This is a genomic window from Arthrobacter sp. TmtSoilC79, assembly GCF_059739405.1.
In genome coordinates, this window is the sequence record NZ_AP046051.1 from 1,985,428 (window position 1) to 2,041,593 (window position 56,166).

The following is a 56,166-nucleotide window of genomic DNA, read 5'->3' on the forward strand; positions in this document are numbered from 1 at the left end:
GGTCAAGGCCGCCTGATGGTCGAAGGCATCAATCCCTACGAGAATGGGATTTCCGCGCTGCCCAATTACTTCCAATTGGGCGCGGACAAGATGTGGACAGAAGCGCCTGTGCCCTACGGGCAGTTGTTCCTGTGGATCGAGCAGTTCGTGGTCTGGGTGACCAATGTCCAACCCGAAGCAAGCATCATGCTCTTCCGGCTGGTTGCCCTGGTGGGCATCGTTCTCTGCATCATTTATGTGCCCAAGCTTGCGGAGCTCCATGGAGTAAACCCGCACAGGGCGCTGTGGTTGACGGCCGCAAACCCGCTCTTCCTGACCAACTTCATAGCCAGCGTCCACAATGACGCGCTCATGATCGGCCTGGCTCTCGCGGGCCTGTACTACTGCGCAACACGCCGTGTGATCCTGGGGTTGGTGCTGGTGACCCTCTCCATCTCCGTGAAGCCGATTACGGTGGTGTTCCTTCCGTTCATTGGGCTCTTGTGGGCAGGCAAGGGGGCATCCTGGCCACGTAAGTTCCTTTTCTGGTTCTTGACTGCCGGGCTGAGCTTCGGACTGTTGTATGCCATGAGCATGGTCAATGGATTCGGATTCGGTTGGATCAACGGCCTGTCAGCCCCCGGCAGTGTCTGGATCTGGTACGCCCCCATCGGCCTGATCGGACTGGTGGTGGCTTCGATCTTCAACGTCTTCGGGCTGGACGGCTGGGGCATGGCCAAATGGGTCTACGATGCCGGCAAGATCTTGATGGTGGGCGCTATCGCCTGGCAGGTCTTCCGTGGTGACTACGACCGCCTCATGCGCCGGCTCACTTTGGCATTTGCCGCCATTGTGATTCTGGCGCCGATGATCCAGTCCTGGTACGTGGTGTGGTTGATTCCGCTGTTCGCAGTTACCGGTATCCGCAATGACTGGCAGGTCAAAGCCGTCTACTTCGTGGTGTCGTTCTTTATGGTCTACGCCATTTCGGACCAGTTGGATGTCTTCCCGTACCTCCAGAGTGAAGACCTCGGCCTCGCCCTGACGTTGGCCCGGAACGCGGCCGCCATCATTGCCTTGCTCTTCGCCGTGTACTTGATCTTCGTTGACCCGAAAACCAAGAGCTTGTTCCGCAAGCAGGATGAACCAGGCCTCCGTCCCATCATCTGAGCCGGGTTGACGTTGCTGCGCGGAATCAGCGGGACGACAGAAGCCGGGTACCCTCGCGCAGGGACAATGGGCTCAGCGATGTTGCGTTGTCCGCAGCGAACGCCCGTACCCATTCAGGATCTGACTTGCTGTATTCGCGCAGCGCCCAACCGATGGCCTTGCGGATGAAGAATTCCTTGTCGTCCATGTTGTGGTTGATAACTGCGGCCAGCAGGGCGTGATCGGTCCTGGTCTTTGCCCCCAACTGGGCAGTTATTGCGGCACGGCGGATCCACATATCCCGATCCCTGGCCCAGCCGAGGAGCAGGGGCGTCATGATTGGCCTATGGGCAAGCAACAGCGCGCAGATCCGGTGCGCCACTCCATCGACGAGGTCCCACCAGGCTCCCGTCCGGATGATTTCCTCGTAGACCGGCAGCATCTCCAGGTCCTCTTTCACCAGCTTCAGGCCCGTCAAGTCAATGGCTGCATACCGTTCCTCCCGTGCCTTCGCTTCGCGCCACAACTGCAGGACTGCACCCCGCAGTTCTGGTGGGGTTGAGGGAGGAAATTCCTTTGCTGCGGCTTTGACGACGCTTCGCACCTCCGGGACCCTGACACCGAGCGAGGGCATCTCCGACTTCATGTAGGCCTGGGCGCCAACGGCCCGTTCAGCGTCGCCCGCGTCGCGGAGCGAGGAGCGGATTGATTCCACCAGTTCCTTGGTCATGCGTCAACTGTAGGACCGGTGGGGCACCGTTCGTCTTCCGGACAACGCTTGGGCACCGCCAAGGCCTTGCCGTGTGGCCGTAAAGTGGGCAGGGTGGAGCAGTCGGCCGCGCAAACCCCCTGAAGGATGCCCAGCAACGGAGGACCTTGGATGTCAATGCTGAAGACGCCCGAGCAGATAGAGCTGATGCGCGAGGCCGGCCGCGTGGTGGCCAACGCATTGACCGCGGTGAAGGAGCACGCTGCAGTGGGCGTCTCCCTCAAGGAACTCGACGACGTCGCGGCGGCAGTGATGTCCGACGCCGGGGCCAGGCCGGCATTCCTCGACTATCACCCCCGGTGGGCTGCCGTCCCATTCCCCGGCGTGATCTGTGCCAGTGTCAATGACGCCGTAGTCCACGGGATCCCGAACGGCTACGTGCTTGAAGACGGCGATCTCCTGAGTGTTGACTGCGGTGCCTTTCTCGACGGGTGGTGCGGAGACGCAGCCGTCAGCTTCATAGTGGGGGAGGGTAATCCCTTGGATCAGCAGCTCATTGATGCAACCGAAGCCGCCCTTGCAAGGGGCGTGGAAGCCGCCCGTGTGGGCAACAGAATGGGTGACCTCGCCTACGCCATTGGTGGTGAAGCCAAACGGGCAGGGTACGGGCTGCTGGCCGATCACGGCGGACACGGTATCGGCCGGACCATGCACGCAGAACCACCGGTGCCTAACATCGGAAGGCCGGGGCGGGGCATGAAGCTCGAGGAAGGGCTGGTTATTGCCATCGAGCCCATGCTGATTCTGGGTGGAAAGGACGATTACTACCACGATGAAGACGAGTGGACCCTGCGATCGGCGAACGGACAGAGGGCGGCCCACAGCGAGCATACGGTTGCCATCACCGCTGACGGTCCATTGATCCTGACACTGCCGTAAATTGGATACACCACTGTGGCGATTTCGCGGTGCAGCCATGCAACAACTGACCGCCCTGACAGCGGCCCGGATGCGTGTCCCCGGCAAAGGGCGAACCACCGGCCCCAGCACCGGATGGTTCGCCCTTGCTCCGGAACAGCTCGTTCAAACGCCTGCGCCCACCAGCTCTCCTGTCGTGGTGTTCACCATCAAAGGGCCTGTTCCCTCGGGATCGTCCATCCCGGCCGGCACTGACTCGTCCCCCGGGGGAGCTTGTTCAGCGTCCTCTGCCTCCCACTCGCTGCTGCTCCCGGCGCTGACCGATGCCGGGTCGGCCAAGGCCTGGTCCGATGGCGAAATGCCGGCCGCAGCGGAGTCTGCAGTGGTGGAGTCCGCTGGGGCCGAGGTGCCGCTCATGCGGGTGAAGTTGGCAGAGCCCCACATGAGGTCGTGCCCCACGGACTCGGCATCGATCTCCGCCACATGATAGACGCGGCCTTCATGTTCCCATTGCCTCAACCGCAGCCTTCCCGCGACCAAAACGCGCTGTCCCTTTTTGATGCTGCACCCCACATGCCCGGCGAGGAACCGGAACGATTGCACGGTGTACCAATTGGTGTTGCCATCAACCCAAGTGTTGTTCGCCCGGTCATATCGTCGTTCGGTGGTTCCCAAGCGGAAGGATGCGGTTGCCGTGCCCCGGGTAGTAGTGGAACTCTTAACCTCCGAGGCCACAAAACCCCGAACGGTGATCATGTCATTCATTGATGGTCCTTCTGGATGTAGGAAGTGCCTGTCCGGCTCCTTCAGCTTCGTCCAGCAAGGTCGACCAAAGCAGTGCCCCGTTCGCCTATGTGCATAACCCCGGGCGAAGATGCCCCTGTGGAGGGCGGGACGACAACGGTGCGGACATGGCTGGCCATACCGCGATCGCACTGTAAACTCTTTGTGGCGCCCGCCGCCCACAGCGGTGGGATGCCAGTGCGCCCCAGTAGCTCAGGGGATAGAGCAGCGGCCTTCTAATCCGCCGGTCGGGGGTTCGATTCCCTCCTGGGGCACCGCCGCATCCCCCTGGACACGATTCCAGGGGGATGCTCTCTTTATTGCTTCGACTCAAGGAACTCCTTGAGGTTCCCCAATACCAGCGTCCATGTCTTGGTGGACTGTGCAACTTCTTCGGTGCTGGAATTGTTGCCCTGCGTGATGGTCACGGTTGTTCGGCCATCGGCGCCGGCAACGTCATATTCCACGGTGTGATGGTTCGCGGGAACGTCAGGAAGCCCCGAAGCGGGACTGTAGTGCGTGGTCTTCAGCAGCTTAGGGGGATCGAAGGCAAGGACTATGCCTTTGTCTTCATACGCGGTGCCGTTGTACTCGCCCGAGTACGTAATCGGCTCTCCGACCCGCCAGGATGTTGTCACGTTGGTTCCCAGGAAGTACTCCTTGATGAGGGAGGGGTCGGTAAGTGCCTCCCAGACTTTTTCAGGCGCGGCGTCGATGGTGGTTGATGCAACGGCATCAGGGGTTTGCTCACTCATGGTGGTGTTCTCCATTCCGCAATCGGGACAACTAAATCCTCTTCATCTGAACGCTACGCCGGTCATCGCGCCACGTGAATGGCACAATGGCTAAGTGATAAGCAGGGGAACGACGCCGTCGGACGGCAAGTCAGCAAGGGCCGGAAGAATCCGCGGATCCGCGTTGTCGCTGGTAGTGGCCGCAGTGGTGGCGATGACCGGCTGCTCGGCAACTCCGGCGTCCCCGGCACAGGCGGGAACAAATCCGGCGCCTTCCGCTTCCGCGCAGGGCACAGCGCCCGTCGACCCGGCCGTTGCCGCAACGACCACAACAATGGAAACCACGCTGAAAAGCCTCGTGGCCGCCAACCCCAAACCGGACCAGGAAGCTCTGCGTGCGGCGTTGGTCTCCGCCGGGATCCCGAAGGCCAATGTAGAAGTCTCTGTCAGCCGTACGCCCACTGGCCTGGACGTGGATGCGATGGAGGCTGCGGCCTTAGCAGGCAAGAGCTGCGTCATGGGGCAGATCCGTGACGGCGGAGTCGTAGTGTCGGTCCTGCCCGTCCTGGCTACCGGCAAATGCTTCGTGGGAGACGCCCGCTAGCGACGCCGTGGGGCACGAATGTGAGTTAAGCAGGCCTAGCCATTAGATTTAAGGGCATGGCGGAATTCATTTACACGATGACCAAGGCTCGCAAAGCCGTTGGCGACAAACTTATTCTGGACGATGTCAGCATGTCGTTCTACCCTGGCGCGAAGATTGGCGTCGTCGGACCGAACGGTGCTGGCAAGTCCACCATCCTGAAGATCATGGCCGGACTGGACACCCCGTCAAACGGCGAGGCCCGCCTGAGCCCCGGCTACACCGTGGGTATCCTCCTGCAGGAGCCGCCGCTGAACGAGGAAAAGACTGTCCTGGGCAACGTCCAGGAAGGTGTAGGCGAGATCTACGGCAAGATCCAGCGTTTCAATGAGATCTCCGAGGAAATGGCCAACCCGGACGCGGATTACGAGACGCTCCTGGATGAAATGGGCAAGCTTCAGGAAGCCATTGACGCCGCTGACGCCTGGGACATTGACTCCCAGCTCGAACAGGCCATGGACGCATTGCGTTGTCCTCCGGCCGATGCCGATGTCACTGTCCTGTCCGGTGGTGAGCGCCGCCGCGTTGCTCTGTGCAAGCTCCTGCTCCAGAAGCCTGACCTGTTGCTCCTCGATGAGCCCACCAACCACTTGGACGCTGAGAGCGTGCTGTGGCTGGAACAGCACCTTTCCCAGTACCCCGGTGCTGTCCTCGCCGTGACCCACGATCGCTACTTCCTTGATCACGTAGCTGAGTGGATCGCTGAAGTTGACCGCGGCCACCTGTACCCGTATGAGGGCAATTACTCCACGTACCTGGAGAAGAAGAAGGCCCGCCTCGAGGTCCAGGGCAAGAAGGACGCCAAGCTGTCCAAGCGCCTGACCGAGGAACTTGAGTGGGTGCGCTCCAACGCCAAGGGCCGCCAGACCAAGTCCAAGGCCCGTCTGGCCCGCTACGAGGAAATGGCTGCCGAAGCCGAGCGCACGCGCAAGCTGGACTTCGAAGAGATCCAGATTCCGCCGGGACCGCGCTTGGGTTCCTTGGTGATCGAAGCCAAGAACCTGAAGAAGGGCTTTGATGATCGCGTCCTGATCGAGGACCTGTCGTTCTCCTTGCCCCGCAACGGCATCGTGGGCGTGATTGGCCCCAACGGTGTTGGTAAGTCCACGCTCTTCAAGACCATCGTCGGCATGGAGCCGTTGGACGACGGCGAGCTCAAGATCGGCGAGTCCGTGAAGATCTCCTACGTCGACCAGTCCCGTGGCGGCATCGATCCCAACAAGTCCCTCTGGGAAGTTGTTTCGGAAGGCCTGGATTACATCCAGGTAGGCCAGGTGGAAATGCCCTCGCGCGCCTACGTTTCGGCCTTTGGTTTCAAGGGACCGGACCAGCAGAAGAAGGCCGGTGTCCTTTCCGGTGGTGAGCGTAACCGCTTGAACCTGGCGCTGACCCTCAAACAGGGTGGCAACCTGCTGCTGCTTGACGAACCTACCAACGACCTCGACGTCGAAACCCTGAGCAGCCTTGAGAACGCCCTTCTCGAATTCCCGGGCTGCGCCGTAGTGGTATCGCACGACCGTTGGTTCCTGGACAGGGTAGCTACCCACATCCTGGCCTACGAAGGCGACGAGGAAAACCCGTCCAGGTGGTACTGGTTCGAGGGTAACTTCGACTCCTATGAGGAAAACAAAGTGGAGCGACTCGGCCCCGATGCCGCCAAGCCGCACCGCGTCACGCACCGCCGCCTGACCCGCGACTAGAATCCCGTAGTGAAGGCACATACGTAGAAAGGCCGGCCCCTCAGGGGCCGGCCTTTCCGGTTTAACGCCCCGGCGTGGACTCCCGGCAGAACGCCGGAGCCCGAAAGCCTAGGGGATGCGGACCATGCCTTCCTGGGCGACAGTGGCAACATGCAGGCCGTCGCGGTTGAAGATGCGGCCCGTGGCCAGCCCGCGTGCACCTTGGGCGCTGGGTGATTCCTGGACGTAGAGCATCCATTCGTCCACCCGCACGGGACGGTGCCACCACATGGCGTGGTCGAGGCTGGCGACGCTCATTCCGGGCGTCATCCATGCTAGACCGTGGGCGCGGAGGATGGGCTCGAGCAGCGTGTAGTCGCTGGCGTAGGCCAATGCTGCCCGGTGAAGGTTGGGGTCATCGGGCAGGGGACCCATGGTTTTCATCCACACGGCGTTGCGGGCTACGTGCTCGGTGGGAGCGGACACGTACAGTGCCGGATCGATGTGACGGACGTCGAAGGGGCGCTCGGATGACATATGCCGCGCCATGGGGTGGTCGAAGTGCGAGAGCAGTTCCGCGGTGCTGGGCAGTGATTCAGGGTCCGGGATGCCCTCGGGCATGGTGGCTTGATGGTCCAGTCCGGTGTCTTCAACCTGGAAGGAGGCGATCATGGACAGGATGGGCACGCCGTCCTGGTAGGCGTGAACGCGCCGGGCAGAGAAGGAACGCCCGTCCCGCAGACGTTCCACTCCGAAGGTGATCGGTTTGTTGGCATCACCGGGACGCAGGAAGTAGCCGTGCATGGAGTGCGCCACCCTGTCCGGTTCCACGGTGCGCATGCCGGCCATCATCGACTGCGCCAAAACCTGGCCGCCAAAAACCCGGTGCCGGGGCTGCTTCTGGGATGGGCCAAGGAAGATATCCTCATTGGTCCGGGCACCGTCAAAATCACCAAGGTCCAGCAGGCCGATCAGCACATCCATGGGGTCTTCTGCGGGTGCTTGAACTTCAAGGCCAGCGTTCGTCTCAGTCATGGTTCGACTTTAGACGCCGCCCCGACCCCTCTCAACCGGGGACATGCCGGTAGAGTCGATGATGTGACAGACGTCTTGACCCAGTCCTTCCGCTTCGCCGATCCCCGCGACCTCGCTGACTTGAAAACCTTCGTGACGCGCGCCAAGAGCATCGACGACGGAGCCATCCGCCTCCAGGCCGCGGGCAGTGTTCTGGCCGCCTACGTGTGCGTCCTTCGCCCTCGCATCCTGGGTGAGTCCACCCCGACGATCCTCGGCCTGCGGACCATGGCCCTGGCTGAGGATGCCCACGCCGATGTCACGGTGACGCTGTCTTCGGTCATGGACCGGTTGGCGCGCTCAAGTGCCGATGACGTCGAACTCCCCATCCCGCCGTCGACCGTTTCGGAGTCCTGGGCCGGCGTTGGCGCGCCCCGCTCAGGTTGGGAAGCCCAAGGATCAATTCTCGACGCCGACCTCAAGTCAGCGGCTGAGGCGGGCATTGCCGAGGTGGCCGGCGTTATTCCGGCTTTGGCAGGTGCCGCAGTGGTCAACAGTGCCAGGGCAGCCGTGTGGGGCCGCGAGCTTCCCGGAGGTGGAGGCCTTCCCGCAGGTGCAGCCTTCGCAGCTTTCGGCCTCGGATTTTTGGGCGACGGAATTTTGGGCGACGCACAGCAGAAGGTCTTCCGGAACGGCCGCTGGTTCCGCCTGAGCGGCCCCCGCGGCCATGTGCTGGTCCGCACCGGCGCGGGCCTGGGAATCGGCTTCTAGGACTCAGGCGCCGGACGAAGGACTGTTGACCATGGTCAGGGCAGCCCGTTCCATGTAGTCCCACAAAGTGCCCTCATGCAGCGGGGAGAGCCCCAGTGAGTCCACCGCCGTCCGCATGTGGAACAGCCAGCGGTCCTTGGCTTCAGGGGTTACCTGGAAGGGCATGTGGCGCATGCGCAACCTCGGGTGGCCCCGTTCTTCGCCGTAGGTGGTGGGACCGCCCCAATACTGCTCCAGGAACATCAGGAAACGGCGTTTGGCCGGGCCCAGGTCTTCCTCGGGGTACATGGGCCGCAGCAGGGGATCCGTGGCAACGCCGTCGTAGAAGACGTCGATCAGCTTCACGAAGGTCTCGTGACCGCCCACTGCAACGTAGAAGCTGTCCGTGTAAGCAGGCTGGCTGAAGGGATCGTTCTGCATCAGCTGGCGACGAGGACCTGCCTGCGGTGCCGGGGCTTGCCCGTCCGGGGTATTACTCATTGGACTTCTCCTCGGCTTTGGCGACGCGCGGCGCGCCTGCTGTGACAGGGGCGGCTGACGCCCCGGGTTGATCGGTGGCCTCCGGGGTATCCAGCGGTACGTAGTCCCCTTGGGAGCGGTTGCCCACGCGGAGGATTTCGCCGTTGCGCAGGTACCAAATGGCTCCGTCTTCGGCACGGACCCGGGTAATGCGCAGGCCCACCGACTCAACGGTACCAACCACTTCGCTGGTGACGATGACATCGCCGATTCCGTACTGGTCTTCGATAGTGATGAAGATTCCCGCGAGGAAATCGCGGATCAATTGCTGGGCGCCGAAGCCGATGGCGACACCCAGGATGCCAACGCTGGTGAGCAGTGGTGCCACGTCCACATTCATGTATTTGAGGACATAGATGATGACGATGACCACCACAACGACGCTCACAAGGCTCGTCAACAGTGTGCCGATGGTTTCGGCACGCTGGGAGCGCCGCTCATGGTCAAGGGCCCGGATGGCCGGTTGCACCCATTTGAAATGCGGTTTCTTGAAGAAGGAACTTCCGGCCGATACCCGCCGGGTGATGCGCAGAATAACGAACCGCGCAACGATCCAGACGCCCAGGCCAACGCCCAAGGTGATGAGGATGGAAACGAGATCGATCTTTTCGGGTTCCAAAGTGACAATTTCTGCCAAGGGGATGGAGGTCAAGGGTGAATTTCTCCTTGTCGTCGGCCCGTGTTCGCCGGGCGCGGAACACTCTGTCCACCTACAACCCTAGCGCCGTAGCGTGACGGTATGCGCATCCTGGTCCTGGGCGGTACTGCCTTCCTGTCCGCAGAAATCGCCCGGCAGGCTCTTGCTGCCTGGCACGATGTCACCTGCTTTGCCCGTGGTTCCTCAGCGCACCCGCCCGATGGCGCCACCTGGGTCAGGGGCGACCGCGCCATGGGTGCGGCGGCTTATGCAGGGCTCGGCGGCCGGTGGGACGCAGTGGTGGAGGTATCGAGGGAACCAGTGCAGGCAGGAGAGGCACTGGATGCCTTGGGCCCTGCTGCCGGGCACTGGACGTTTGTCTCCAGTTGCTCCGTCTATGCCGACCACTCGGTGCCCGGCGCCGATGAGGGCGCGCAGCTTCTGGAGCCGCTGCCCGCCGGAATCGCCGGCACCCCGGAGACCTACGGCGAATCCAAATCCGCGATCGAGCAGCTGACGCTGGCCAGGGTGGGGGAGAAAGCACACATCGTGCGGGCCGGACTCATCAGCGGCCCGGGGGACGGTACTGACAGATACGGTTATTGGCCTGCCCGCTTCGCGGCAAACAACCACCCGGTGCTGGTCCCGAACATTCCGGACGACTCCACGCAGATCATCGATGCCCGGGATCTGGCGGCGTGGATCCTGCAATCGGCAGTGGAAGGCCTGGTGGGGACTTTCAACGCATTGGGAGATGTGGTCCGGTTCGAGGACTACCTCGCGGAGTCGCAGCGGGCGGCAGCCGGCACAGTCGGTGACGCCGTGGACAATGTTGTGCCCGTCGACGTTGTGCCCGTCGACGTTGTGCCCGTCGACGAACAGTGGCTCGTGGAGCAGGGAATCGAATACTGGGCAGGTCCGGATTCACTTCCCCTGTGGCTGCCGGCGGACCATGACGGGTTCCAGTCCCGGACAAACCGTGCTGCCCGTGAGCGGGGAATGGTGCTGCGGCCATGGCAGGAAACCCTGGCAGCGACCCTCGAGGATGAAAGGCGCAAGGGGCTGAACAGGGAACGCAAAGCCGGCCTCAGCCGCGATACCGAACAACGGCTCGTGGCACTATGGCGGGCCCGGCAGCGCTAGGCGGCGGCCGTCGTCGTGCTTGGTTCGTGCAGTACGGGGAAGTTGACGCTGCGGGCGATGAAGCAGACCTGGTTGGCCTCGTGATGCAACTGCTCCATCACATCGGCGTGTGCGGGATCGGCAACAGCGACACGCGGTTTCAGCGTTACGCTCTCAAATTGGCCGCTGCCGTCTTTGTTGAGTTTCATCAGGCCCTCCGCTGCGTCCTCATAAGCGGTAACCACCACACCGTGTTTGACGGCGACATGGAGGAACGAGAGCATGTGGCATTGCGAAAGGGCTGCCAGAAGCAATTGCTCGGGGTTGTAACGCGACCTGTCACCGTGGAAGGTGGGATCAGCAGACCCCTGCAAACTGGGCAGGCCCGGAATCTCAATCTCATGGTCCCGTGAATAGCTCCGGTAACCGGCCGTGCCCTCGCCGAGGTTTCCGGTCCAGCGGACGGTCAGCGCATAGTGGTGTTCGTTCAGGCCCATGCGGACAGTCTAGCCAGATGGCATTCACTGTCCGCACGGGCCCACAGGATCCCGGCCTAAACGTCAGCTGCCCGTGCCTGGAGTGCGCGCGCCACGCCGTCGCGGTTCTCCAGCATCATCCGGCGAAGGGCGGCGCTGTCCTCCGGCAAAGCCGCCAGGAACCTGTCCGTGCGGTCCACCGTGTCCTGGGTGGTGAGCTGGGCAGGGTAGAGCCCCACCACGATCTGCTGTGCCAGGGCATGCGTACGCTCTTTCACAATTGCCGGCACGGCGTCAAAGTACTTTTCGGCGTAGGGCTCCAGGAGGGAAGTGTCCGGGACGCGCATGAACCCGGCCACCGCGGAAGCCTGCAGGGCATTGGAGAGTTCTCCGGTCACCACAATTGCCTCCCACGCAGCCGCCTTGGCTTCCGCGGTGGGGATCGCAGCTTTCGCCTGGGCGGCGGCATTCTGGCCGTTGGAGGTGTTGTCCCGGTCGAGTTCGGCGTCGATCCGTTCCTGGCCCTGGCGTCCGCCGGCCACCAATGCGGTCAGCAGCTCCCACCGCATGTCCTGGTCCACTGTGAGACCTTCCAGCGTTTCGGTTCCGTCCAGCAGGGCCTGGATGCGGTCCAACTGTCCGCCGCTGCGGGCGAGCTGGGTGAAGGACTTGGCGAATTGGAGCTGGGCGTCCGAGCCTGCCTCCACTGAGGATGCGAGCTCCCAGAGCCTGTCAGCCGCTGCCGTGGTGGCCGCGGCCTTGTGTTCGGCGGCGACGTAGTAGGTCAACGTGGTGGCGAGTTGGCGAAGCTGGACCAGGATGACCGAGGAATCCGTTTCGTGGGCAATGTTGGCAAGGACCAGGTCCACGTAGCCGCGTGCGGGGGTTTCGCCGTCCCGGGCTGCATCCCAGGCTGAACCCCACACCAGCGTGCGTGGCAGGCTGGCTGCGAAGTCCTTCAGGTGTGCCTTTGCCGTGGCCAGGGAGTACGGATCCAGACGGACCTTTGCGTAGGCGAGGTCGTCATCATTGAGCAGGATCAGGTCAGGACGTGCCTTGCCCACCAAGGCAGGGACCTCCGTGCGCGGGCCATCGACGTCGAGCTCCTCACGGTGCGTACGTTCCAGCTTTCCTTCGCCGGAGAGCGAGTAGAAGCCAACTGCGAGCCGGTGCGGACGAAGGGTGGGCTGTTCCTCGATCGCGGTCTGCAGGATCGAAAAACCGGTGATGGTTCCCTCAGCATCAACGCTCAACTCCGGAGCGAGGGTATTGACGCCGGCTGTCTCGAGCCAAAGTTTGCCCCACACGTCCAGATCGCGTCCGCTGGCGGCTTCAAGCTCCACCATGAGGTCGGAGAGTTCGGTGTTCTTCCAGGCATGCTTGGCGAAATAGGTGCGGACTCCGGCCATGAACTGCTCCGGACCCACCCATGCCACCAATTGCCTGAGGACCGAAGCGCCCTTGGCATAGGTGATTCCATCGAAGTTCACTTCCACGTCTTCGAGGTTGTTGATCGCGGCAAAGATCGGATGGGTGGTGGGCAGCTGGTCCTGCTTGTAGGCCCAGGACTTTTCCACGGATGCGAAAGTGGTCCACGCGCGGTCAAATTCGGTGTTCTCCACAGCGGCAAGGTGGGACATGTATTCGGCAAAGGATTCATTGAGCCAGAGATCGTTCCACCAGCGCATTGTCACCAGGTCCCCGAACCACATGTGGGCGAGCTCGTGCAGGACCGTGATGGCACGGCGTTCGATCTGGGCTCCGGTGACCTTTCCGCGGAATACGTAGCCCTCCAGGATGGTCACGGCGCCGGCGTTTTCCATGGCGCCGGCGTTGAACTCCGGAACGAACAACTGATCGTACTTTTCGAACGGGTAAGGGCAGCCGAATTGGGCTTCGAAGAACTCAAATCCTTGACGTGTCAGGGTAAAGATGTTCTCCGCGTCCAGGTACTGCATGAGGGACTTGCGGGCAAAGACTCCCAGCGGGATGACGCGCCCGTCTGAGCTGGTGACCTCGGACCGGACCGACTCGTAGGGCCCGGCGATCAATGCGGTGACGTAGGAGGACAGCCGGGGAGTAGGCGCGAATTTCCACACCGACCGGGCGGGGCCGTCTTCACCGGCGGGTGCCTCAAGGGGTTCCGGGGTGGGGGAGTTGGAGATGACATCCCAATGCGAGGGCGCGGTAACGGTAAAGGTGAAGCTTGCTTTGAGGTCGGGCTGCTCAAAGACGGCGAACATACGCCGGGAGTCCGGAACCTCGAACTGGGTGTAGAGGTAGACCTCGCCGTCCACGGGGTCAACGAAGCGGTGGAGTCCTTCGCCCGTGTTCATGTACGGAGCGTCCGCCACAACTACGAGTTCGTTCCGGGCAGCAAGGTCCGGGAGCTGGATGCGTACTCCGTCCGAGACCTCCGCAGGGTCCAGTTCCGTCCCGTTCAAGGTCACGCTGTGCACCTTGGCTGTGATCGCGTCGATGAAAGTTGAGGATCCCGGCGTTGCGGAGAACTTGACCTCGGTGGTGGAACCGAAGACCTCCGGGCCGTTGGTCAGGTCCAAGGTGACGTTGTACGACTCGACAGTGAGCAGTTGGGCGCGGATCGCGGCTTCGTCGCGCGTGAGGTTCAGGCCTGGCAAGTGGTGCCTCCGGAAGTTTTCTGGGGTGTCCCGGCCAATCGCGGCCGGACGATGGTGTGAAGTCATTCTTTCACTCCATGGCTGGAAGGCAAGGACGGTACACCACAGTGACGTCCCGCGGAGTAGCGTTGGCTTATGGGATCGTTCCGGGACACTGTCGATTTCCGCGCCTTGAGGTTCGCGATTGCCTTTCCGTTGCTCCTCTCGGCCGGCTTCGTGGTGTGCGCCCAAATGCTCCGGAATGACCTTCCCAATCCTGTGGCCGTTATGTGGAACGCCGACGGCGGCACTTCGTTCGCGCCCTTCGGCGCCTATGTTGCCGGCGGCGCAGCCCTCATCGCCTTCTGCGGTTGGGCGGTCTTCCTGCAGGCGGTTTCGATTACCCGGCCCGTTGTCATGCGTCGAGTCATGATGGGCCTTGGCCTGACAGTGAGCCTTTTCATCACCACTGTGGTGGCGGCCGGGCTGGTGGGGCAGTCCGGGTTGTCCGAGGCACGCGAGTCCCATGTGGACCCGATCGTGTTGGCCATGGGCAGCGGGGCGGCGGTTGCACTCGGTGTGGTGATGATGTTCGCGTTCAAACCTGACCCACGCTGGACCCGCGAGGACGACGTTGCCCTCCAGCAGGAGCTGACGCTCTTGGAAGATCCGGATCTGGCCCGGGACACGCTGCGTTTATGGGTCCATGCCCGGAGTTCGGTTTTCATCATGATCATTGTCTCCGCCGTGTTCCCCGCTGCCCTGATCGCGGTGGTTGTCCCTTGGCTCGGTGCCTTGGTGGCAGTGGCAGCCTTGGTCGGTGCGGGATTCCTCTTTGCCCGCGTGCGCGCCGACAGGGGAGGCCTGCAGGTCTTTGCCGGCGGCATCCTGCGTGTCCTGACCGTCCCCGCCGTCGAAATCGCCGCAGCAGCTCCGGCAGAGGTCAAAGCCGCTGACTATGGTGGATGGGGCTGGCGGCGCCATGATGACGCCACCGCAATGCTGGTCAGCAGTGGACCCGCCGTCGTCGTCAGGAAACTCAACGGAGGCAGGGTAGCGCTCAGCGCCGGTTCCCAGGCATCGGCGGACAAACTCGCCGGTATCCTCAACAGGGCAGCCCACCGGGCCCGGGATGACGGACAGTCCAACCAAGCCCGGTAGCGGTACCCTAGGTAGCGCATCCCTCATCGCCGCGCCCCGGCCAGTTGCCGCACCGCGCCCCAGAAAGAATGGACTTCCTGTGACTACACCCCGCGTCCACATCGCTACCGACCACGCCGGCATGGAACTCAGTGCCCACCTGGTCAGCCACCTCACGGCCAAGGGCTATGAAGTGGTGGATCACGGGCCCAAGGAGTACGACGCCCTGGATGACTACCCCTCCTTCTGCATTAACGCCGGACTTGCCGTCGTGGCAGACCAGGAAGCCGGTGTGCACGCCTTGGGAATCGTCCTGGGCGGCTCGGGAAATGGTGAGCAAATTGCCGCAAACAAGGTCAAGGGTGTCCGGGCTGCACTTGCCTGGAACCTTTCCACCGCCAAGCTGGCCCGGGAGCACAACGACGCCAACGTCGTCGCTGTTGGCGGCCGCCAGCACTCGGTTGAAGAAGCTACCGAACTCATTGAAGCCTTCCTGCAGGAACCGTTCAGCAATGATGAACGCCACGTACGCCGGATCGGAAAAATCGCGGTGTACGAAACCACCGGCGAAATCGTCGAGTAGTGCCCGAGGGGCATTCGGTCCATAGGCTGGCCCGCCAGTTCCAGGATGTTTTTGGCGGCCGGCGCCTGGACGTATCCAGCCCGCAGGGCCGGTTCGCTGCAGGTGCCCAGCTCCTGAGCGGGCACACCATGGTTGAAGCGAACGCCCATGGAAAGCAGCTCTTCCTGCGGTTCGACCACGGGCACTTCCTTCACGTGCACCTGGGTCTTTACGGCGCCTGGAGCTTTGGCGGAGACAGTTCGTTTACCGGCGCGTCCAGCATTGGCGCGCCCCGACGTATCGGCGAACGGGAAACGGGCCCTTCTTCCGCCGACGACACGTATACCGGGCCGCCTCCTCCCGTGGGAGCCGTGCGTGTACGCCTGGTCTCGGACCATGGCTGGGCGGACCTCCGCGGTGCCACCACCTGTGCTGCCATCACGCCGGCAGAAGCGGCCGTGGTCATGGAGCGGCTGGGTCCGGACCCGCTGCATAACCGGCCAGGCGACCGCGAAGAGTTCATCCGACGCCTGCGGCGTCGTAAAACGGCAGTGGCCCTGCTGCTGATGGATCAGTCCGTCCTTGCCGGGGTGGGCAACATCTATCGCGCGGAAGTGCTGTTCCGGCAGGCGGTGGATCCCTGGACGCCGGGTACCAGTATCGATGCTGAAACGGCCGGCCGTCTCTGGGATGACACGGTGGACACGATGTCCGACGGCGTCCGCGATGGACGGATTGTTACGACGCCCCCTGCGCTGTGGACGGGTGGGGCCGGAACAGCGCCCGACGCCGATGCCCACTTCGTCTACAAGCGGAACGGGCTGCCCTGCCGGGCCTGCGGGACGCAGGTGGGCGTTACGGAGATCGGGGCACGCAAGTTGTATTGGTGCCCCGGCTGCCAGGTGTAGCAGCAACGAGGTGTAGCAGCAGCAACCCGGTGCAGCAGAAACAAAAAACGCCCCGATCCGATGGATCGGGGCGTTTTCCCTTGGAGGGGACGACGGGAATCGAACCCGCGTAATCAGTTTGGAAGACTGAGGCTTTACCATTAAGCTACGTCCCCAGGACGGATCTCCCTGTTCAGGACATCTTCCCGGTGGCTGTTCAAGCCGGGTACAACTAAACCTAATTCCGGCGGCGGTGTCAAATGTGCATTCCTGGCCCGCTTGCCCGTAGACTGTCCTGTGCATTCGGGGTGTAGCTCAGCTTGGCTAGAGCGCCTGCTTTGGGAGCAGGAAGTCGCAGGTTCAAATCCTGTCACCCCGACTCTGTGTTTGTGTCCGCCTCAGGGACGCGACAGAACCCCATACCCACAAAATCAGGAGTACTTAGACTGTGAAGAGCGCTGTCGAGAACCTCACCGCAACGCGGGTCAAGCTCAACGTTGAGGTTCCCTTTGAGGAACTGAAGCCGAGCATCGATGCCGCGTACAAGACCGTTGCTTCGCAGATCCAGGTCCCCGGATTCCGCAAGGGCAAGGTTCCCACCAAGCTGATCGACCAGCGCGTTGGCCGCGGCTACGTCCTGGAGACGGCCATCAACGATGGCCTCAACGGCTGGTACCAGGCCGCAGTTCAGGAAACGGGCGTCCGCCCCCTGAGCCGTCCCGAGGTTGAGATCACCGAGGTACCGGACCCCACGTCAACCGATGGTGAGCTCAAGTTCCAGGTGGAGATCGATGTCCGCCCCGAGATCGAACTCCCGGACTACGCCGGCATCAAGGTCGAGGTCGCTGCAGCAGAGTCCTCCGACGCTGACGTTGAGAAGTCCCTCGACGAACTTCGTGGCCGCTTCGGCACGCTGAAGTCCGTTGAGCGCCCCGCCAAGAACGATGACTTCCTGACCATCGACATCACCGCCACCATTGATGGCGAAGAGATCGATTCCGCAGCAGGCCTGTCCTACCAGGTTGGCGCCGGCACCATGCTTGAAGGCCTGGACGAAGCCGTGACCGGCCTCTCTGCTGACGAGGAAGCAATCTTCGACACCACCCTGGTGGGTGGCGACCACGCCGGCGAGTCCGCCCAGGTGAGGGTTGTTGTCAAGGCTGTCAAGGAGCGCGAGCTCCCCGAGGCAAACGACGACTTTGCACAGCTGGCCTCCGAGTTCGACACCCTTGCCGAGCTCCGCGAGGACCTCGCCAAGCAAGCTGCCGACTCCAAGGTAGTCGAGCAGGGCGTAGAAGCCCGCGACAAGGTCCTGGACAAGCTCGTTGAGCTCGTAGAGGTACCGGTTCCGGATTCCGTGGTCGAAGAGCAGATCGAAGCTCACTTCAACCCGGAGAACGCCCACGGCGAAGGTGACCACGACACCGAGGAGCACCGCGCGGAGGTCAAGGCCAACACCGAGCGTGCGTTCCAGAACGAAATCATCCTTGATGCCATCGCGGACAAGGAAGAAGTAGATGTCAGCCAGAACGAGCTGATCGACTACATCGTCACCACCGCAAGCCAGTACGGCATGGATCCCAACCAGTTCGCCCAGATCATTGATCAGAGCGGCCAGGTTCCGATGATGGTTTCCGAGGTCCGCCGCCGCAAGGCTCTGGCCGTTGTGCTGGGCCAGGCAGAGGTTGTCGACTCCGAAGGCAACAAGGTTGACCTCACCGACTTCGTACGCCCTGCCGGCGAAGCAGCAGCCGAAGAGGCCGCCGCTGTCGAGGCTCCCGAGGAAGCCGACGCCCCCGCAAGCGACGACCCCGCAGCAGTGAAGTTCTAACAGCAGCAATGAAGTTCTAGCAGCTGCTCCACCGGCCCCGGATCTCCTGATCCGGGGCCGGTTTGCTTTAAGGCCGAACATGGGCACTCTTCGCAGACGTGCGCCGTCAGCGAACAGCGCGATTCCGGCGAACAAATCGCCCCCGAAAACGGTTAGTGTCCAAGTAGTGAAGTTCAGTGAGGTCACTGGCACCAGCGAGAGGTAAGTACTTATGTCACAGCAATCAGAGGCTCCCCGGATGGCAACTGTCGATCCCGCAGCCCAGGACAACTACATCTACAACCGCCTGCTGAAAGAGCGCATTATCTGGCTCGGCTCTGAAGTCCGTGACGAGAACGCCAATGCCATCTGCTCCCAGCTCCTCCTCCTCTCGGCCGAAGACCCGGAGAAGGACATCTACCTTTACATCAACTCCCCGGGTGGGTCCGTGACGGCCGGCATGGCCATCTACGACACCATGCAGTTCATCCCGAACGACGTCGTCACGGTCGCAACGGGCCTGGCAGCATCCATGGGCCAGTTCCTCCTGTCCTCCGGCACCAAGGGCAAGCGCTACGCCACCCCTAATGCCCGCATCCTGATGCACCAGCCCTCCGGCGGCATCGGCGGCACGGCCTCGGACATCAAGATCCAGGCAGAACTGATCCTGCACATGAAGAAGGTCATGGCGGAACTCACGGCTGAACAGACCGGTCAGTCCGTGGAGACCATCCTCAAGGACAACGACCGCGACAAGTGGTTCACGGCCGCCGAGGCCCTGGAGTACGGCTTCTTCGACAAGATCTCGGCACACGCCGGTTCTGTTGCCGGCGGCGGCGGAACGGCCAACCAGTCGGGCGCTGAGTCGAACTCCGAAAACTAACCGGCACAAAGAACCACTGAAACCCCAGGAGTAAAGAACATGAACTACAACTTCGGATGGTCTGCCGGTAATCTCCCGTCCAGCCGCTACGTCCTGCCCCAGTTCGAAGAGCGCACGCCTTATGGCTTCAAGCGCCAGGACCCGTACACCAAGCTGTTCGAGGACCGCATCATCTTCCTCGGCGTCCAGGTGGACGACGCTTCAGCTGATGACATCATGGCCCAGCTGCTGGTCCTCGAATCGACGGACCCGGACCGCGACATTACCCTGTACATCAATTCCCCAGGTGGTTCGTTCACGGCCATGACAGCCATCTACGACACCATGCAGTACATCCGTCCGGAGATCCAGACCGTATGCCTGGGCCAGGCTGCCAGTGCAGCTGCCGTCCTGCTCGCAGCCGGCACTCCGGGCAAGCGGCTGGCACTGCCGAACGCACGGGTCCTGATCCACCAGCCGGCTCTGTCCGGCGGCCAAGGTGGGCAGGCTTCGGACCTCGAGATCCAGGCTGCGGAAGTCATGCGCATGCGCACCTGGCTGGAGGACACGCTGGCACACCACTCCGGCCGCACGTCCGAGCAAGTCAACAACGACATCGAGCGGGACAAGATCCTCACGGCGGCTGACGCCCTGAGCTACGGCCTGATCGATCAGGTTCTTGACTCACGGAAGATCAAGCCCCAGGCAATCTCCCGGTAGCACACGGAATTCGACGCCGGTGCGGTTCGCGAAATATGGACCGCACCGGCGTTCTGTTTCCACCCAAGCTGCCCATTGTGACCTAGAGTGGATGTTGTCACGGTGGTGCCAGCCGCGGCTTGGCCGCACACTTGAGTACGGCGCGGAGCCGCATCACCCGCATGCAACGAAGGGATTCCCACATGGCTCGGATTGGCGAGAGCACGGATCTGCTGAAGTGTTCTTTCTGCGGAAAGAGCCAGAAGCAGGTACGGAAGCTGATTGCCGGGCCCGGTGTCTACATCTGCGATGAATGCATCGAGCTGTGCAACGAGATCATCGAAGAGGAACTCGCTGAAGTTTCCGATCTCGGCAGTTTCGAGCTGCCCAAGCCCCGTGAGATCTTCGATTTCCTGCAGGAATACGTCATCGGCCAAGAACCTGCCAAGCGGTCGTTGGCGGTTGCTGTCTACAACCACTACAAGCGCATCCAGGCAGGCCACGCGCCCAAGACCGGCAGCCTTGGTGAGGGTTCGCATCACGAGGATGTAGAGATCGCCAAATCCAACATCCTGCTCATCGGTCCCACTGGTTGTGGCAAGACCTATCTGGCCCAGACCTTGGCCCGACGACTGAACGTTCCCTTTGCTGTAGCCGATGCCACCGCCCTGACTGAAGCCGGATATGTCGGTGAGGACGTCGAGAACATCCTGCTCAAGCTCATCCAGGCTGCGGATTATGACGTCAAAAAGGCCGAGCAGGGCATTATCTACATTGATGAGATCGACAAGATCTCCCGCAAGAGCGAGAACCCGTCCATCACCCGGGACGTTTCCGGTGAAGGCGTACAGCAGGCGCTCCTGAAGATCCTTGAGGGGACGGTGGCATCGGTACCCCCTCAGGGCGGCCGCAAGCACCCCCACCAGGAATTCATCCAGATCGATACCACCAATGTGCTGTTCATCGTGGCCGGCGCCTTTGCAGGCCTTGAAGACATCATTGGTTCACGCTCCGGCAGGAAGGGCATTGGCTTCGGTGCTCCGCTGAACGAGGCACGGGACAACGTTGATAGTTACGGTGAGGTCATGCCGGAGGACCTGCTGAAGTTCGGCCTGATCCCGGAATTCATCGGCCGCCTCCCTGTGATTACCACCGTTTCCAATCTGGACCGGCCGGCGCTGATCCAGATCCTGTCCACCCCGAAGAACGCGCTGGTGAAGCAGTACCAGAAGATGTTCCAGCTGGATGGGGTGGAACTGCAGTTTGATGATGACGCCCTGGACTCCATCGCGGACCAGGCGTTGGAACGTGGCACGGGTGCCCGCGGACTGCGGGCCATCATGGAAGAAGTGCTCCTGCCGGTCATGTTCGATCTGCCCAGCAGGGACGACATCGCCACTGTGGTCATCACAGCTGACGTTGTGCTGAAGAAGGCGCAGCCCACCATGATTGCCCATGATGTGGTGGCCAAACGGCGGAATAAGTCGGCATAGCCTCCTGTTGCCCATAACAAGACCTGGTTCCATAGGGGCCGTCGCCATGCCACCCATACACCTTTTTAGAGGAGTTCCCTGTGTCCGAACAGACTGCCGAAGAGACCGTCAACAAGGCTGATTTCTGGTTTGACCCCGTTTGCCCGTTCGCGTGGATCACTTCGCGCTGGATCGGCGAGGTGGAGCAGGTTCGGGGCATCGAAACGCAGTGGCATGTCATGAGCCTGTCGGTACTCAACGAGGGCCGCGACCTCCCCGAGAGCTACCGGGCCATGATGGACGACAGCTGGGGACCGGTCCGCGTGATCATCGCCGCCCAGGAACTTCACGGCAGCAGCTACGTCAAGCCTTTGTACGACGCCATGGGTGAGCAGATCCACCACGAAGGAAACAAGGACCGCGCATCGGTCATCCAGAAGGCCCTCGCCGACGTAGGCCTCCCCGCAGACCTGGCGCGCATCGCCACCTCAGATGAATACGATGCCCGGCTGAGGGAAAGCCACGAAGCCGGAATCTCACTGGTGGGCCAGGACGTCGGTACCCCAGTAGTAGCGGTGAACGGCACAGCGTTCTTCGGCCCGGTCCTTACCCGGATCCCCCGGGGAGAAGAAGCAGGGAAGCTCTGGGATGCCACGGTTGCTTTGGCTGCATACCCCCACTTCTTTGAGTTGAAGCGCAGCCGCACTGAAAGCCCTGAATTCAACTAGCCCTGAATTGAACGAGGCAAGCCCAAGGGCCAAAACTACTTTAGGAACCGGGACGTCCGCCGGTCCGCCAGCACCTTTCCATTGGTCTGGCAGGTAGCACAGTATTGCAGGGAGGTGTCCGCGAAGGACACCTCCCTCACTGTATCCCCGCACACGGGGCAAGGAAGACCGGTGCGTGCATGGACCCGGAAGTTGTTGCGCTTGGTGTCTTTGAGCTCGCTGGATGGTTTGCCTGCTGCTGCGTTGACGGCTCCCACCAGAATTTCCTGCATGGACTCGTAAAGCCGTGCCACCGTTGCCTGGTCCAGTGACTTGGCGATGGCAAAGGGAGATATCTTCGCCGCATGGAGAATTTCGTCGCTGTAGGCGTTTCCGATGCCGGCGATGACACTTTGGCTTCGAAGCAATCCCTTGACCTGTTGTGAACTGGCCCCAAGGATTGCAGCCAGCGCTTCCTGGTCGAAGTCCGGGCTGAGTGGCTCTGGCCCCAGTGAAGCTATTCCCGGCACATCCTGGGGATCACGCACCACGTAGATGGCCAGGCTCTTCTTGGTTCCTGCTTCCGTCAGGTCCACCCCGATGTGTGCCTCATCCTCAGGGCGGTGCAGCAAAAGCCTTGCAGAGATGTTGCTCTTGCCCATCCGCAGTCCGGCAGAGGATGGATGTTCGGTGTAGCGGACCCATCCGGCTTTAGCCAGGTGGAAGATAAAGAACAGGCCATCGACGTCTACGCAGACGAACTTGCCAAGGCGCCGCACACCTTTGACGGTACGGCCCTCCAACAGGCTGTAAGGCGGGTCCGCGGTCTTTAGCGCAGAGAAGGAATTGATGCGGACCTCGTTGAGCACGGCGCCGCTGAGTTGGGTGTCCAGATACATGCACAGACCGTGCACTTCGGGGAGTTCCGGCATGGTCAATACTCTGCCACACGAAGCCTTGGACGTGCAGGAAAACTACAGGTTTGTAGTTCTGCGGAAGGTCTTGTGCATGGCTGCCAGCAGGACAACAATGGTTCTTACCCACTTCGAAAGAAGCGGGATACGGAAACCAAAGATTCAGTGATTGCAACCAACGCAGCCTTCGGCAAAGTTGGAAGCAGGCTACCAGTGATGAGGTAGGAAGACCTGAAATTCCAAGGATTCCGCCAGACTGTCAGGACATCACCGGACAGCCGAAAAGTCGAAGCCCCACCAACGGCAAAACGCTGATGGGGCTTCCCCTTTGCCCTGGAACGGGCGGTTGCTGATCTCGAGCTGCGTCCTAGCGAGGACGCCGCTCGCTAGGACGCCGCTCGCTAGGACGCAGTGGTCTCCTCAGCCGGCGCCAGCACGACGTCGGCCACGGTGAGGTCGCCTTCGCCTGACTGGAGGGTGATCTCCTGGGCGTTGGCGGCCGCTTTCAGGTCGCCCAGGCCGGCCTTCAACTGCGCTACCAGGACCTCTGACGCGGTGATGGATGCCGAAAGCACCTCGGTGCGCTGCTTGACCTTTGCCTCGGACTTTGCCTTTCGGATGCCGCTGAGCGCGATGCCCACGGTACCCAGCATGGTGGTGTCGCCGTCGGTGATTTCCAGGGCGGCGGGCCATTCTGCACGGTGGACTGATCCTGCTCGCCACCAGCCCCAGACCTCTTCGGTAGCGAAGGGCAGGAACGGGGCAAAGAGCCGCAGGAGCGAGTCCAGGGTTGTCGCCAGCGCGGCCAGGACGGAGGCTTGCTCGGTCTCACCGGCGGCACCGTAGGCGCGGTCCTTGATGAGCTCGACGTAGTCGTCCGTGAACTGCCAGAAGAATGACTCAGTGATCTGGAGCGCACGGGCGTAGTCGTAGTTTTCGAACGCCTTGGTGGACTGGGCAACGACGTCGGAGAGCTGTGCGAGCAACGCACGGTCCAGCGGGTTGGTCAGTACAGAGAGGTCATTGGACACCACGGAGTTTTCCGTGGCGCCGAGGTTCAGCACAAACTTCGAGGCGTTCAGCAGCTTGATGGCCAGGCGGCGGCCGATCTTCATCTGTGCGATTTCGTACGCAGTGTCGGCGCCGAGCTTGGCTGAGGCTGCCCAGTAGCGGACCGCGTCCGAACCGAATTCCTTCAGCACGTCGGTGGGCACCACAACGTTGCCCTTGGACTTGGACATCTTCTTCCGGTCAGGGTCAAGGATCCAGCCCGAAATGGCCGCGTGCTTCCATGGGGCGTTCTTCTGCAGGGCGTCAGCCCGGACGGCAGAGGAGAACAGCCAGGTGCGGATGATGTCGTGGCCCTGCGGACGGAGGTCGAAGGGGTAGACCTTGGCGAACAGGTCCTCGTCCCGGCTCCAGCCACCCACAATCTGGGGGGTGAGGGAGGACGTGGCCCAGGTGTCCAGGACGTCGGCGTCACCGGTGAAGCCGTTGGGCTGGTCACGCTGTGCTTCTTCGAAACCGGGAGCAGCGTCCGCGGCAGGGTCTACCGGCAGCATCTCATCCGAGGGAAGGATGGGGTGGTCGTAGTCCGGGTTGCCCTGGGCATCCAGGGGGTACCAGACGGGGATGGGCACGCCGAAGAAGCGCTGGCGGGATACGAGCCAGTCACCGTTCAGGCCGGCAATCCAGTTCTCGTAGCGGGAACGCATGAAGGCCGGGTGGAAGGTAATTTCCTGTCCACGGCCGATCAGTCGTTCGCGGCGTTCTTCGTCCCGGCCACCGTTGCGGATGTACCACTGTCGGGAGGTGACAACCTCAAGGGGCTTGTCACCCTTCTCGAAGAAGTTCACGGGGTGGGTGATCTTCTTCGGCTCACCGTCCAGGAGATCGGCTGCCTTGAGCAACTCAACAACGGCTTCCTTGGCGGAGAAAGCAGTCTTGCCGGCGATAGCGGCGTAGGCTTCCTTGCCGGCGTCGGTGGTGATCCATTCAGGCGTCTCGGCAATGATGCGGCCGTCGCGGCCCATGATGGCGCGGGTGGGAAGCTGCAACTCGCGCCACCAGGTGACGTCGGTCAGGTCGCCGAAGGTACACACCATGGCGATGCCGGAGCCCTTGTCTGCCTTGGCCAGCGGGTGGGCCTTGACTTCAAGCTCTACGTCGAACAGTGGCGACTTCACGGTCTTGCCGAACAGCGGCTGGTACCGTTCGTCGTCGGGGTTTGCCACCAGGGCAGCACAGGCAGCCAGCAGTTCCGGACGGGTGGTCTCGATGAAGATCTTGTCGCCGTCTTCGGTGAAGAAGGGGTAGCGGTAGTAGGCACCGGCGACTTCGCGGTCCTCAAGCTCTGCCTGGGCTACAGCCGTCCGGAAAGTGACGTCCCACAGCGTGGGCGCCTCGGCCATGTAGGCATCACCGGCAGAGAGGTTGGCCAGGAAGGCGCGCTGGGATACGGCGCGGGAAGTGTCATCGATGGTGCGGTAGGTCAGGTCCCAGTCCACGGACAGGCCAAGGGTCTGGAACAGGTTTTCGAAGACTTTCTCGTCCTCAACGGCGAGTTCTTCACACAGTTCGATGAAGTTCTGGCGCGAAACGACGTCGAAGTCGCGCTGGTTCTTTGCCGGCTGTGCGGGGGGCGTGTAGTCGGCCTTGTAGGGGATGGCGGGATCGCAACGCACACCGTAGTAGTTCTGGACGCGGCGCTCGGTAGGCAATCCGTTGTCATCCCAGCCCATGGGGTAGAAGACGTTCTTTCCGGTCATCCGCATGTAGCGGGCCTGGACGTCGGTCTGGGTGAAGGAGAACATGTGGCCCACGTGGAGCGAGCCGGATGCCGTGGGCGGGGGAGTGTCGATCGAGTAGACCTGCTCCCGGGTGGTGTCCGGATTGAACTTGTAGGTTCCTTCATTCAGCCAGCGCTGCGTCAAAGCAGCCTCGAGGCCTTCCAGGGCCGGCTTGTCGGGAACGTTGATGGGGGCGGTGGCGGGCGTGTCTGTACCCTGCGTTGATTCAGCCATGGGTCAATTGTTTCATGGCCCGGCGTTACAACCCGCCGCGGAAGGACGCGGCCCCCGGATAAGGTGGTGGCATGACTTTGGCAGCGCACAACACTCCTTCAGGGCAGAACGCAGAAAACAACACGACAGCCGTCGTCACTGGCGCCAGCACCGGCATCGGAGAGGCCACGGTGAGGGCGCTGGTTGCCGCCGGATGGACCGTCTTCGCAGTGGCCCGGCGTGCCGACAGGCTCAAGGCCCTTGCTGCCCAAACAGGTGCGGTGCCCTTCCCTGCCGACATCACCGAGGACGACGACGTCGCTGCCTTGCTCGCGGCCGTCACCGAAGCCGGGGGTGCCGGCACGCTGATCAACATCGCCGGCGGTGCACGGGGCGCCGATACCATCGCCAACGCGGACACCGATGACTGGGACTGGATGTATCAAGTAAATGTCCTGGGAACCATGAAGATCACCCGTGCCTTCCTGCCCATGCTGCGGGACAACGGCGAAGGGACGGTCCTGAACCTGACCTCAACGGCAGGGCTCTCTGCCTATGAGGGCGGGGCCGGGTACAACGCCGCCAAGTTCGCCCAGCACGCCATGACCAACGCCCTGCGGCTGGAAGAAGTGGGCAATAACATCCGTGTCATCGAGGTAGCGCCAGGGCTGGTCCACACCGAGGAGTTCGCCCTGAACCGGCTGGGCGACAAGGACGCAGCAGCCAAGGTCTACGCCGGGGTGGACAAGCCCCTGACCGCCGAGGACGTGGCGGGCGTGGTGGCGTACTCAGTGTCGTTGCCCCACCACATCAACCTCGACCAGATAGTGATCCGGCCCGTGGCGCAGGCCGCAAACCACAAGTTGATCCGCAAGGAAAGCTAGCCTGCCGGGATGTCCAGCGTGGCCATGATGGCGGCGTGATCGGTGCCAGGAACCTTATGGACTGCGTAACCGCTGCTGCTGATCCGGGGTGAGGTCACCAGGTGGTCGATGACAATGCCCGGCAGCGGTGGCCCTTCCATGGGCCAGGTGGGGGAGAACCGCGCACCTGAGGCTATGCCGGCGTCGACCAGCTTCCTGCCGTCCTGGCCCGCCGGGGCGGTATCGAGCACTGCCCTGAACTCATGGTGATCGAAGGTGGCGTTGTAATCGCCCACCAGCACGTGGTTCCCCGGCCGGGCCGCCTGCCTGGCCACCTTCTCCAAGTCACTGCGCCACTGGTCAATCCGTTCATCGACAGGTGGAAGGGCATGGACATTCGTGAGGTTCAGAGCCGCCGGGGACGCCGCGCCGGAACCGGATACCAGTACCCGGGTGACATCCATCCGGAAAGGTGTATCCGGCAGTTGACCTATGGCCTCAAGAGGGAACACCGAATACACGGCACCCCCGGAAGCGTCATCGTTGGGATGGCTGAGGCGGTTTGGCAGTACCTCATCCATGCCTGCGGCACTGAGTGCGTACTCAAGCCGCTGCGTATGCTCCTGAAGTGTCAGCAATTGGACGCCGTTATCGCGGACCAATTGCACTACGGTTTCCGCGTCCGCCTCACCGTACTCAGAGTTGAGGCTCATCACCTTCAACGAAGCTGTGCCTATGCCAGCAGGCAATGTTTCCGCTTTACCCGCGTCCAGTGGAAACAGCCACAGCAATTGCAGAGCCAGCAAAGCCGACGTCATGATGATCACCCACAGGCGACGTCCCACCACAGCAAGCACCAAGGCCAGGGCCGCCGGCAACACCACCCACGGTGTGAAAGACAGCAATTGCACCACCAACAAGGGCCACTCGATCGGGACCGCCCGGAATATCGACACTCCCGCCACGGGCAGCAACATCACCAGGGCCAGAACCGACCAGGCGATGGATGCGGTCCGCCGGCGCGGCCGGGTTGCCTGAACGGCGGGAGCGGAAGGCGTCATGGGGTCGAGTCTATGTACCAGCCCGGGAAATGGGCTCCATCCAAGGGATGAACTCCCGGGTAGAGCAAGGCGGTGCGCTGCGGCTAGACTTGAAGGACCAGCTTTGACCCGGCCATCACCGGTGAGCTTCCGGAAGAACAGTACTGACCACCTTCGCCGGTGGACAGGGCCCAGTAGAACCGGACGGGTAAGCCCGTCACAGCAGTAATGAGAGGCCGGAATCCAGTATTCCGGTAAGTGAGGTGGTACCGCGGTACCTGCGCAGCCGACAGGCAGCACAGAAGCCGTCCTCGCATCCTGACAGTCAACCAGCTATCACAGGATATGAGATGACCCACTACCCCAAGGCCTCAGCGTCTTCGTCCGGCACGCACGGCGTGTCCGCTTCCGTGAAGTTCCCGGAAATCGAAGAACGCATCCTCAAATACTGGGAAGAAGACGGCACCTTCCAAGCCAGCATCGACCAACGGGATGCCGGCAAAGACGGCAGCAACGAGTTCGTCTTCTACGATGGCCCTCCCTTCGCCAACGGACTCCCGCACTACGGCCACCTGCTGACCGGCTACGCCAAAGACCTCGTGGGCAGGTACCAGACCCAGCGCGGCAAGCGCGTGGAGCGCCGCTTCGGTTGGGACACCCACGGACTCCCGGCCGAACTCGAAGCCATGAAGCAGCTGGGCATGACGGACAAGACCCAGATCGAAGCCATGGGCATCGACAAATTCAACGACGCCTGCCGCGCCTCGGTGATGAAGTATGCCAACGAGTGGAAGGCCTACGTCACCCGCCAGGCCCGCTGGGTGGACTTCGACAACGACTACAAGACGCTCAACGTCGAGTACATGGAGTCGGTGCTCTGGGCCTTCAAGCAGCTGCACGAGAAGGGCCTCACCTACAACGGCTACCGTGTCCTCCCATACTGCTGGAAGGACGAGACGCCGCTGTCCAACCACGAGCTCCGCATGGACGACGACGTCTACAAGAACCGCCAGGACCAGACAGTCACAGTGACGTTCCCCATCAAGGCCGGGGACACCGAACTCTCCAAGTCCCTCGCCGGCGTCCAGGCGCTCGCCTGGACCACCACGCCCTGGACGCTGCCCACCAACCTGGCGCTCGCCGTCGGGCCTGGGATCTCCTACGCGGTCCTGCCCGCAGGACCCAACGGTGTGAAGGCGGCATCCGCCGAGGCTCCGGTGACGGGCAGCTTCCTCCTTGCCGCTGACCTGCTGGGGTCCTATGCCAAGGACCTGGGGTACGACGACGCTGCTGCCGCGACTGCCGCCGTCGTCTCGACCCATACGGGCACCGAGCTGGCAGGCCTTGAGTACGAGCCCCTGTGGAACGACTTTGCCGACACCGAGAAGTACGGCACCCAGAACGCCTGGCGTTTCCTGGTGGCAGAGTACGTCACCACCACTGACGGTACGGGCATCGTCCACCAGGCTCCGGCCTACGGCGAGGATGACCAGAAGGTCTGTGAAGACGCCGGTATCCCCGTGGTCCTGTCCGTGGACGAGGGCGCCAAGTTCCTGCCGCTGTTTGCTCACGGTGAGCTTGCCTCGATCGTCGGCCTCCAGGTCTTTGACGCCAACAAGCCCATCACCCAGGTTCTCCGTGCCGATGGCCGCCTCGTCCGCCAGGCCAGCTACGAGCACAGCTACCCGCACTGCTGGCGCTGCCGAAACCCGCTGATCTACCGTGCAGTGTCCTCCTGGTACGTGGAAGTGACCAAGTTCAAGGACCGCATGTCCGAACTGAACCAGGAAATCAACTGGATCCCGGGCAATGTCAAGGACGGCCAGTTCGGCAAGTGGCTGGACAACGCCCGCGACTGGTCCATCAGCCGCAACCGCTATTGGGGCTCGCCCATTCCGGTGTGGCAGTCCGATGATCCCGAGTACCCCCGGACCGACGTCTACGGTTCGCTGGCCGATCTTGAAGCGGACTTCGGCCGGCTCCCCATGAACAACGAAGGTCAGGTTGACCTGCACCGTCCGTTCATTGACGAACTGACCCGTCCCAACCCGGACGACCCCACAAGCAAGTCCACCATGCGCCGCGTCGAAGACGTTCTTGACGTATGGTTCGACTCCGGGTCCATGCCGTACGGCCAGGTTCACTACCCGTTCCAGAATGAGGAATGGTTCGACACCCACAACCCTGCCGATTTCATCGTGGAGTACATCGGCCAGACCCGTGGCTGGTTCTATATGCTGCACATCCTTTCCACGGCCCTGTTTGACCGTCCGGCGTTCCGCAACGTGATCAGCCACGGCATCGTGCTCGGCTCAGACGGCCAGAAGATGTCCAAGAGCCTGCGCAACTACCCGGACGTCTCCGAGGTCCTTGACCGCGACGGTTCCGACGCCATGCGATGGTTCCTCATGTCCAGCCCCATCCTCCGTGGTGGCAACCTTGTTGTCACCGAGCAGGGCATCCGCGACGGCGTTCGCCAGGTCATCCTGCCGCTGTGGAATGTGTACAGCTTCTTCACGCTGTACACCAATGCTTCGAACGTAGTGGATGGGAAGGCGGCCGGTTACGAGGCAAAACTCCGCTACGACGGCTACACCGACACCCTTGACCAGTACCTCCTGGCCAACACCGGGGACCTGGTCCGGAACATCACCGCCAGCCTGGACAGCTACGACATCTCCGGTGCCTGCGATGAACTGCGCAGCTACCTGGACATGCTCACCAACTGGTACGTCCGCCGCAGCCGGCAGCGCTTCTTTGATGAAAATGTTGACGCCTTTGATGCGCTCTACACCGCCTTGGAAGCAGTATGCCGCGTATCTGCATCCTTGCTGCCGTTGGTTTCCGAGGAGATCTGGCGCGGGCTGACCGGTGGCCGTTCCGTGCACCTGGCTGACTGGCCCGATGCTTCGCTGTTCCCGGCAAACGCCGAACTGGTTGAAGCCATGGACCGCGTCCAGCAGATCTGCTCCACCGGCTCCAGCCTGCGAAAGGCCGCGAACCTGCGCGTCCGCCTGCCGTTGCAGGAACTGACGGTAGTGGCACCTGGTGCAGACGCGCTGGAAGGCTTTGCCGCCGTCGTCGCTGATGAATTGAACCTGCGTTCGGTCCGCCTGCTGGACGCTGCAACCGCGTCGCCGGAAGAATTCGGCATCGAGCAGAAGCTCGTGGTGAACGCCCGGGCTGCCGGACCTCGCCTGGGAAAGAACGTGCAGCAGGCCATCAAGGGATCCAAGTCCGGTGACTGGTCCGTCAGCGAGGCAGGTGTGGTGGTGGCAGGTGGCCTTGAGCTCGAGCCACACGAATACACGCTGGAGACTGTGGTGGCTGAAGGGGCCGGAGACGGCAGCGCTGCCAAGAAGGCAGTAGCCGTACTGCCCGGCGGAGGTTTTGTGGTCCTGAACACGGAGGTTACTCCGGAACTTGCAGCTGAGGGGCTGGCGCGCGACATGGTCCGTGCCATCCAGCAGGCACGCAAGGACGCCGGCCTCAACGTGAGCGACCGCATCCGCACGTCCGTGGAGGCTGCACAGGATGTGGTGGATGCACTCGAAGCCAACGCGGAGCTGGTCAAGACCGAGACCCTGACCTTGGAACTTGAGGTTTTGTTGGCCAGTGTCGACGAGCCGCAGGTCACCGTCGTGAAGGCAGGGGCTTGATCCATGACTGACGAATTCTCGGTTGAAAGCGTCTACGCCGAACTTCTGGGCCGCGCGCCGGAAAACAAGATGGAGCCGCGCCTTGCTCCGTTGTTCCGTGCCATGGACGTGCTGGGGGAGCCGAACAAGGCCTACCCGATCATCCACATCACCGGTACCAACGGCAAGACGTCCACTGCCCGCATGATTGAGGCCGGGCTGCGTGCCCACGGCCTGAGCACCGGCCGCTATACCAGCCCGCACCTGTCCAAGGTCACCGAGCGAATCAGCATTGACGGCGAGCCGGTGCCGGACGCAACGTTCGTGCGTATCTGGGATGAGATCCGCCCGTACTTGGAAATCGTGGACAGTGAGCTCGTAGCCGATAACCAGCCGCGGCTGACCTACTTCGAATGCCTGACCATTCTTGGCTTCGCGGTGTTCGCCGATCAGCCCGTTGATGTAGCAGTCATCGAAGTTGGCTTGGGTGGCATCACCGATGCCACCAACGTCGGCGACGGCCAAGTCTCGGTCATCACACCGATTTCGCTGGACCACACGGATCTCCTGGGCGACACCACCGAGGACATTGCCTACGAAAAGTCGGGCATCATCAAGCCCGGAGGGTTCCTGGTCAGCGCCGCTCAACCGGTGGATGCAGCCCAGGTCCTGTTGGAGAAGGCCCGTGAAGTGGATGTGCCGTTCCGCTTCGAAGGTGTTGAGTTCGGTGTCGAGTCCCGCAGTGTCGCCGTGGGCGGACAGGTCCTGACCATTCAGGGACTCGCTGGACGCTATGAAGACCTCCTGCTGCCGTTGCATGGAGCCCACCAGGCCGAAAACGCAGCAGTCGCAGTAGCAGCCTTGGAAGCGTTCTTCGGCGGCGGAGAGAAGGAACTCGACGCCGACGTCCTCAAGGAAGCCTTTGGGACAGTAACCTCGCCGGGCCGCCTCGAAGTTGTCCGTACTGCACCCACTGTGGTGGTGGATGCTGCGCACAACCCGGACGGGATCCGTGTTTCCGCCGAAGCCATCCAGGAGGCCTTCAGCTTCAGCAAGCTGGTGGTGGTGGTTGGCGTTCTTCGGGAGAAAGACGCGGAGGAAATCCTGAAGACCCTCAAAGAATCCCTGGGCGGACTCGCCGGCGAATTCTGCTTCACCCAGTCAAACTCTGCGCGTGCCGTTCCGGCAGCGGAACTGGCCGAACTCGCCGTCGACCTCGGTTTTGGTGAGGACAACGTCCACATCGCCGAGAAGCTCGACGACGCCCTCGAATGGGCAGTGGAACGCGCGGAATCCAACGATGACCTGGCAGGCGGCGTCCTGGTGACCGGCTCCATCACGGTGGTGGCCGAGGCCAGGATCCTGCTCGGAAAGGCCGGTGCTTGAGCATGGCAAAAATGACCAAGGCGCAGCGTGAGTGGCGGCCCGGCATGCCCAAGAAGCGCCGCTCCACCAAAGTGATGTTCGCATCCACCGTGCTGCTTCTGGAAGCCTTCGTCGCGTTCTTCGGCACCCTCGCTGTCTTCGGATTGCGGCGCGGTGAGGTGGCTCCGGGCATCATCCTGGGCGTGGGCATTGCCCTGAGCGTGGTGCTGGTGCTTGCCTGCGCCGTGTTGTCCAAACCTTGGGGAATCGCAGTGGGCTGGGGCCTGCAGCTGGTGCTGATCCTCACGGGCTTTGCCGAACCCATGATGTTCATTGTGGGAATCCTGTTCGCCATTTGCTGGTGGTACGGGATCCGGGCAGGTATGAGGATCGACCGTGAGGTAGCCCAGCGGGACCGTGAGCAGGCGGAATGGAATGCCGCCCACGGTGACAAAGCAGACCCGCAAACCCCGTAAACTGGCTGGGAAACCACCGAACACAAGCCACTGAACAATTACATTGGAGCAACTGTGAGCATTGAACGGACCCTTGTCCTGGTCAAGCCCGACGGCGTCGCCCGCAACCTGGGCGGAACCATCCTCGCCCGGATCGAAGCCAAGGGGTACACCCTGGCTGAGCTGAAGAAGGTCAACGCCACCCGCGAGCTGCTGGAGCAGCACTACGAGGAGCACGTAGGCAAGCCGTTCTACGAGCCACTGGTTGAGTTCATGCTCAGCGGACCGGTCATCGCCGCAGTCTTCGAAGGGCACCGCGTGATTGAAGGCTTCCGCTCCCTGGCCGGGACCACAGATCCCACGACGGCAGCACCGGGCACCATCCGTGGCGACTTCGGACGCGACTGGGGCCTGGCAGTCCAGCAGAACCTTGTTCACGGCTCGGATTCCGTAGATTCGGCGGAGCGCGAGATCAAGATCTGGTTCAAGGACTGATATCGCCCCGCCCGTATGACAGATAAGGCCAATGTTCTTCGCGAACATTGGCCTTATCTGTCACTTCGGGAAAGATTCTCCCTAGGCGTTTGAACCCACGAAGATGTGGATGAAGGAGAAAAAGATGGTGGCGATGACGGCAACGTACAGGAGCGCCACGATGATCCAGCCCGAGTCGCCCAGCAGCTTTGCCAGGGCAGGCGGGGCCTTGATGACTCCATGGGTGATGTTACGAATGGTCACCCAGACAAACAACGGAATCATGGCCGCCCACACCACCATGCAGAACGGGCAGAGTACGTGGATGGCATAAAGGGCCTGTGACCACAGCCAAACAACGAAGGCAAAGCCGAGGGTAACTCCAGCCTGGAGGCCCAACCAGTAACCCCGTGAGAACTTCGCGCCCGCCAGAATGCCCATTGCCGTGGTGATGATGACGGCAAAGGCGACAATGCCGATGAACATGTTGGGGAATCCGAACACCGAACTTTGCGGTGTCTGCATGACGGCGCCGCAGGAAACCCACGGGTTCACGTCGCACACCGTGACGTGGTTGGGGTCCTTGAGGACCTCGAGTTTCTCCAGAACCAAGGCTCCCGAGGCCAGCCACCCGATCACTCCGGTAATGAGAAGCAGCAGGGCAAAAGGCTTATCCCGGGCAGTCCGGGGGATCGGGGACTGCTGCGGCCCTGCCGGCGTGGACAAATCATCCGCGGAGTTGGTGGACTGGTGTGCCAGGTTTCCCCTGGCTGTGCTCGGCATCGCGGATCTGGTCCTTTTCAACGTTTGGTCCGGCCTTGCCGGTATGGGCTCTTGGGAGGATTGTAACTCCGGAGGCTGGCAGTACCCCCAGCTTCCGGCTGCGGCGGCTCCGTTGAACCGCACGACACAGCGCCCTACCGTGGGAAGGTGAACGGGTGTGAGACAATGAGCATGGCCGGAACCCGATCCACATTCGGAATCCGGTCCGGTGACTTTGTTCCCAAGACCGCCAGTATGAGCTGGGCATGCCTGGATCCAGTGATCCTTGGAAGGCCCGCCATGACAATGGACGGCACCTGGTTGTGGCAGCAGAACAACGGGTTTCAGAACATTGGCGCCGGCCTTCCAGGGCTGCCGCACCCCAATGATGGTGCGAACCGGAAGGCATACTACCGACTTCTGTCAACGCCTGCGGGTTTTGACAATATTTGCCCCACTGGGCACCGGATGTGGCGGTGTCGCTGGGGCAGGAGTGTTGCCACATATGGATAATGACCAAGTTGTAGCCGTTAATGACGAGGCAGCTCCCGCGGAAACTGCGGAAGCGCCAAAGAAAGCCACCCGGACCCGGCGCAAGGCTGCGCCCAAAGTCGCAGCCGGGGTAGAAGCGCAGGCCGCCGAAGCACCTGTGGTTGAAGCCGGCGAAGCCGCCACAGCACCGGAAGCCGCCGAAGCTCCCGCTGCGCCCGTTCGGCGTACCCGCTCACGTAAGAAGGCCGAACCTGCCGAGCCACTGCCGGGCTTGGGCGAGGAAGTTGCTGCCGCGCCGGAAGCCGCTGCAGGGAACCCGCCCGAAGCCGTTGCCGAACCCGCCCCCGAAAAGCCGGTCCGCCGTCGTCGTACTGCCAAACCCAAGGCCGAGGCAGAAGCGCCGGTGGTTGGGGAAGCACCAACCGTTGTGGAGGCCGCGGCGGAAACCGCCGTTGAACCCACGACGCCGGACGCCGGCTCCCAGCCAGCCACGCCTGCCGCTGAAGCAGCCGGGACCGCAGCAACCCCTGGGACGGCTCCCCTTGAGGAAACCCCGGAGGAAGCTGCCGCTGCAGGTTCGTCCTCGCTCTTCCTGGAGCCTGTTTCCATCACGTCAATGATTTTCCAGGCCCCGGATCTCACCACTGTTCCCCGCGTTGCAGCGGTGGAGGAGAAGGAAGAAGAGCCGGAGGAAGAAGCCGGATCCGGCGCAGAGGATGAGCTGGAGGATGCCGGCAGTCGTCGTCGCCGCCGGAGCCGTGGGCGCCGTGGCCGGCGCGGAACCGAGCGCGAGGAAAACGAGACCGAAGAGGGTGCCGAGTCCGAGGACGAAGAAGCTCCGGTTGCTGAAACCTCGGACGAAGGTGTCACTTCCCGTCGTCGCCGCCGCCGCCGCCGTGGTGACCAGGACCTTGAACTGACCGGTGGAACGGATGACGACCCGCCCAACACAGTGACGCGCGTCCGTGCCCCGCGGCCCATCACGGAGACTGCGCCATCGAACCGTGTTGCCAGTGTCAAGGGCTCCACCAGGCTTGAAGCGAAGAAGCAGCGTCGTCGTGAGTCGCGTGAGACCGGACGCCGCCGCCAGGTGATCACCGAGGCCGAGTTCCTGGCCCGCCGCGAATCAGTGGACCGCCAGATGATTGTCCGCCAGCGCGACGACAGAATTCAGATCGGCGTCCTGGAAGACGGGGTTCTTGCTGAGCACTTCGTCTCGAAGACCCAGCAGGACTCCTTGATCGGCAACGTTTACCTGGGCAAGGTCCAGAACGTCCTGCCGTCCATGGAAGCTGCCTTCGTGGATATCGGACGCGGCCGCAATGCGGTCCTGTACGCCGGTGAAGTGAACTGGGATGCTGTGAACCTTGAGGGACAGCCCCGCCGGATCGAAAATGCCCTGAAGTCCGGCGACTCGGTCCTGGTCCAGGTCACCAAGGACCCCGTTGGCCACAAGGGTGCCCGGCTGACCAGCCAGATCTCCCTGCCCGGCCGGTATCTTGTGTATGTTCCCGGTGGATCCATGACCGGCATCTCGCGCAAACTGCCCGACGTCGAACGCAACCGCCTCAAGCGCATCCTGAAGGACCGCCTGCCGGAAAACGCCGGCGTCATTGTCCGCACGGCTGCCGAGGGCGCATCCGAAGAGGAACTGACGCACGACATCAACCGTCTGCGCGCACAGTGGGAAGGCATTGAGGGACAGGCCTCGTCCACCAAGGTCCTGGCTCCGGAATTGCTTTACGGCGAGCCGGACCTGACCATCAAGGTGGTACGTGATGTCTTCAATGAGGACTTCTCCAAACTGATCGTTTCCGGCGACGACGCCTGGGACACCATTGAGGCATACGTTACCTACGTTGCCCCTGACCTGGTGGGCCGCCTTGAGAAGTGGACCAAGGACCAGGACATCTTTGCTGCCTGGCGTATCGACGAGCAGATCCACAAGGCACTGGAACGCAAGGTGTTCCTCCCCTCGGGCGGTTCGCTGGTCATCGACCGCACCGAAGCCATGACAGTGGTAGACGTCAACACCGGTAAATTCACCGGCAGTGGCGGCAACCTCGAGGAAACGGTCACCAAGAACAACCTCGAAGCCGCTGAGGAAGTTGTCCGCCAGCTTCGCCTCCGTGACATTGGCGGCATCATCGTCATCGACTTCATCGACATGGTCCTTGAGTCCAACCGCGACCTCGTCCTCCGCCGCATGGTTGAGTGCCTGGGCCGCGACCGCACCAAGCACCAAGTAGCCGAGGTGACGTCCTTGGGCTTGGTCCAGATGACCCGCAAGCGCATGGGCACTGGCCTCCTGGAGGTCTTTGGTGAGCAGTGCGAGCATTGCGCCGGCCGCGGCGTCGTCACCCACGACGAACCCGTTGAGCACCGCCGCGCCAACGTTGTGGCCGCTGAGCAGCACCGTCCCCACACCGAGGCCCAGCAACCCGCAGCACGGACGGAGCGCAAGCGTCGCCGCGGCAAGGGTGGCGGACAACCCGTCGCCGAGGCCCCCGCGCCGGTCCACACCGCACCGCCCGCTCCGGCTGCAGCTCCTGTTTCGACCGAGCCGCAGGACCCGGCCAAGCAGGCCAAAGCTGAGGCCACCCGGGCGGCACTGGCCACCATCGCTGCCGCCGCGCACGCAGCCCACCTGCACGACGACGAAGTTCACCGCGCGGAGGAGCAGGCACGGGCAACCGGTCAGCAGCAGGCAAGCGCCGGGCAGGCAGCCCGGAGCGAGGCTGGAGAGCCGGCCTCACGTGAATCAGAGCGGGAAGCAGCTGTCCGTGAAGCACGGTCCACTCCGGTCCTGCGTTTCGGTGGCGAAGAAGTAGCGCTGCCGATCGGTGAACACCACGAGGAACCGCCGGCAGCCAAGCCGGCCATGAGCCTGGACCTCCTTGCAGAGGCCTTCTCACACCTTGGCGCGGCTCCTGCCGAAAAGCCGGAAGAAGTACTCCCTCCCAAGGCAGCTGCCGCACCCGCGGTCGCCGTAGCCAGGCCTGCGGATGCAGGCCATGATGCTGCGTCGACGTCGGGCACCCGCCGTGGGCGTCGCAACCGCAGCGCCAGCCGGGCGCAGGGCGCGGCCAACGAAACCAGCGTCGAGCACCACGAGGCTACTGCAGCTGCCGGTGGAACGTCGCACGAGGCCAAAGCACCTTCAGAGCCAGCCACGAAGGCCGCGTCCGCGGAGCCCATCATCCTCGGGGTGGGCGTACCGGCCTCCGAGCTCTAGTATTTCGACAACAAAGGGCCCTGCAGTAGACCGTCGCCGACGGGTACTGCGGGGCCCTTTGCCGTCCGCCCCAGCGTTCATATCCGGTCTTCAGCGTGGCGAAGTTCCCCGGCCGCTGTGCATCCCGGCTACGCTGGTGGACTGACACGGGGTGCCGGGCATTGGGCCAGGCTGAGATCCAGACCCGTTGAACCTGTCCGGTTAGCACCGGCGAAGGGATGTCCCCATGACGTTATCGTCGTACTCTCCTGTGTACCCTCTGGCCGCTTCCGGACGGGAAACCCCCCGGGTGCTGAGCATCGCGGGCTCGGACCCCTCCGGTGGTGCCGGTATCCAGGCTGATCTGAAGAGCATTGCAGCCCACGGCGGCTATGGCATGGCGGCATTGACCGCGTTGACGGCGCAGAACACCAAAGGAGTCAGCGCGGTCCATGTACCCCCGGTGGAATTCCTGCGGCTGCAGTTGGAGGCCATCAGCACGGACATCGCCATCGATGCCGTCAAAATCGGGATGCTCGGTGACGCAGCGGTCATCGATGAGGTCCGCCGCTGGCTCGAGGAGGTGCGCCCCGCCGTCGTGGTCCTTGACCCGGTGATGGTGGCTACCAGTGGTGACAGGCTCCTGCAGGGATCGGCCGAGTCGGCTTTGCGTGCCCTGCTTCCCTTGGCTGACCTCATCACGCCCAACCTGCCCGAACTTGCCATGCTGTTGGGGGAGGCTGAGGCGGCCGACTGGGCTTCGGCATTGGATCAGGGAAAACGACTCGCCGCTGAGTGCGGCAATACAGTCCTGGTGAAGGGCGGGCACCTGGCGGGGTCCGAATGCCCGGACGCGCTGGTGAACACCAGCGGACTCCTGAGCCAGGACGTCATTGAGGTAGCCGGCCCCCGGGTGGATACACAGAACAGCCATGGCACAGGATGCTCGTTGTCCTCGGCGCTGGCCACTGTCCAGGCCCGTACCGGCGACTGGGAAGTGTCCTTGCGCGAGGTCAAACCGTGGTTGCTTGGGGCCTTGCTCAAGGCTGACAGCCTCGAGGTGGGGCTCGGAAACGGTCCGGTCCACCATTTTCATCACCAGAGGGTCCTGAGGCGTGGGGATTTTGCCGCGACGCTCTGGAAGGAAGCCACTGTGGAGCTGGAGGCAATCTACAAGCTCGGGTTCATTGAGGGCCTGAAATCGGGCAAACTCCCGGAAGCTGCGTTCAACTACTACCTCGCCCAGGACGCCATCTACCTCAACGGGTACTCCAGGGTGCTGGCGCGTGCAGGCGCTCTGGCCCCCAGCGAAGAAGAGCAACTGTTCTGGGCGAAAGCCTCGCAGCAATGCCTTGAGGTGGAATCGGAACTGCACAGGAACTGGCTAAGCACCCGCGAGGCATCCTCGGGGACCGGGCCGGTCACCAAGTCCTACGTGGATCATCTGCTGGCGGCCTCGGCCAGCGGCAGCTACCCCCTGGTTCTCGCAGCCATCCTGCCCTGCTATTGGCTGTACGCGGAGGTTGGCCAGCAGCTCAATGCGGCTTTTGTAGAGGCAGGGTCCCCGGCAGGGCACCCCTATGCGGACTGGCTCCGGACCTATGCCGACGAGGACTTTGCCGCAGCCACCAGGAATGCGATCAACTTCACTGACGCGGCTGCAGCTGCAGCGTCGGAGGGGGAGCGGGCGGCCATGGTGGAGGCTTTTGCCTTGTCCTGCCGCTACGAGACGGCGTTCTTCGATGCCCCGGGAGTTTTTGCCTGAGGGCTGTGGGAGAGGGCTTTTGGACTGGATCCGCAACTCGCCCACAGCGCGTCGCGGACCCAATCGCGCTAATCGGCCTCAAACCCTGTAGGCTGTATGGGCACGGTGCCGGGAGAGTCCGTTTCATCTGGTGACGCAAGTCACGTGGTAGCCTCCGGACCCGGCCTCATTTGCAGCTGAAGGTCAAACTAGCGTAATCTTGATCTTCGGTGCTTACGCCAACACTTGGGTTATGCCCCTTGGAATTGTTCATGGGATGACTCGCGGACTTCGATCAGAAGTCCACGGCGTTGAGGCACAGCGCGAACCAAGCCTGATTCCGGTTCAAGGTTCCGCACGCAAATTTAGTTATAAACGTCGAGAGAAGTGAGTACCCAAGTGGTGTACGCGATTGTCCGCGCAGGCGGCCGCCAAGAAAAAGTTTCCGTTGGAGACTACGTAACGCTTAACCGCGTCCCCGGTGGAGCCGGCAGCACGCTTGAGCTGCCCGCCTTGCTCCTGGTTGACGGCGACAAGGTCACCTCCGCAGCTGCGGAACTGGCCAACGTCAAGGTTACGGCTGAGATCCTCGAAGACCTTCGTGGTCCGAAGATCGTCATCCAGAAGTTCAAGAACAAGACCGGCTACCGGAAGCGTCAGGGTCACCGTCAGGAACTGACCAAGATCAAGATCACCAGCATCGCGTAACTTTCGTTACCCGCTGTTCAGGTTTTTCAGTTTCCCCAGAAATTTAGAGGCAGGCATTTCACATGGCACACAAAAAAGGCGCGAGTTCCACTCGCAACGGTCGTGACTCCAACGCACAGTACCTGGGCGTCAAGCGCTTCGGTGGTCAGGTAGTTTCCGCAGGCGAAATCATCGTTCGCCAGCGTGGCACCCACTTCCACCCCGGTGCAGGCGTTGGCCGCGGTGGCGACGACACCCTGTTCGCCCTGCAGGCCGGTGCGGTTGAGTTTGGTACTCGCCGCGGCCGTCGCGTAGTGAACATCGTTGCTGCTGCAGCTGCAGAGTAACAACAAGTTCTGAACCGGTGGAGCGGGCCAAACGGCCCGCTCCACCGTTCTTTTAACCGCATTACAATCGACTAGGGCGCTTTGGGCGCGCTGGTTTTTGCAACAACGCTGGCAACAGCAACAAACGCTGTAGGACAGCAAATGAGGAGATCCACGTGGCTAGCTTTGTAGACCGGGTAGTACTGCACGTATCCGGCGGAACCGGCGGCCACGGCTGTGTCTCTGTCAAGCGGGAGAAGTTCAAGCCCCTCGGTGGCCCTGATGGCGGCAACGGCGGCAACGGCGGCGATGTCATCCTCCGGGTATCCGCCCAGACCACCACCCTGCTTGACTACCACCACGCACCCCACCGCCACGCCACCAATGGTGGCCCGGGCATGGGTGACTGGCGCGGCGGCAAGAACGGCGAGACCCTGATCCTTCCGGTTCCTGATGGCACCGTGGTCAAGACCAAGGACGGGGAAGTCCTGGCTGACCTCGTGGGCGAGGGTACTGAATTCATTGCTGCTGCAGGCGGCCAAGGCGGTCTTGGCAATGCCTCCCTTTCGTCCCAGAAGCGCAGGGCTCCCGGGTTTGCGCTGCTCGGTATCGAAGGCGAATCCAGCGATATCGTCCTGGAATTGAAGTCCATCGCCGATATCGCGCTGGTCGGCTTCCCCTCCGCCGGCAAGTCCAGCCTCATCGCTGCCATGTCTGCCGCCCGGCCGAAGATCGCCGATTACCCCTTCACCACCCTCATTCCCAACCTTGGTGTGGTCCAGGCCGGAGATATCCGCTTCACTATCGCCGATGTCCCCGGGTTGATTGAGGGCGCCAGCGAAGGCAAGGGCCTTGGCCACAACTTCCTCCGCCACGTTGAGCGCTGCGCCGCACTGGTGCACGTTCTGGACTGCGGAACCCTTGAATCGGACCGCGATCCTTTGTCCGACCTCGCCATTATCGAGGCGGAATTGGAGAAGTACGCGGTTGACATGAGCTACGCGGGAGTTGACGGCGAAGTCGTACCGCTCAACGAGCGCCCCAAGCTTGTGGTCCTCAATAAGGTTGACCTTCCTGATGGCAAGGATATGGCCGAGTTCGTCCGTCCGGACCTGGAAGCACGCGGCTACCGTGTCTTCGAAGTCTCAGCTACCAGCCATGAGGGCCTGCGCCAGCTCGGATTTGCGATGGCCGAGATCGTCAAGGCTGCCCGGGATGCTGTGGCAGTCGCACCTCCCAAGGTGGCCCCGCCCGTCCTCAGGCCGCGCGCAGTCAACGAATCCGGCTTCAAGATCCGCCGCGAGGAAAAGAACCTCGAGCCGCTGTTCCGCGTCCTGGGCGAAAAGCCCGTGCGGTGGGTCAAGCAGACCGACTTCACCAACGAAGAGGCCATCGGCTACCTTGCAGACCGACTGGCCAAGCTGGGTGTTGAAACGGAGCTCTTCAAAGTTGGCGCCAAGCCGGGCGATACCGTGGTCATCGGTGAGGACGACGGCGTCGTGTTCGACTGGGAGCCCACCATGATGGCCGGTGCCGAACTCCTGGCCACCCCCCGTGGTACCGACATCCGCGTTGCCGACATTGGCGATCGCCCCACGCGTTCGCAGAAGCGTGATGAGCAGATCGAGCGCCGCGAAGCAAAAGCAGCCGCGCGTGCAGAACTTGAAGCCGAGCGCAAGGCAGGCATCTGGACCGAATCCGTCAGTGGCCGCCGCGCCCAGACTGTGAGGGAGAGCACACTGGACTCCGGTGATGACGACTAGGACCATCGACGCTCCTGGCACGGCCGAGGGCCTTGAACGCCAGGCCCTCGCCACCGCCAAGCGAATTGTAGTCAAGGTCGGTTCCTCTTCCCTGACGAGCATCAAGGGCGGTATTTCGGAAAAATCCCTGGCAGGCCTGGTGGATGCCTTGGCAGAGAAGCGCAATGCCGGCACCGAAATTATCCTGGTTTCCTCCGGGGCAATCGCCGCTGGCCTTGCTCCCTTGGGGTTGGCCAAACGGCCAAAGGACCTGGCAACGCAGCAAGCTGCTGCCAGTGTGGGCCAAGGACTGCTGATGGCCCGCTACACGCAGGCCTTCAGTGCCCATGGCGTGACGGTCAGCCAAGTGTTGTTGACCGCGGACGACCTGATGCGCCGCACCCAGCACACCAACGCCTTCAGGGCCCTGGACCGGCTGCTGAACCTCGGCGTAGTGCCGGTGGTTAACGAAAACGACACTGTGGCTACCCACGAGATCCGGTTCGGCGACAACGATCGCCTGGCCGCCCTGGTGGCACACCTGGTCCGCGCCGATGCCTTGGTGCTGCTGTCCGACGTCGACGCCCTCTACGACGGTCCGCCGTCCCAGGGTGCCAAGCGTATTCCGCTGGTCCAAGGTCCCCAGGACCTCGCCGATGTGACCATCGGCAAGGCCGGCAAGGCCGGCGTCGGAACCGGTGGAATGATGACCAAGGTTGAGGCGGCCTCGATCGCGGCCGGCTCCGGCATCCATGCCCTGGTAACGTCCACCGCCAATGCCGCAGCCGCCTTGGCGGGGGAGGACGTGGGGACCTGGTTCTCGGTCAACGGCAACCGCAAGCCCGTCCGGCTTTTGTGGTTGGCGCACCTGGCTACGGTTCAAGGACGGTTAATGCTCGACGACGGTGCGGTCAAAGCCGTACGCGAACGGCATAGGTCACTCCTTCCTGCGGGCATTTCGGAGGTAAGCGGTGACTTCGAAGCAGGCGACCCCGTGGAGATGGTGGCACACGACGGAACCGTGGTGGCACGTGGGCTGGTGAACTACTCCTCGGACGAACTTCCACGCATGCTGGGGCGCACTACCCAGGAGCTCGGGCAGTCGATGGGCCGGGGCTACGACCGCGAAGTTGTTCATGTTGATGATTTGGTGCTCCTCCGGACGTCCCGCTCATCTAAACTTGGAGCATGACTGAAGCGCTGACCCCTGATGCCCCTGTGATCTCCGACGTTTCCGGTGCTGCCGGTATCACGCCGGAGAACCCTGTGGCAGGAGGCGCTCCGCTCTCCCCGGAGGATGTCCAAGCCGCAGTCCACGCCATTGCCGACCGTTCCCGTAAGGCCGCCCGCCGCATGGGCCAGGCAAACCGCGCCTGGAAGGACCGTGCGCTGCGCGCCATTGGAACTGCCTTGGTGGAGAACCGGCAGCATGTTTTGGAGGCCAACGCCAAGGACATCGCCGTGGGCCGCGCCAATGGGACGTCGGCAGCACTCCTGGACCGATTGACCCTGACGCCTGCCCGGATTGACGGCCTCGTTGCCGCGCTGGAAAACCTTGCCGGTTTGCCCGATCCCGTGGGAAACGTGGTTCGCGGACAGACGCTCCCCAACGGCCTCCGGCTGCGGCAGGTCAACGTGCCCATGGGCGTGGTGGCCGCAATCTACGAGGCACGCCCCAACGTCACAGTCGACATCGCTGGCCTGGCCCTGAAAAGCGGCAACGCCGTGATCCTCCGTGGCGGCTCCGCTGCTGCGAACACCAATGAAGCGCTGGTGCGGATCCTTCGGGAAGCACTGGACTCGGTTGGCCTTCCGGCCGATGCTGTCCAGACCGTGGACCAGTACGGCCGCGAAGGCGCCAACGTGCTCATGCGTGCCCGCGGCCGCGTGGATGTCCTCATACCCCGTGGCGGGCGCGACCTCATCCAGACCGTGGTGACCAACTCTGCCGTGCCCGTCATTGAAACAGGCGAAGGCAACGTCCACATCTTCATCGATGAGTCGGCAAGTGAAGAAATGGCCGTGGAGATCCTCCTCAACGCCAAAACGCAGCGCCCCAGTGTCTGCAACACGGTGGAGACCCTTCTGGTGCACTCCCGTGCAACGGTGCTTACTGCTGTCGCCAAGGCCCTGCGCGCACACGGGGTGACGCTCCATGTGGACGAGAGGGTTGCCGCTGCGTTGGGTGCGGACGTTGAAACCGTTCCCGCGGACGACGACGACTGGGCCACCGAGTACATGGACCTTGACTTGGCGGTAGCCATGGTGGACAACCTGGATGAGGCACTCCACCACATCCGCACGTGGACAACGGGGCACACCGAGGCGATCCTCACCAACAACCTCGCCAACGCCGAGAAATTCATCGCGGAAATCGATTCCGCAGCGGTGATCGTGAACGCTTCCACGCGGTTTACCGACGGCGGTGAACTGGGACTCGGTGCCGAGGTCGGCATTTCGACGCAGAAGCTGCACGCGCGCGGTCCCATGGGACTCACTGAGCTGACTACCACCAAGTGGATCGTCCAAGGCGAAGGCCAAGTCCGCAGCTAGCAACGCGGTAACATAGAACAGAAGTCCGGAACGTCGGGAAGCCCCGCCGTGCAAAACCTTTGAGAACCAACTAGGGGAGAAGATGCTGTTTCAGCAGATCGCCACGTCCATTGCCGCCGAAACTGAAGGCGGCGGCCACGAGGAACTCGCACCCCTGTGGGCAGAGCCGTGGGTCTTTGGCATCGTGATGTTCGCGTTCCTGCTTGTCCTCATGTTCGTCACTCTTTCCTACACCAACCTGGGCAACCGCCACGAGGCTGTTGAAGAGCATGCTGACCCGCACCGCCAGCACCCGAACAAGCACACCCACGGGCAGGGCCACTAACATTATTGCCGCAACACCACGTGGGGAGTCGGGGCGCAGGCTCCGGCTGGGCGTGATGGGTGGAACGTTCGATCCCATTCATCACGGCCACCTTGTGGCTGCCAGTGAAGTAGCAGCCAAGTTCGGACTCGACGAAGTGGTTTTCGTGCCCACGGGACAGCCTTGGCAGAAATCTCACAAGCTCGTCAGCGAGCCGGAGCACCGGTACTTGATGACAGTGATCGCCACGGCTTCCAACCCGAGGTTCACGGTGAGCCGGGTGGACGTTGACCGTCCCGGGCCCACGTTTACCATTGACACCCTTCGTGATCTTCGGGCCCAGCGTCCAGATGCAGACCTGTTCTTCATCACCGGCGCTGATGCCCTGGCCCAGATCCTGTCCTGGAAAGACGTGGACGAGCTGTGGTCCCTGGCGCACTTTGTCGGGGTCACCCGCCCCGGACATGAACTGAACGACCTCGGACGAACTGATGACGTCAGCTTGCTCGAAGTCCCTGCCATGGCGATCTCTTCCACGGATTGCCGCATCCGCGTAGGCGCAGGCAACCCTGTCTGGTACCTCGTGCCTGACGGCGTGGTGCAATACATCGCAAAGTATGGACTGTACGCACCCCAGCCTCCAGCCGGGGAGTTGACGCCAGCACTATCCGGATCAGACGACCAAGCACGTACTGAATGAGTTTTTAATGAGCAGCCAGGAACAGCGACCCATCCGCAGCAGGCGTGAGCTTCGCCGCGCCCGGGAAGAGCAGGCTGAGGGCACGGCACAGCCAGAGGCATCAGCGCAGCAAGAGGCAACAGCGAAACAAGATGCAGCTGCCCAGTCAGCCCAGGCGAGTGGTGCTGCCCAGCCGAGCGGCCCAGCCCAGCCGAAGACGCCGGCTCAGCCGAGCGGCGCTGCCCAGCCGAGCGGCCCAGCCCAGCCGAAGACGCCGGCAACGGCCGCCGCCGTGGACCCGGTGTCGCCCGCCAAAATCAACACCGGTGACGGCTCGGATCGTCCAGTAGCCCGCAATCGCCGGGCCGCTGATGGTCCCGTGGATGCAGTAGGAACCGCAGCGCAGGAGCGATCCTCGCAGGTCCGGGCACGTGACCGTGCAGCTCTGCGGACCATCAAGGAACTTGCGGACAAGGAAGAACAACTTTCCGGCGGCGGGCCTCCCACCCGGCGTCAGCTCCGACTTCAGCAGCTTCAGGCCGAGGTTGCTACGTCGATGAATCCAATCGTTCCAGCAGCGGGTTCAACGCAGGAAGCGGCCAAACCTGGTTCCCCGACGCCCGGGGCCGGAAAAGCTGACGCGCAGGCGGCCGGCAACCCCAAGGCAGCCAATGCCCAGCCTGGTCCAGTCCAGCCGGGTTTGTCCAAGCCCGACGCCGCCAAGCCCGACGCCGCCAAGACCTCGGCTCACCAGCCCGGTTCTGCCAAGCCCGACGCCATCAGGACGGAGGGTGCAAAGCCCGGTGCGGCACAGCCGGATTCTGCACAGCCCGGTTCGGCACAGCCGGATTCTGCACAGCCCGGTTCAGCCCAGCCCGGTTCAGCCCAGCCCGGTCCGGCACAGCCTGATACCGTCGACGCCGGAGCCGATCAGGGGCCGCTTCAAGACAAAGCTCCGGAGGCTGCTGCGGAGTCCGGGATGTCCGTCGAGCAGGCGCTGGCTGTCCGTGAATTGATTGCCGCGCAGGTCCAGAACCAGACGGCCAAGTTGGAGCACATTGCCGAGCAGGATCCGTTGGCTGTTGATCCAACGGTACTGGCGGAGCAGATTGCTTTGGCCGAGCGTGCGGCGGTCCTGAACAAACGGGCGGCAGCCAAGCAAAAGCTCGCCGATCAGCACCAGGCCGAGCAACAAAGGGCCGGGCAACAAAAGGCCGAGCACACCAAGTCTGGCCAGGCCAAGTCGCAGGCGGCCAGTTCCGGTCCGTCCACCGCCAACAACCTGGCCATGGTGACTCCTTTGGAGTTCGTCAAGGTTCCTGGTGTTGAGCGCCCGGTCATGAAGCGTCCCAGCACCACCTTTGTGCCCCTGATTACCTCAGCCGGTCCAGCAGTGGACCAGCCGCAGGTCAAGAAGCCGGCTTCCCGGGGCCGTGCAGGAGTTCTTGCCCGTGCTGAAGCTGTTGCCAGGTCGGCCAGGAAAAAGCCTGTTGCCCCAGTAGAGCCCAGCGAAGACACGCAGCGACCACCAATTTCCGCCAGCACCGCTTACGGGCTGGATCCATTGGACGCCAATACGGCGGGACTGGCCAGGGCGCAGCGCAACAGGCTCCTGCAGTACGGTGTTTTGGCTTTGGGCCTGGTTGCGCTCATCGTCGGCATCATCATGATCACCAGCGGCTAGTTCCGCTTTATCCCCGGCATACGCCACATCAAGGCCACAGGCCACAACAAGGAGTCCCCGTGTCTGCACATGAACAATCCATCACTCTCGCCCGCCACGCCGCGCGTGCCGCTGCCGATAAGCTCGCCGAGGACATCGTAGCCCTGGATGTCAGCGAGCGGTTGGCGCTTACCGACATCTTCCTGATTGCTTCTGCTCCTACGGAGCGCCAGGTCAATGCAATCGTGGATGGCATTGAGGAAGAACTTCTCAAGCAGGATCTTCGTCCCGTACGCCGCGAGGGTCGCTCGGAGGGCCGCTGGGTTCTGCTCGATTACGCAGACATCGTGATCCACGTCCAGCACGCTGAGGATCGGGTGTTCTACGCCTTGGAACGCCTCTGGAAGGACTGCCCTGTAGTTGACCTGGAGCTCGGTGACGACGCCTCGGCAAAGGCTGTTTCTGCGGAGGACTCCGAGCGCTAGGGAATGACGGCAACCGAATATTCCCGATTTGGAATTTTCGGAAATGCTGTTCTAAGATATTTGAGTTGCTTCGGCGCGGATGGCTGAAATGTTGACCGCGAAGCAGCAAGAATATGGGGCTGTGGCGCAGCTGGTAGCGCACCTGCATGGCATGCAGGGGGTCAGGGGTTCGAGTCCCCTCAGCTCCACCATCAAGGGTCCTGCTTTCCTCAAGGAAGGCAGGACCCTTTTGCTGTCCCCGGAAGGTAGCTTTACGAACTGCCCCCGCGGCGCGAACTGCCCCGGCGGCCGAAGCAAGGCTCCGCCTTGGACGCGGGTGTTTACTTGTCGGCGCCTGACGCCAATGCCGGCAGCATGAACTCCCACATCTGCTCGATTCTTGCCATGACATCGTCCCGCCCGGTGAGGACCTCGGAGACCATCTGGACTCCTGTAAATGAGGAAACCAGGTAGCGGGAAAAGGCTGCAGCGTCCAGGTCGGCCCGGACATCGCCCTCCGCCTGGGCTTGGACCAGCAACTGCTCGGCCGTGGTGATCCAATCCTGGTAAGGGCCGGATACGTCAGCTTGGAAGGCGGAGGCCTCGAAGGTGAGTCGGATACCACCTTGCACAATGGGGACATCCAAAAGTTGCTGCCCGAACATTCTGCAGAGTCCGATGAGTTTTTCCAGGGCCGGGTTGTCGGAGGATGCAATGTCGGCGCCGGCAGCCTGTACCAAGGCGTGTTGCTCGTCGATCACGGCCAGGGCAAGGTCCCGTTTGGAAGTGAAGTGAAAGTAGAGTGCGCCTTTGGTCACGCCCGCACGTTTGGTGATGTCGGCCAGGCTGGCGTTTCCGTACCCGATGTCCGCAAACACCCGTGCCGCACCTTCGATGACTGCCAGGCGGGTGTCCTGTGCACGTTGCTGCATCGGCGGTGAGTGACCTTTCCAGTAATTGCGCGGGACGCGATGATCCGCGGGCATTGCCCGGGCGAAGTGCTGCGGGAACCCCATAACGCTATCATCGGCCCTATTCCGTTCCCTCAATTAAACCGACTGAACGGTTTGGTTTCTGGAGGCATGGATCTTAGACTTCTTGGGGAGCGGGCTGTTTACAGCGCGCCCGACGGCAGCCCGTTTGGGGGAGGCGCGGTGGTTTCGTCCAGCGCTCCTTGGCTGCCGGACGCCACAATCAAGGGCCGTCATCAGTGTGAGGCGGTTCACTCGCAGGCGATTTCTCTTCTCGGGGGATTGTGGTTAGTATTGACGAGTTGCTTCGACGGGAAGAGAAAAACTTCGCCAAGGAGTGAACAATTCCGGGGCTGTGGCGCAGCTGGTAGCGCACCTGCATGGCATGCAGGGGGTCAGGGGTTCGAGTCCCCTCAGCTCCACTTCGGAAAAAGACCCCGCTCAATTGAGCGGGGTCTTTTTGCTTTGCCTGGAAGCAGCAGGCCTATTCAGGTCGCTTGGCGAATTCGGCACCGCTGACGAACTCGACACCCTGGAACGGCTGGTCGCCAACTACGTGGGCGTTGTGTCCCGGTGGGATCGAGTAGGAATCGCCGGCGGTGATACTGACCCGGCCGCCGTCGTCGGTTTCAACGTCCAGCGTGCCGGAAACGCAGAATCCCACATGGCTCAATTGGCAGGAATCGGTACCAACTATTGGTTTGATGCAGTCGGCCCAGTTCCAACCCGGTTCAAAGGTCATACGGCCGATTGTGTAGTCTCCCACCGTGACAAGATCCAGCACCGTCTTTTCCGGGCGCCGGGCTTCATCGGGAGAGTTGTGGGACTTTACTTCAAGGTTCGTGACAACATTGACACTCATGGCTTCTCGCAGGGGAGGGGGAGCCGGAATGGGGAATGGTCCCGGTGCCTGGCTCCTTGGCCACCGCGACGCGTGCCTGCCGCCGGTGTGATGGGTTCACCACGTGTGGGGACAACCAGGTGTTTGAGTGCTGCACTCTCAGGGTCCTCCCAAGCACTGGCAAAGTCGAGTCAAAAAGGCAACGAAAGTGAGAACCTGCATCGTGACGGCATTGGAATTGGACGCTGTTTTTGGCTCGCTGAGCAGGGTCCCTGACGTTGCGGCGGAGAACTTGCTTGCCTACGACGCCACGGATCGCCTTCTGTTGGAAACTGCGGCCGGAATGTTCGAGGACGGCTCGGAATTGGTAGTGGTGGGGGACCGTTACGGAGCCCTGACACTGGGAGCCCTGGCCGGGCTCGGTGTCGGGCATGTCCGTGTCCACCAGGATCTGGCCACCGGAAGGCTCGCCTTGGAGCGCAACGCAGCCGCAACAGGTTTGGAAGGCCGCTTCACGCAGCACGGGTTGGATTCGGATTTGCTGGCCAACGCCGGATTGATCCTCGTCCAACTGCCGAAGTCACTGGCTGAACTGGAGGAAATTGCCGATGCCGTGGCACGCTTCGCAGCCAAGGATGCGGTGGTCTTGGCAGGTGGCCGGGTCAAGCACATGTCCGTGGGTATGAACGCGGTCCTTGAGAAGTACTTCTCCTCCGTCCAACCCCAACTGGCCCGGCAGAAATCCAGGGTGCTCATTGCCCGGGACCCCAAAGATGCTCCGGACACGCCCCCTTTCCCCGTGGTGGAACCGTTGCCGGAGCTGGGAATCACGGTGTGTGCCCATGGGGCAGTCTTCTCCGGCGCGCGCCTTGACATCGGGACACGCTTCCTTCTGACGTACTTCGAGATGATGCCGTCAGCACGCCGCGTGGTGGACCTGGGGTGTGGCACCGGAATACTGGCCACCATGTATGCCCTGCGCCATGAAGAGGCCAACGTGCTGGCAACTGATCAATCCGCTGCTGCGGTTGCTTCGGCCCGCGGTACCGCCGATGCCAATGGTGTGGGGGAGCGGGTCGCTGTCCTGCACGATGACGCGATGTCCACGCTGGGGCCCGGCAGTGCGGACCTCATCCTGCTGAACCCGCCTTTCCATGTTGGGGCCAGCGTCCATGCGGGAGCAGCCCTTAAGATGTTCGAAGCAGCCTCGCGGATCCTGGCGCCGGGTGGTGAGCTGTGGACCGTCTACAACAGCCACTTGCAGTACCGCGGCCAGCTGGAAAGGATGATCGGGCCGACGTCGGAGGTTGGCCGCAATCCGAAGTTCACGGTGACGCGCAGCCGCAAATCCTGAGGCCACCGTCATCAAGCCACGGTCCGGGGAGCTGTCACATACAATTCAGGGGCATTGTTATCAAGCCCTGACCCGGGCGCCAGCGTGTGCTCGTATCCGCGGGGGCACGGGTATCGTACGATGCAGACACAGACTAAATTCGACGAAGTTTTTCCGAATGACGAGGGGCATCAGTGACTGAGATCCGGCAGCCGACACCGAGGCGCGGAACGAATCTACCCCGTATGGGGGACTTCAATCTGACCGTCATTCTGGAGGCGATCCGGCGTTCGGCGCAGGGACTCAGCCGCGTGGAGCTGGCGCAGATTGTTGGACTTTCCCCCCAAACCATTTCCAATATTTCCCGGCGCCTGCTGGATCAGCAGCTGATTGTCGAGGCAGGCAAGGAAGGTTCGGGTCCGGGCAAGCCGCGGACCATCCTGCGGTTGAACCCTGCCGGTATGTATGCCGTGGGCGTTCATCTGGACCCTGCCGTGATCACTTTCGTAGTCCTTGACTTGTTGGGCGACGTTGTCCGGCATTCCCGGATGTCCACCCCTGGCGGGGACCCCGCCGACGTCATCACCAGCATCGCGGCGCAAATAAAGGTTCTGGTGGAAGAGTCGGGCGTAGATGCGTCCAAGATCGCCGGACTTGGCGTTGCTGTCCCCGGCCCGATAGATCTGGATGAAGGTTCCGTTGTGGAGCCGCCCCTGTTGACCAGATGGAACCGGGTGCGTATCCGTGAAGCCCTGAGCGAGGCCACCGGTCTTGAGACCTTGGTGGACAAGGACGTCACCAGCGCGGCTGTGGCCGAGACCTGGGCAGGTGGCGCGAGCGGTGCCGGCAGCTTTGTCTTTATGTACATGGGTACGGGCATCGGTTGCGGAATTGTGCTCAACGACGAAGTGGTCCGTGGAACGTCCGGCAATGCCGGAGAGATCGGTCACATCGTGGTTGACCCTTCGGGCCCGTTGTGTGATTGCGGGCTGCACGGTTGCGTCAAGTCATCCTGCATCCCCCAGGTCCTGGTCGCCGAGGCCGAAGCAGCCGGGGTCCTGGATGGTCGCCGTGAGGGCAGGGACGGACCCGAGGTCCAGGAGCGTTTCGCCGAGCTGTGCGACGCGGCTGACGCCGGGAACAAGAAAGCAATTGCCATCCTGGACAAGTCGGCCACCCTCGTGGCCCGTGCTGTGTCGGTGGTGACCAATACCTTGGATGTTGAGCGCGTGGTCTTCGGTGGTCCCTTCTGGGGCCGGATGGCGCCTTACTTCCTGGAGCGGGTGCCGGAATTGCTGGACAGGAACAATGCTGCCCGGATGATTCATGACCTCGAAGTTGTAGGAACCGGAGTGGGCGAGGATGTGGGCGCAATCGGCGCCGCGTGCCTCGTCCTGGAGCACATGCTGGCACCGCGTGCCCAGCGGCTCCTTCTGGAAGGCTGATTCAGTACTGCGTTTGACGGATTGGAGCACCATGGGCCGCCCGATGAAGTTAGCCGGTTTGAGGCATGTGGCGGGAAGGCTCGCCGCCATGGTTTCAATCGCCGCCGTGGTTGTGGCAGCCAGTTCCTGTTCACCAACGCCTGACGCGGCAGGGAATAAAACGCTGAAGATCGTCTATCAAAAGACGGATGCCTTTACTGCCCTCGACGCCGTCATGCAGGACGCCAAGAAGGAGTTTGAGGCCGCCAACTCCGGTGTGGCGGTGGAGCTTCAGCCCATCCAGGCAAACGATGACGACTACGGTACCAAGCTCGCCTTGGCGCAGCGTTCAGCGGACACCGCGCCGGATGTCTTCTACGAGGACACCTTCAAGGTCCGTTCGGATGTCGACGCCGGATACCTCCTTAAGCTTGATCCCTACCTTGAAAAGTGGGATGACTGGTCCCTGTTCAACGATGCTGCCAAGGCCGCCGGCCGTGCAGATGACGGCAGTATTTACGCGGTGCCTCTGGGTACGGATACCAGAGCCATTTGGTACAACAAGAAAGTCCTCCAAAGGGCAGGTATTTCCTTGCCCTGGCAACCTAAGTCCTGGGAGGACGTCCTGACCATGGCCCGTACGGTGAAGGCATCGGATCCGAACGCGATCGCCTTCAATATGTATGCGGGCAAGGGAACCGGCGAAGGTTCTGTCATGCAGGGGTTCTATGAGCTTCTGTATGGGACCGACAGCACTTTGTATGACGTGGATGCAAAGAAGTGGGTGGTCGGCTCGCAGGGATTTACGGACTCGCTGGCTTTCCTGAAGACCCTGTACGACGAGAAACTCGCAGTGAGCCCTGCCGAGGCCCTGGATGCCAACATCTGGAAGAAGGTCTTTGGCGAGTGGTTCCCCCAGGGAAAACTGGCAGCCACCGTGGAAGGTTCCTACGCGCCGTCGTTCTGGCAGAAGGGCGGCACCTACGAATGGGCCGGATATGAGCAGGACATGGGCGTCGCCATGTTCCCCACCCGTGATGGTCAGGAGCCCGGAGGCGTCAGTATGTCCGGTGGCTGGACGCTGGCAGTAGGTGCGAACAGCAAAAGCCCTGACCTCTCCTTCCAGTTCCTCACCACGGCGTTGAACAAGAAGAACGCGCTGGCCTATGACATCAATAATTCACAGATTGCTGTCCGGACCGATGTTGCCGCAGAAGCTGATTATCTGGCTGCCAACCCCTTTGTGAAAGATGTTTCGGACCTGGTGGCAGTGACCCACTACCGGCCGGCCACTGCCGACTACCCGAAGATCTCCACTGCCGTCCAGGTGGCCACAGAGTCAGTGATCACTGGCAAGCAAAGCCCCGAGGACGCTGCGGCGGAATACGATGCCACCGTTCGCCGGCTTGTTGGTGAGGACAAGGTCCTGGAGAAATGAGCATGCGCCGCGTCCTGCGGCTTCTGCCGGTGGTTCCCTCCATTTTGCTGCTGGTGATCTTCCTGCTGGCTCCGGTGCTGTGGTCCTTTTACGCGTCCTTTACTGACGCCGCGTTAACGGGCAAAGCGGCGAGGGATCCCCAGTGGGTGGGCGCCGGGAATTATCTCCGGATGTTCGGAGACGATTCGTTTCCGCTTGCGGCGTGGCTGACAGTGGTGTTCGTCGCCGCATCTGCGGTGCTGGGCCAGAACGTCCTGGGTTTGCTGATAGCGCTGCTGATGACGCGATCACACAGACTGGTCTCTTCCTTGGTGGGTACAGCGGTGGTTTCAGCGTGGGTACTCCCGGAAATCGTGGCGGCGTTTGCTGCTTATGCCTACTTCAACCGGGACGGAACGCTGAACCAGATGATGGGCGTGGTGGGCATCGAGGGGCCGGATTGGCTGTATTCCTTTCCCCTGGTGGCGATCATCCTGGCCAACACCTGGCGCGGCGCGGCCTTCTCCATGCTGGTGTATCGGGCTGCGCTGGCCGATGTACCGATGGATATTTCCGAAGCAGCCCTGATGGACGGCGCCCGGGGATGGCAAAGGCTCACCTTCATCACCCTGCCGTTGATCCGGAACAGCATCACCACCAACCTGATGTTGATCACGCTCCAAACGCTGGCAGTGTTCACGCTTATTTGGGTGATGACGGCGGGCGGCCCGGCCAATGCCAGTACTACGCTGCCTGTTCTGGCGTACCAGGAGGCGTTCAAGTTCGGCGACATCGGATATGGCACAGCGGTGGCCTCCGTGCTGATCCTGTTGGGTATGGTCTTCGGCGCCATTTACGTTCATCTGTTGCGGGAGCGGCGCCCATGACCGCCCAAGGACTGCGAGCGCGCAGAACCAGTACAGGCACGACGACGGGTGGCGGCTCCCGTTCCCGGGCACGGCTAGGGGCGAATATCGCCTTGGTGCTGATCGGGGTGTGCTTCGTGGCGCCCCTGCTGTGGTTGCTGTTGGCTGCCGTCGATCCCCAGGCCGGCTACCGGACCAAGGTGCCGTCGTCGCCGTCGGGCGCCAATTTCAGCGCCGTGCTGACTCCGGAGCTGCTGTTCCAGCCGTTGGCCAACAGTTTTTGGTTGTCTGCCGGGACAGCTGCGGTGAACCTCGTGGCCGCGGTGCTTGCCGCGTATCCCTTGTCCAGGTACCAATCCCGGTTCAACAAGCCGTTCATGTATACGGTGCTGTTCGGTACCTCGTTGCCGGTGACAGCAATCATGGTTCCGGTGTACGGGTTGTTCGTCCAACTTCATCTCTTGGATTCGATGCCGGCAACCATATTCTTCATGGCCACCACCACGCTGCCCATGGCGATCTGGATGACCAAGAACTTCATGGACTCGGTCCCTTTGGAGCTGGAGGAAGCGGCGTGGATGGATGGGGCATCGCCCATGACCGCGCTGCGCACCGTTGTCCTGCCACTGATGAGGCAAGGGCTCGGAGTGGTGTTCATTTTCGTCTTCATCCAGGCGTGGGGGAACTTCTTTGTTCCGTTCATCCTGTTGTTGTCGCCGGACAAGCAGCCGGCGGCGGTATCCATCTTCAGTTTCTTTGGCCAGCATGGGGCGATCGCCTACGGCCAGTTGGCGGCGTTTTCGATCCTGTATTCGGTCCCGGTGCTGGTGCTCTACGCGCTGGTGTCACGGGGACTGGGTAACTCCTTTGCCCTGTCCGGGGCCATGAAGGGGTAGCTGGAGCCAGAAGGGGTAGCTGGAGCCAAAGGGGGTAGTCAGTCGATGTCCTCCACGATCACACCGTAGGGGATGGATTCGTCCAGGTGTGCCTGGTGGCCGGTGGAGCCGGTGTTGTAGACGATCCTTACGCCGTGGCGTTCATCG

General features: G+C 62.3%; 51 protein-coding genes, 5 tRNA genes and 1 riboswitch (2 of these 57 cut by a window edge). Of the genes, 39 read left to right on the top strand and 17 right to left on the bottom strand.

The window, feature by feature from the left end:
- On the top strand, positions 1-1,149 hold the 3' portion of the coding sequence (gene mptB / locus AC6JA3_RS09220) for a polyprenol phosphomannose-dependent alpha 1,6 mannosyltransferase MptB (RefSeq protein ID WP_026542372.1). Its footprint begins 405 nt before the window's first position; the window shows 1,149 of its 1,554 coding nt (coding positions 406-1,554); its start codon lies off the left edge, out of view; it ends in the stop codon at positions 1,147-1,149.
- Between the two features lie 25 nt (positions 1,150-1,174).
- Here the strand turns inward: mptB and AC6JA3_RS09225 are convergent, their stop codons facing one another.
- Positions 1,175-1,858, bottom strand: a complete 684-nt coding sequence (locus AC6JA3_RS09225) for a DNA alkylation repair protein (RefSeq protein ID WP_026542373.1) — start codon at positions 1,856-1,858, stop codon at positions 1,175-1,177.
- A gap of 150 nt (positions 1,859-2,008) precedes the next feature.
- Here AC6JA3_RS09225 and map point away from each other — a divergent pair, with 150 nt between their 5' ends.
- The gene (map, locus tag AC6JA3_RS09230) at positions 2,009-2,776 is read left to right on the top strand and encodes a type I methionyl aminopeptidase (RefSeq protein ID WP_497920084.1); all 768 of its coding nucleotides are present in this window, start codon (positions 2,009-2,011) and stop codon (positions 2,774-2,776) included.
- 144 nt (positions 2,777-2,920) lie between these two features.
- Here the strand turns inward: map and AC6JA3_RS09235 are convergent, their stop codons facing one another.
- Positions 2,921-3,520, bottom strand: a complete 600-nt coding sequence (locus AC6JA3_RS09235) for a single-stranded DNA-binding protein (protein ID WP_497920085.1) — start codon at positions 3,518-3,520, stop codon at positions 2,921-2,923.
- 220 nt (positions 3,521-3,740) lie between these two features.
- On the opposite strand from AC6JA3_RS09235, the gene AC6JA3_RS09240 reads away from it, so the two are divergent.
- A tRNA-Arg gene (locus AC6JA3_RS09240) sits at positions 3,741-3,813 on the top strand.
- 42 nt (positions 3,814-3,855) lie between these two features.
- Here AC6JA3_RS09240 and AC6JA3_RS09245 read toward each other — a convergent pair.
- Together AC6JA3_RS09245 and AC6JA3_RS09250 are read right to left on the bottom strand one after the other, a co-directional pair.
- Positions 3,856-4,293, bottom strand: a complete 438-nt coding sequence (locus AC6JA3_RS09245; RefSeq protein ID WP_026548219.1) for an SRPBCC family protein — start codon at positions 4,291-4,293, stop codon at positions 3,856-3,858.
- Between the two features lie 90 nt (positions 4,294-4,383).
- Positions 4,384-4,617, bottom strand: a complete 234-nt coding sequence (locus AC6JA3_RS09250) for a hypothetical protein (protein ID WP_043433342.1) — start codon at positions 4,615-4,617, stop codon at positions 4,384-4,386.
- Here AC6JA3_RS09250 and AC6JA3_RS09255 point away from each other — a divergent pair.
- Together AC6JA3_RS09255 and ettA are read left to right on the top strand one after the other, a co-directional pair.
- Positions 4,607-4,876: a DUF6993 domain-containing protein gene (locus tag AC6JA3_RS09255; RefSeq protein ID WP_043433339.1), complete on the top strand. Its 270-nt coding sequence runs from the start codon at positions 4,607-4,609 to the stop codon at positions 4,874-4,876. The genes AC6JA3_RS09250 and AC6JA3_RS09255 overlap by 11 nt on opposite strands.
- 56 nt (positions 4,877-4,932) lie before the next feature.
- The gene (gene ettA, locus AC6JA3_RS09260) at positions 4,933-6,615 is read left to right on the top strand and encodes an energy-dependent translational throttle protein EttA (protein WP_026542378.1); all 1,683 of its coding nucleotides are present in this window, start codon (positions 4,933-4,935) and stop codon (positions 6,613-6,615) included.
- 108 nt (positions 6,616-6,723) lie between these two features.
- Here ettA and AC6JA3_RS09265 read toward each other — a convergent pair whose 3' ends face one another.
- Positions 6,724-7,629 carry an acyl-CoA thioesterase gene (locus tag AC6JA3_RS09265; protein ID WP_026542379.1) on the bottom strand — a complete coding sequence of 302 codons (906 nt, stop codon included), beginning with the start codon at positions 7,627-7,629 and terminating at the stop codon, positions 6,724-6,726.
- A gap of 63 nt (positions 7,630-7,692) precedes the next feature.
- Here AC6JA3_RS09265 and AC6JA3_RS09270 point away from each other — a divergent pair, with 63 nt between their 5' ends.
- Positions 7,693-8,379 carry a DUF8185 domain-containing protein gene (locus AC6JA3_RS09270; RefSeq protein WP_497920086.1) on the top strand — a complete coding sequence of 229 codons (687 nt, stop codon included), beginning with the start codon at positions 7,693-7,695 and terminating at the stop codon, positions 8,377-8,379.
- Between the two features lie 3 nt (positions 8,380-8,382).
- Here the strand turns inward: AC6JA3_RS09270 and AC6JA3_RS09275 are convergent, their stop codons facing one another.
- Positions 8,383-8,859 carry a globin gene (locus AC6JA3_RS09275; RefSeq protein WP_497920087.1) on the bottom strand — a complete coding sequence of 159 codons (477 nt, stop codon included), beginning with the start codon at positions 8,857-8,859 and terminating at the stop codon, positions 8,383-8,385.
- Positions 8,852-9,550 carry a mechanosensitive ion channel family protein gene (locus AC6JA3_RS09280; RefSeq protein WP_497920088.1) on the bottom strand — a complete coding sequence of 233 codons (699 nt, stop codon included), beginning with the start codon at positions 9,548-9,550 and terminating at the stop codon, positions 8,852-8,854. Before AC6JA3_RS09280 ends, AC6JA3_RS09275 begins: the two co-directional genes overlap by 8 nt.
- A gap of 87 nt (positions 9,551-9,637) precedes the next feature.
- Between AC6JA3_RS09280 and AC6JA3_RS09285 the strand changes: the two genes are divergently transcribed.
- Positions 9,638-10,678, top strand: coding sequence for a Rossmann-fold NAD(P)-binding domain-containing protein (locus tag AC6JA3_RS09285; protein WP_497920089.1), 1,041 nt, complete (start codon positions 9,638-9,640; stop codon positions 10,676-10,678).
- Here the strand turns inward: AC6JA3_RS09285 and AC6JA3_RS09290 are convergent.
- On the bottom strand, positions 10,675-11,154 hold the full coding sequence (locus AC6JA3_RS09290; RefSeq protein WP_026542384.1) for an OsmC family protein: 480 nt from the start codon (positions 11,152-11,154) through the stop codon (positions 10,675-10,677). The genes AC6JA3_RS09285 and AC6JA3_RS09290 overlap by 4 nt on opposite strands.
- Positions 11,155-11,210: 56 nt before the next feature.
- Positions 11,211-13,772, bottom strand: coding sequence for an aminopeptidase N (gene pepN, locus AC6JA3_RS09295; protein WP_497920631.1), 2,562 nt, complete (start codon positions 13,770-13,772; stop codon positions 11,211-11,213).
- Positions 13,773-13,907: 135 nt separating this feature from the next.
- Between pepN and AC6JA3_RS09300 the strand changes: the two genes are divergently transcribed.
- From AC6JA3_RS09300 to AC6JA3_RS09310, 3 genes are all read left to right on the top strand, one after another.
- Positions 13,908-14,912, top strand: a complete 1,005-nt coding sequence (locus tag AC6JA3_RS09300) for a hypothetical protein (RefSeq protein WP_497920090.1) — start codon at positions 13,908-13,910, stop codon at positions 14,910-14,912.
- Between the two features lie 79 nt (positions 14,913-14,991).
- On the top strand, positions 14,992-15,474 hold the full coding sequence (locus AC6JA3_RS09305; RefSeq protein ID WP_026542387.1) for a ribose-5-phosphate isomerase: 483 nt from the start codon (positions 14,992-14,994) through the stop codon (positions 15,472-15,474).
- Positions 15,474-16,361 carry an Fpg/Nei family DNA glycosylase gene (locus tag AC6JA3_RS09310; RefSeq protein ID WP_497920091.1) on the top strand — a complete coding sequence of 296 codons (888 nt, stop codon included), beginning with the start codon at positions 15,474-15,476 and terminating at the stop codon, positions 16,359-16,361. The genes AC6JA3_RS09305 and AC6JA3_RS09310 overlap by 1 nt, the downstream gene beginning before the upstream one ends.
- An 81-nt stretch (positions 16,362-16,442) precedes the next feature.
- On the opposite strand, the gene AC6JA3_RS09315 is transcribed toward AC6JA3_RS09310, so the two are convergent.
- A tRNA-Gly gene (locus AC6JA3_RS09315) sits at positions 16,443-16,516 on the bottom strand.
- A gap of 128 nt (positions 16,517-16,644) precedes the next feature.
- On the opposite strand from AC6JA3_RS09315, the gene AC6JA3_RS09320 reads away from it, so the two are divergent.
- The 6 genes from AC6JA3_RS09320 (at position 16,645) to AC6JA3_RS09345 (ending at position 21,911) form a co-directional block, all read left to right on the top strand.
- Positions 16,645-16,719: transfer RNA gene (locus AC6JA3_RS09320), tRNA-Pro, on the top strand.
- A 69-nt stretch (positions 16,720-16,788) separates the two neighbouring features.
- Complete coding sequence (gene tig / locus AC6JA3_RS09325) at positions 16,789-18,171, top strand: trigger factor (RefSeq protein WP_497920092.1); 1,383 nt, start codon at positions 16,789-16,791, stop codon at positions 18,169-18,171.
- 238 nt (positions 18,172-18,409) lie between these two features.
- Positions 18,410-19,033 (top strand): ATP-dependent Clp protease proteolytic subunit, encoded by a 624-nt coding sequence (locus AC6JA3_RS09330; protein WP_026542390.1) that lies wholly within the window; start codon positions 18,410-18,412, stop codon positions 19,031-19,033.
- A 39-nt stretch (positions 19,034-19,072) separates the two neighbouring features.
- The gene (locus tag AC6JA3_RS09335) at positions 19,073-19,732 is read left to right on the top strand and encodes an ATP-dependent Clp protease proteolytic subunit (protein WP_026542391.1); all 660 of its coding nucleotides are present in this window, start codon (positions 19,073-19,075) and stop codon (positions 19,730-19,732) included.
- A gap of 182 nt (positions 19,733-19,914) precedes the next feature.
- The gene (gene clpX, locus AC6JA3_RS09340; RefSeq protein WP_026542392.1) at positions 19,915-21,204 is read left to right on the top strand and encodes an ATP-dependent Clp protease ATP-binding subunit ClpX; all 1,290 of its coding nucleotides are present in this window, start codon (positions 19,915-19,917) and stop codon (positions 21,202-21,204) included.
- 80 nt (positions 21,205-21,284) lie between these two features.
- Positions 21,285-21,911: a mycothiol-dependent nitroreductase Rv2466c family protein gene (locus AC6JA3_RS09345; RefSeq protein WP_026542393.1), complete on the top strand. Its 627-nt coding sequence runs from the start codon at positions 21,285-21,287 to the stop codon at positions 21,909-21,911.
- A 35-nt stretch (positions 21,912-21,946) separates the two neighbouring features.
- On the opposite strand, the gene AC6JA3_RS09350 is transcribed toward AC6JA3_RS09345, so the two are convergent.
- Both AC6JA3_RS09350 and valS read right to left on the bottom strand, forming a co-directional pair.
- Positions 21,947-22,822 (bottom strand): Fpg/Nei family DNA glycosylase, encoded by an 876-nt coding sequence (locus AC6JA3_RS09350; protein ID WP_026542394.1) that lies wholly within the window; start codon positions 22,820-22,822, stop codon positions 21,947-21,949.
- A gap of 383 nt (positions 22,823-23,205) precedes the next feature.
- Entirely contained in the window at positions 23,206-25,827 is a 2,622-nt protein-coding gene (gene valS, locus AC6JA3_RS09355) for a valine--tRNA ligase (protein WP_026542395.1), read from the bottom strand.
- Positions 25,828-25,898: 71 nt separating this feature from the next.
- Here valS and AC6JA3_RS09360 point away from each other — a divergent pair, with 71 nt between their 5' ends.
- The gene (locus AC6JA3_RS09360) at positions 25,899-26,690 is read left to right on the top strand and encodes an SDR family oxidoreductase (RefSeq protein WP_026542396.1); all 792 of its coding nucleotides are present in this window, start codon (positions 25,899-25,901) and stop codon (positions 26,688-26,690) included.
- Here AC6JA3_RS09360 and AC6JA3_RS09365 read toward each other — a convergent pair.
- Positions 26,687-27,730, bottom strand: a complete 1,044-nt coding sequence (locus AC6JA3_RS09365; protein ID WP_497920093.1) for an endonuclease/exonuclease/phosphatase family protein — start codon at positions 27,728-27,730, stop codon at positions 26,687-26,689. The genes AC6JA3_RS09360 and AC6JA3_RS09365 overlap by 4 nt on opposite strands.
- A 329-nt stretch (positions 27,731-28,059) precedes the next feature.
- Here AC6JA3_RS09365 and ileS point away from each other — a divergent pair, with 329 nt between their 5' ends.
- Genes ileS through ndk form a run of 4 tightly spaced genes read left to right on the top strand, consistent with a single transcriptional unit; the run spans position 28,060 to position 33,662 of the window.
- The gene (gene ileS, locus AC6JA3_RS09370) at positions 28,060-31,368 is read left to right on the top strand and encodes an isoleucine--tRNA ligase (RefSeq protein WP_497920094.1); all 3,309 of its coding nucleotides are present in this window, start codon (positions 28,060-28,062) and stop codon (positions 31,366-31,368) included.
- Between the two features lie 3 nt (positions 31,369-31,371).
- Positions 31,372-32,733 (top strand): bifunctional folylpolyglutamate synthase/dihydrofolate synthase, encoded by a 1,362-nt coding sequence (locus tag AC6JA3_RS09375; RefSeq protein WP_026548203.1) that lies wholly within the window; start codon positions 31,372-31,374, stop codon positions 32,731-32,733.
- 2 nt (positions 32,734-32,735) lie between these two features.
- A complete protein-coding gene (locus AC6JA3_RS09380; protein WP_026542400.1) occupies positions 32,736-33,188 on the top strand; it encodes a DUF4233 domain-containing protein in 453 nt (150 codons plus the stop codon).
- Between the two features lie 54 nt (positions 33,189-33,242).
- Positions 33,243-33,662 (top strand): nucleoside-diphosphate kinase, encoded by a 420-nt coding sequence (gene ndk / locus AC6JA3_RS09385; RefSeq protein WP_026548202.1) that lies wholly within the window; start codon positions 33,243-33,245, stop codon positions 33,660-33,662.
- An 81-nt stretch (positions 33,663-33,743) separates the two neighbouring features.
- On the opposite strand, the gene AC6JA3_RS09390 is transcribed toward ndk, so the two are convergent.
- Positions 33,744-34,424 (bottom strand): vitamin K epoxide reductase family protein, encoded by a 681-nt coding sequence (locus AC6JA3_RS09390; RefSeq protein WP_026542402.1) that lies wholly within the window; start codon positions 34,422-34,424, stop codon positions 33,744-33,746.
- Between the two features lie 484 nt (positions 34,425-34,908).
- Here AC6JA3_RS09390 and AC6JA3_RS09395 point away from each other — a divergent pair, with 484 nt between their 5' ends.
- From AC6JA3_RS09395 to AC6JA3_RS09450, 12 genes are all read left to right on the top strand, one after another.
- The gene (locus AC6JA3_RS09395) at positions 34,909-38,130 is read left to right on the top strand and encodes an Rne/Rng family ribonuclease (protein ID WP_497920095.1); all 3,222 of its coding nucleotides are present in this window, start codon (positions 34,909-34,911) and stop codon (positions 38,128-38,130) included.
- Positions 38,131-38,267: 137 nt separating this feature from the next.
- Positions 38,268-38,366, top strand: a riboswitch (TPP riboswitch).
- Complete coding sequence (gene thiD / locus AC6JA3_RS09400) at positions 38,357-39,874, top strand: bifunctional hydroxymethylpyrimidine kinase/phosphomethylpyrimidine kinase (protein ID WP_026548200.1); 1,518 nt, start codon at positions 38,357-38,359, stop codon at positions 39,872-39,874. It overlaps the preceding riboswitch by 10 nt.
- A 378-nt stretch (positions 39,875-40,252) precedes the next feature.
- A complete protein-coding gene (rplU, locus tag AC6JA3_RS09405; protein ID WP_018777818.1) occupies positions 40,253-40,561 on the top strand; it encodes a 50S ribosomal protein L21 in 309 nt (102 codons plus the stop codon).
- Positions 40,562-40,623: 62 nt separating this feature from the next.
- Complete coding sequence (gene rpmA / locus AC6JA3_RS09410) at positions 40,624-40,887, top strand: 50S ribosomal protein L27 (RefSeq protein WP_003803426.1); 264 nt, start codon at positions 40,624-40,626, stop codon at positions 40,885-40,887.
- Positions 40,888-41,042: 155 nt separating this feature from the next.
- Positions 41,043-42,629 (top strand): GTPase ObgE, encoded by a 1,587-nt coding sequence (obgE, locus tag AC6JA3_RS09415; RefSeq protein ID WP_026548199.1) that lies wholly within the window; start codon positions 41,043-41,045, stop codon positions 42,627-42,629.
- Positions 42,619-43,800: a glutamate 5-kinase gene (gene proB / locus AC6JA3_RS09420; protein ID WP_026542407.1), complete on the top strand. Its 1,182-nt coding sequence runs from the start codon at positions 42,619-42,621 to the stop codon at positions 43,798-43,800. Before obgE ends, proB begins: the two co-directional genes overlap by 11 nt.
- Positions 43,797-45,161 (top strand): glutamate-5-semialdehyde dehydrogenase, encoded by a 1,365-nt coding sequence (locus tag AC6JA3_RS09425; RefSeq protein WP_497920096.1) that lies wholly within the window; start codon positions 43,797-43,799, stop codon positions 45,159-45,161. The genes proB and AC6JA3_RS09425 overlap by 4 nt, the downstream gene beginning before the upstream one ends.
- A gap of 82 nt (positions 45,162-45,243) precedes the next feature.
- On the top strand, positions 45,244-45,486 hold the full coding sequence (locus tag AC6JA3_RS09430; protein ID WP_026542409.1) for a hypothetical protein: 243 nt from the start codon (positions 45,244-45,246) through the stop codon (positions 45,484-45,486).
- Positions 45,431-46,165 carry a nicotinate-nucleotide adenylyltransferase gene (gene nadD, locus AC6JA3_RS09435; RefSeq protein ID WP_497920097.1) on the top strand — a complete coding sequence of 245 codons (735 nt, stop codon included), beginning with the start codon at positions 45,431-45,433 and terminating at the stop codon, positions 46,163-46,165. The genes AC6JA3_RS09430 and nadD overlap by 56 nt, the downstream gene beginning before the upstream one ends.
- A gap of 7 nt (positions 46,166-46,172) precedes the next feature.
- Positions 46,173-47,828: a hypothetical protein gene (locus AC6JA3_RS09440; protein ID WP_497920098.1), complete on the top strand. Its 1,656-nt coding sequence runs from the start codon at positions 46,173-46,175 to the stop codon at positions 47,826-47,828.
- A 59-nt stretch (positions 47,829-47,887) separates the two neighbouring features.
- Positions 47,888-48,292, top strand: a complete 405-nt coding sequence (gene rsfS, locus AC6JA3_RS09445) for a ribosome silencing factor (RefSeq protein ID WP_026542411.1) — start codon at positions 47,888-47,890, stop codon at positions 48,290-48,292.
- 115 nt (positions 48,293-48,407) lie between these two features.
- Positions 48,408-48,483: transfer RNA gene (locus AC6JA3_RS09450), tRNA-Ala, on the top strand.
- Between the two features lie 129 nt (positions 48,484-48,612).
- Here AC6JA3_RS09450 and AC6JA3_RS09455 read toward each other — a convergent pair.
- Complete coding sequence (locus AC6JA3_RS09455) at positions 48,613-49,203, bottom strand: ScbR family autoregulator-binding transcription factor (protein ID WP_026542412.1); 591 nt, start codon at positions 49,201-49,203, stop codon at positions 48,613-48,615.
- Positions 49,204-49,591: 388 nt separating this feature from the next.
- Between AC6JA3_RS09455 and AC6JA3_RS09460 the strand changes: the two genes are divergently transcribed.
- A tRNA-Ala gene (locus AC6JA3_RS09460) sits at positions 49,592-49,664 on the top strand.
- 62 nt (positions 49,665-49,726) lie between these two features.
- Here AC6JA3_RS09460 and AC6JA3_RS09465 read toward each other — a convergent pair.
- Complete coding sequence (locus AC6JA3_RS09465) at positions 49,727-50,104, bottom strand: cupin domain-containing protein (RefSeq protein ID WP_026548197.1); 378 nt, start codon at positions 50,102-50,104, stop codon at positions 49,727-49,729.
- Between the two features lie 187 nt (positions 50,105-50,291).
- Here AC6JA3_RS09465 and AC6JA3_RS09470 point away from each other — a divergent pair, with 187 nt between their 5' ends.
- The 5 genes from AC6JA3_RS09470 to AC6JA3_RS09490 all read left to right on the top strand — a co-directional run bounded on the left by AC6JA3_RS09470 (position 50,292) and on the right by AC6JA3_RS09490 (position 56,019).
- A complete protein-coding gene (locus AC6JA3_RS09470; protein WP_245232957.1) occupies positions 50,292-51,437 on the top strand; it encodes a class I SAM-dependent methyltransferase in 1,146 nt (381 codons plus the stop codon).
- 224 nt (positions 51,438-51,661) lie between these two features.
- Positions 51,662-52,861 (top strand): ROK family protein, encoded by a 1,200-nt coding sequence (locus AC6JA3_RS09475; RefSeq protein ID WP_035761165.1) that lies wholly within the window; start codon positions 51,662-51,664, stop codon positions 52,859-52,861.
- Positions 52,862-52,949: 88 nt separating this feature from the next.
- Positions 52,950-54,278, top strand: a complete 1,329-nt coding sequence (locus AC6JA3_RS09480; RefSeq protein ID WP_223943219.1) for an extracellular solute-binding protein — start codon at positions 52,950-52,952, stop codon at positions 54,276-54,278.
- Positions 54,275-55,144 carry a carbohydrate ABC transporter permease gene (locus AC6JA3_RS09485; RefSeq protein WP_026548194.1) on the top strand — a complete coding sequence of 290 codons (870 nt, stop codon included), beginning with the start codon at positions 54,275-54,277 and terminating at the stop codon, positions 55,142-55,144. Before AC6JA3_RS09480 ends, AC6JA3_RS09485 begins: the two co-directional genes overlap by 4 nt.
- Entirely contained in the window at positions 55,141-56,019 is an 879-nt protein-coding gene (locus AC6JA3_RS09490) for a carbohydrate ABC transporter permease (protein WP_026548193.1), read from the top strand. The genes AC6JA3_RS09485 and AC6JA3_RS09490 overlap by 4 nt, the downstream gene beginning before the upstream one ends.
- Before the next feature lie 38 nt (positions 56,020-56,057).
- Here AC6JA3_RS09490 and AC6JA3_RS09495 read toward each other — a convergent pair whose 3' ends face one another.
- Positions 56,058-56,166, bottom strand: partial view of a hypothetical protein gene (locus tag AC6JA3_RS09495; RefSeq protein ID WP_223943218.1) — the 3' portion only. It continues 95 nt past the right edge of the window; 109 of the gene's 204 nt are visible here — the last part of the coding sequence; its start codon lies off the right edge, out of view; its stop codon occupies positions 56,058-56,060.

What these genes read in the sequence shown, in the direction of transcription:
- AC6JA3_RS09225 (WP_026542373.1), bottom strand. Translation starts at nt 1,858, where the DNA reads ATGACCAAGGAACTGGTGGAATCAATCCGCTCCTCGCTCCGCGACGCG.
- map (WP_497920084.1), top strand. Translation starts at nt 2,009, where the DNA reads ATGTCAATGCTGAAGACGCCCGAGCAGATAGAGCTGATGCGCGAGGCC.
- AC6JA3_RS09235 (WP_497920085.1), bottom strand. Translation starts at nt 3,520, where the DNA reads ATGAATGACATGATCACCGTTCGGGGTTTTGTGGCCTCGGAGGTTAAG.
- AC6JA3_RS09245 (WP_026548219.1), bottom strand. Translation starts at nt 4,293, where the DNA reads ATGAGTGAGCAAACCCCTGATGCCGTTGCATCAACCACCATCGACGCC.
- AC6JA3_RS09255 (WP_043433339.1), top strand. Translation starts at nt 4,607, where the DNA reads ATGGAAACCACGCTGAAAAGCCTCGTGGCCGCCAACCCCAAACCGGAC.
- ettA (WP_026542378.1), top strand. Translation starts at nt 4,933, where the DNA reads ATGGCGGAATTCATTTACACGATGACCAAGGCTCGCAAAGCCGTTGGC.
- AC6JA3_RS09265 (WP_026542379.1), bottom strand. Translation starts at nt 7,629, where the DNA reads ATGACTGAGACGAACGCTGGCCTTGAAGTTCAAGCACCCGCAGAAGAC.
- AC6JA3_RS09275 (WP_497920087.1), bottom strand. Translation starts at nt 8,859, where the DNA reads ATGAGTAATACCCCGGACGGGCAAGCCCCGGCACCGCAGGCAGGTCCT.
- AC6JA3_RS09285 (WP_497920089.1), top strand. Translation starts at nt 9,638, where the DNA reads ATGCGCATCCTGGTCCTGGGCGGTACTGCCTTCCTGTCCGCAGAAATC.
- AC6JA3_RS09290 (WP_026542384.1), bottom strand. Translation starts at nt 11,154, where the DNA reads ATGGGCCTGAACGAACACCACTATGCGCTGACCGTCCGCTGGACCGGA.
- AC6JA3_RS09300 (WP_497920090.1), top strand. Translation starts at nt 13,908, where the DNA reads ATGGGATCGTTCCGGGACACTGTCGATTTCCGCGCCTTGAGGTTCGCG.
- AC6JA3_RS09330 (WP_026542390.1), top strand. Translation starts at nt 18,410, where the DNA reads ATGGCAACTGTCGATCCCGCAGCCCAGGACAACTACATCTACAACCGC.
- AC6JA3_RS09335 (WP_026542391.1), top strand. Translation starts at nt 19,073, where the DNA reads ATGAACTACAACTTCGGATGGTCTGCCGGTAATCTCCCGTCCAGCCGC.
- clpX (WP_026542392.1), top strand. Translation starts at nt 19,915, where the DNA reads ATGGCTCGGATTGGCGAGAGCACGGATCTGCTGAAGTGTTCTTTCTGC.
- AC6JA3_RS09350 (WP_026542394.1), bottom strand. Translation starts at nt 22,822, where the DNA reads ATGCCGGAACTCCCCGAAGTGCACGGTCTGTGCATGTATCTGGACACC.
- valS (WP_026542395.1), bottom strand. Translation starts at nt 25,827, where the DNA reads ATGGCTGAATCAACGCAGGGTACAGACACGCCCGCCACCGCCCCCATC.
- AC6JA3_RS09360 (WP_026542396.1), top strand. Translation starts at nt 25,899, where the DNA reads ATGACTTTGGCAGCGCACAACACTCCTTCAGGGCAGAACGCAGAAAAC.
- AC6JA3_RS09365 (WP_497920093.1), bottom strand. Translation starts at nt 27,730, where the DNA reads ATGACGCCTTCCGCTCCCGCCGTTCAGGCAACCCGGCCGCGCCGGCGG.
- ileS (WP_497920094.1), top strand. Translation starts at nt 28,060, where the DNA reads ATGACCCACTACCCCAAGGCCTCAGCGTCTTCGTCCGGCACGCACGGC.
- AC6JA3_RS09375 (WP_026548203.1), top strand. Translation starts at nt 31,372, where the DNA reads ATGACTGACGAATTCTCGGTTGAAAGCGTCTACGCCGAACTTCTGGGC.
- AC6JA3_RS09380 (WP_026542400.1), top strand. Translation starts at nt 32,736, where the DNA reads ATGGCAAAAATGACCAAGGCGCAGCGTGAGTGGCGGCCCGGCATGCCC.
- AC6JA3_RS09390 (WP_026542402.1), bottom strand. Translation starts at nt 34,424, where the DNA reads ATGCCGAGCACAGCCAGGGGAAACCTGGCACACCAGTCCACCAACTCC.
- AC6JA3_RS09395 (WP_497920095.1), top strand. Translation starts at nt 34,909, where the DNA reads ATGGATAATGACCAAGTTGTAGCCGTTAATGACGAGGCAGCTCCCGCG.
- thiD (WP_026548200.1), top strand. Translation starts at nt 38,357, where the DNA reads ATGACGTTATCGTCGTACTCTCCTGTGTACCCTCTGGCCGCTTCCGGA.
- rpmA (WP_003803426.1), top strand. Translation starts at nt 40,624, where the DNA reads ATGGCACACAAAAAAGGCGCGAGTTCCACTCGCAACGGTCGTGACTCC.
- proB (WP_026542407.1), top strand. Translation starts at nt 42,619, where the DNA reads ATGACGACTAGGACCATCGACGCTCCTGGCACGGCCGAGGGCCTTGAA.
- AC6JA3_RS09425 (WP_497920096.1), top strand. Translation starts at nt 43,797, where the DNA reads ATGACTGAAGCGCTGACCCCTGATGCCCCTGTGATCTCCGACGTTTCC.
- AC6JA3_RS09430 (WP_026542409.1), top strand. Translation starts at nt 45,244, where the DNA reads ATGCTGTTTCAGCAGATCGCCACGTCCATTGCCGCCGAAACTGAAGGC.
- nadD (WP_497920097.1), top strand. Translation starts at nt 45,431, where the DNA reads ATGCTGACCCGCACCGCCAGCACCCGAACAAGCACACCCACGGGCAGG.
- AC6JA3_RS09440 (WP_497920098.1), top strand. Translation starts at nt 46,173, where the DNA reads ATGAGCAGCCAGGAACAGCGACCCATCCGCAGCAGGCGTGAGCTTCGC.
- AC6JA3_RS09455 (WP_026542412.1), bottom strand. Translation starts at nt 49,203, where the DNA reads ATGCAGCAACGTGCACAGGACACCCGCCTGGCAGTCATCGAAGGTGCG.
- AC6JA3_RS09465 (WP_026548197.1), bottom strand. Translation starts at nt 50,104, where the DNA reads ATGAGTGTCAATGTTGTCACGAACCTTGAAGTAAAGTCCCACAACTCT.
- AC6JA3_RS09475 (WP_035761165.1), top strand. Translation starts at nt 51,662, where the DNA reads ATGGGGGACTTCAATCTGACCGTCATTCTGGAGGCGATCCGGCGTTCG.
- AC6JA3_RS09480 (WP_223943219.1), top strand. Translation starts at nt 52,950, where the DNA reads ATGGTTTCAATCGCCGCCGTGGTTGTGGCAGCCAGTTCCTGTTCACCA.
- AC6JA3_RS09485 (WP_026548194.1), top strand. Translation starts at nt 54,275, where the DNA reads ATGAGCATGCGCCGCGTCCTGCGGCTTCTGCCGGTGGTTCCCTCCATT.
- AC6JA3_RS09490 (WP_026548193.1), top strand. Translation starts at nt 55,141, where the DNA reads ATGACCGCCCAAGGACTGCGAGCGCGCAGAACCAGTACAGGCACGACG.